This window comes from Kitasatospora sp. NPDC024654, from assembly GCF_055559155.1.
On record NZ_JBVHLF010000062.1, the window covers coordinates 1 to 45,235 of the forward strand.

The window sequence follows — 45,235 nt, forward strand, 5'->3', positions numbered from 1 at the left end:
ACACGCGGGTACGACCCGGTAGTGTTCACCTGAGAAGTGCTTCTTTCCACGCAGCTGACTGGACCCTAGACAAGTCCCATCGTTGCAGGTCAGGAGCACTTTTCTCTTTTCTGATCACCCATCGGACAGCAGTCGCCGTGAAAGCCCGAGGCTAATGGCCTTCACAGAGCCACCCCTCACCACCATCCGGCAGCCGACGGCGGCAATGGCGAACGCTGCTGTCGCCGCACTCGTAGAGGAAGTAAAGGGAACCCCGGAGCAGCACCACGAGTTTGCTTTCCAGCCTGATCTGGTCGTCCGGGGGTCAACCGGATCGCGCTGGCTCCCCGACTCGCACGCACCATCCGAACTTCATGGGTGACAGAAGTCACAGCAACATACGTGAGGCCTGACCTACCCGCTGCCAACCCAAACCCGGCCCAACTGAACTCGCATCAGAATTTCTGAGATTTCCGCAGGGATCCTGATTGCGCGGAGCCCCTCGCCCGACCCTCACTCAATAGAGGGTTGACGATTGCAGCTCGACATCGCAGTATCAACATGCCCCCAAGCTGCCAGAGCCAGCGGATCGGCTGCAAAGGGGTACATATCAGCCCATCGCTGGAGTCACTGCGTGCCTGAAGAATTGGGGGTGTCGCTCATGGGCACTTCAGTCATGCATGGAGGCGCCGATCATCAGCTCGAGATCTCCGCATACCTGGGGAATTTGCACCAAGCGCTCAGCAAGATCTCACTGGCCGATCTACTCTCGGTTGTGGCCCTGGTCGAGCGCGCCTATCGGGAACGCCGCGTCGTCTACGTTTGCGGCAATGGCGGTAGCGCGGCAACTGCCTCTCATCTCGCTACGGATCTGGGCAAGGGCACCAGAATCCCCGACCTTCCTCCACTGCACGTGGTGTCCCTGGTCGACAATGTACCGGCGCTCACCGCGTGGGCAAACGATGTCGGCTACGGCTCGGTCTTTAGCAGGCAGCTGGAGGGCTTGGCGCGCCCGGGAGATCTCCTGATCGCCATCAGTACAAGCGGGACTTCTCCAAATGTCCTCGAGGGCCTGCGGAGCGCTCGCAAGCTCGGCATGCGGACGGCCGGGCTCTTGGGGCCCACCGGCGGGCAGGCTGCCGATCTGTGCGACTACTGGGTCGCTGCACCGGCAGCACGAATTGAGGAGCAGGAGGACATCCACCTGTCGATGGCCCATATTCTCGCCCGCTGTCTGCGCAACACCCTTAGCTCTCAGCACGTCCCCATACTCGCCTCCGTTCCGGAGATTCCCCAGTGAGCAGTCGCGCCGCCGTCTTCCTGGACCGAGATGGGACATTGACGGAACCACGCCACTACCCAAATTCTCCAGAAGATCTGGTGCTTCTGCCCGGCATCGGCAAGCCTCTGAACATCCTGCAACGACTCGGGTATGCCCTGGTTGCAATTACCAATCAGTCCGGTATCGCCCGTGGCTTCTTCACTCTTCAGGACCTCTCAGAGATGCACCGCCATCTTCAGGAAGAGCTCGGCATTCTGGGTGTGGAACTCGACGGAATCTATGTTTGCCCTCATCACCCGGAGGGGAAGGTCCCGGCATTTTCGATCCGTTGTGATTGCCGCAAGCCCGAACCCGGGCTGCTGTTCCAGGCAGCCCGGGAACTCGATCTCGATCTCTCCAGGTCCTGGATGGTGGGCGACTTTGCCAGTGATGTCGGTGCGGGCGTTGCTGCAGGTTGCAGAACGGCTCGCGTCGGCCCGCAGCCGGTGGAGTCCGGCGAGTATGCCGAGGTACTCGAGCCGGATCTGCGTACGTTGACTACCGCGGAGGCGCTACAACTCATCGCCGAGCTACACAGGGGAACGGCGTGAGTCGGCCGCTGCCAGTACAGGGCAGGCTTGCCGACGGACGCATTCTCTTTCTCTACAACGATAATGGGCGGCGTTCCCCCCTCCCGGTCGATCACCGTCAGCTACCTTCGTTGCAGGTCCGCTCGGAGCTCCGTTGGGACCCAGTGACCGAGGAGTGGGTGATCATCGCTCCACACCGCTCTCGGCGGCTGCAGAGTGGGGAGCAGCAGTGCGCGCTGTGTCCGACCACACAGGCCACTGAGACCGAGATACCGGCCACAGACTACGACGTCGCCGTCTTCGAGAACCGCTTTCCAGCCTTGGGGGGCCCTCCAGCCTCGATCTCACAGATGCAAGAAGGCATCCAGGTCGGTGCACCAGCCGCCGGCAGGTGCGAGGTGATCTCGTTCTCGAGCGATCACGACACGTCGCTGTCGCAGCTGCCGCTGTCGCGCGTCCGGACGGTCATCGAAGCGTGGATCGACCGCACTCGCTCACTCAACGAGGTCACCGGAGTGGAGCAGGTCGTCTGCTTCGAGAACCGCGGGGCTGAGATCGGCGCGACGCTGTCCCACCCGCACGGGCAGATCTACGCCTACCCATTCATCCCTCCCCGCTTCCAACGGATGCAGGATGCAGCCACCCGAGCGCACCAGTCCGGCCGTGGATGTTTGTTCTGCCGTATCCTCGCCGATGAGGAGCGGGGCGGTGAGCGTCTAGTCCTACGCACGTCCCATTGGATCGCCTTCGTGCCCTACGCCGCCCGCTGGCCCTTCGAGGTGCATTTGTACGCTCACCGGCACGTGCCGGACCTCGACGCCCTGAGCGAGGATGAACGAGCGGACCTGGCATTCGCCTACCAGCGCGTCCTCCAACAGTTCGAGCACGTCACCGACCAGCCTCTGCCGTACATGGCCGTGTGGGTCCAGGCGCCGGCTCGGCTTGGGCGGGCTGCAGCCCACCTCCACGTCCAAATCTTCTCGGATCGTTCCTCCCCGGAAAACACGAAGCGGCTCGCCGCTGGCGAACTTGGAGCTGGCGCATTCGTCAGTGAAGCACTGCCGGAACAAGTCGCTGCGCGACTGCGCACGGCGCTGACAGATATCTGAGGAAGCAACGCCAGCCGACCAACGCACCACTGGTCCGTTAACTGCCTATTCGGAGCTCACCGTCTTGAAGTGTCTCTACATCACCCAGGAGTACGCTCCGTTCTTTTCGGAAGGCGGCCTTGGTCTCAGCAGTAACGCGCTGCCGACCGCCCTGGGACGACAACACGGCCTGCAGCATGACATCGTTCTTCCCTACTACCCGCGACTAGTCGAGCAGCTTGGCCTGCGTACAGTTCGTATAGCTGAACTGGGAGAGCGGGAGATCGCCGGCGTTCAGTCACCGGCTTCTATACACCGGCTATTGGACCACAGCGGCACGTGCGACATCTACCTGCTCCGTGCCGACGCATGGTACGACCGCGAGGGAATCTACCGCAATACGAACTATTCGGCCTTTGCTGACGAAACAGAGCGTGCAGCCTTCTTCGGCTGGTGTGTCGCGGACTGGATGGCCACCAAGGTACCTGACTACGATCTCGTCCACGGAAACGACTGGCAATCCGGTGCCGCCATGGCCCACATCCGTGACCGGATCCCCGCTCTGCCACAGTTGCTCACCATTCACAACGGCCTTTATCAGGGTAAGTTAAATGTGACTCCGACTGAGGCGGGCCTTCCCAAGCGTCAGGGCCACCAGCTCGAGCAGCATGTGCAAGGGCAACCCAGTCTGCTCCTGGCTGCGGTCCTCGCCGCTGACATCGTGGTCACATGCAGCCCAAGCTACGCGAAGGAACTGCTGCTGAACCTTCGCGACTCCCCGCTCGGACCACCACTGATCCAGCGGCGCCTCGGCGGGATTGTCTTCGGCGTCGACGCCCAGCTCTGGGACCCAGCGGCAATCGGTCGCCCAACCATTCCGTACGAGGCCGCATCCGCAGAGACGGGCAAGCGACTGAACAAGCAGGCACTGCAGAAGCGACTGGCGCTGCGCGAGGACGACTCCATTCCAGTGATCGGCGTCTGTTCGCGTTTCGTCCATGAGAAGGGCAGCGACCTGCTGATCGCTGCCCTGACCCCGATGCTGCACCGCGGGGAGGTGCAGTTGGTCCTGGTGGGTCCAGCCAGCGGTGAACTGCGGGGCCAGATCAGGGATCTGTGTAACGACGCGCCGGCCCACATCGGGTACCTGCCGCAGTTCGACCAGGACATCGCGTGGCTCGCCTACGCGGGAGCCGACCTCACGGTGATGCCATCACGGGTTGAGCCCTGTGGCCTCAACCAGCTGATCGCCTATCGCTATGGAACGCTGCCTCTGGTCAGCCCGGTGGGTGGGCTCAAGGACACAGTAAGCGACCTTCGTCTCGACCCAGATGACGGGAGTGGATTCCTGATCCCCGATCACAGCGCACGGTCGGTTCGGGCCACGGTCCTTGCCGCGTTGGAATGGATGTCGAACCGTCCCGCGCAGTTGGCTGCTGCCCGCTGCCGGGCCATGCGGCAGGACTGGTCGTGGGATCGGACAGCGAGCGAGTACGCGGCCATCTACGGCCGACTTGCCGAGGTGACAGCCTGATGCGTGTCCCCAGCCGCTCCGGTCTCTTGGCAAGGCCGCTGGATCGGCGAGCGTTCCGCCTGGTTGCCACGGATCTTGACGGGACATTGCTGCGCAGCGATACCGCCTTGTCGGCCCGCACCAGGACGTCTCTGCGCCGCCTCGCCGGGATCGGAGTCCACCATGTGGTGGTGACCGGCCGTCCGGCTTCCGGCTGCGGCTCATTCTTCCGGTCACTCGGTTACCGCGGCCTCGCCGTGTGCGGGCAGGGAGCGCAGCTCTACGACGCTGGTCGTGGTCTACTCCGCTCAAGCGCCCGCCTGGACCCGCTGATCGCACGTCCCTTCGTCGCTCGACTCGCTTCGCAGGTCGGCCCGGTGGATCTCGCGGTTGTCACCTCCGGACTGCACGGCGAATTTGTGATCACCGAGAACTTCATCCGAGGCGACGAGCGTGCGCTCGCGCCCTTCCGGCTGTCTTCCGTGGAGGACCTATGGAGCCAACCCGTGGACAAGGTACTGATTCGCCATCGCGAACTGCCAGATGTCGACCTGGCCGCCATCGCCAGCCGGCTCTGTCCACAGAAGCTCAACGTCGTCCATGCCGGCTTCGAGATCGTCGAGGTACTGCCGAGTGGCTTCGACAAGGCCACGGGCCTGGCTCGGGTAGCCGAGGCCCTGGGCATTCCGCGCAACGAGGTCATCGCGTTCGGTGACATGCCGAACGACATCCCCATGCTGGCCTGGGCGGGGTACGGGGTCGCCATGAGCAACGGGCATCCCGAGCTCAAGGCCGTGGCCGATGAGATCGCTCCGGCCAATGACGACGACGGAGTGGCTAGCGTGCTCGACCGTATACTCGAGGAAGGAGAGTTCCCTCCATGCGCGTCGACCTGTTGACCCGCGAGTACCCGCCATTCGTCTACGGCGGAGCAGGCGAGCACGTCGTCAACTTGGTCAGGCAGCTGCGCCGATCGGTCGACGTCCGGGTGCACTGCTTCGGCGAGTCCAGGAGTGAAGCCGACGTCGAGGCACACCAGGTTGTTGACCGGTTCGCCGACGGCGATCCGGCGCTCCAGGCGATGGCGGTCAATCTGACCATGTCCGCGGCGGTCCAAGGAACTTCCGTCGTGCACAGCCATACCTGGTACACCAACTTCGCCGGGCACCTCGCCAAGGTGCGCTACGGGATTCCCCATGTCGTGACCGCTCACAGCCTTGAGCCCCTCCGTCCTTGGAAGGCGACTCAGCTCGGCGATGGTTACCGACTCTCGTCCTTTCTGGAGGAAACGGCGCTGGCCACGGCCGACCATGTCATCACGGTATCCGAGGCCATGGCTTCCGACCTTCTGCGTGTCTACCCGAATATCGATAGCGGCCGCATCTCGGTGATCCACAACGGCATCGATGTGGAGGCGTTCGCCCCGGACAGCGGTACCGACTCACTCGAGGCCTTTGGGCTACCGTTGGACCAGCCGCTCGTCGTCTGTGTCGCACGGATCACCCGACAGAAGGGACTGGGTCATCTGCTACGCGCTGCCGAGCACTTCCTTCCAGGTGCACGGCTCGTCATCGTGGCCCAGTCCGCAGACACGGCAGAGCAGCGCCGGAAGTTCGGAATCGCCGTGGAAGCGCTGCGTCGTAGCGGAACCGAGGTGACCTGGATCCAGAACTCTTTTTCACGTGCCGCACTGAAGCAGTTGCTCAGCCATGCACAGGTCTTCGTGTGCCCCTCGATCTACGAGCCGATGGGAATCGTGAACCTGGAAGCCATGGCATGCGCCACCCCTGTCGTCGGCACCGCAACCGGAGGAGTGCCGGAAGTAGTCATCGACGGGGAGACCGGACTGCTCGTCCCGTTCGACCCGATAGCGGACGGCGAGCCGGCTGCTCCTGATGTGTTCGCCAAGGAGATTGCCGCCCGAGTCAACGAACTGCTCCGTGATCCGGCTATGGCCGCGCGTCTGGGCGCAGCGGGCCGGCGGCGGGCCGTCGCCGAATTTTCCTGGCCCCGCGTTGCCGAACAGGTTCGCGAGAAATACGCGTCGGTCACCTGAAGTGGCCCGGGTACGGGAAATCCGACCTTTTCCTAGAGGGAATATTCTGGCATCATGTCAGCATGATAGAACCTAGTGACTACGTCAGGAATCTCCCCATCGGGAAGCAGATCCCTTTCACTGCGGAAGGCATCGAAGGATGGGAAGGGCTTCCTTGGCACAATGACGCCCCGATCCGGTTGCTGGAACCCCCGGTAGTACCCGAGCCCGTTCGTCCGGGCGAGTTCGGGCCAGAAGACTGTGGCTTGTGTCAGCAACCGGACAGGAATGTGATCTGGGCCGATGAGGACTGGGCCGTCCGCCATACTGGCGGCCCCACGGGTGCCCCCATTCTCATCACAGTGTCACCGCGACACCATTCGGATTTCGCGACTCTCCCAGAAAACCTGTCGCGATCCTCCGGGCCGGTCCTCCAGCGGGTCGAGCGGGCCATCCAGTCACTTCCCGGAATTGGTCGGGTTCATATCTACAAGTGGGGTGACGGCGGCGCCCATCTGCGGTATTTCGTGCTGGCCAGGCCGACCGGAATGCTCCAGATGCGCGGAGTTTTCATGGCGCTCTGGGACGATATTCTCCCGCCTATTCCAGTGAGCGACTGGGAAACAGCACTCACGGCGGTAGCAAGTGAGCTGGCTACCGGTGGTGGCACGTCCTACCGGTAACCATGGCGTCGGGCACGGGGGCAGAATGCCGCCCCCGTGCCCGATGAAGCATCAGGCGGCCGACCTCGGTCGCCTGGCTTCGGTGACAGCCTGGGAGAGCGAATCGACCACCGGCACTCCGGCCTCCTTGAGTGCCGAAGCCACCTGTACACCACCCGAGTAGAGAACCACCGAAACCCCTGCCCGCTGAGCCGCCAGCGCATCGTCCAATGTGTCACCGATCATGACGACGTGTTCCGACCGGATCCCCCGACCGTCCAGCAGCTCCAGGTGGCGCAGGAGGTGGCCGTACTTGCCGTCAGGCGCAGCACCTTCTCGGCCGGCTACCACCTCGAAGTATGAGGTGATGCCATGCTCTTCAACAAGCTCTCGGAGATCGGCATGGGCGTGCAGCGACAGGAGGGACTGCGTGCCGCCTCCTTGCTGCCAGTCCCGCAGACATCGCAGTGCGTCGACCGTCAGATCGCAATCGGTGCGGTTGGCGCGGTAGTGGTCCTGATAGGCGGCGTTCATGGCCTCAACCGCGTCGTCGGCCGGTATCCGGCCGAACAGGTTCCGGATGAACTCCGCTGACGAGATGGCGAACCGGTCCCGGTACTGCGCAACCGAGACCGGTGACAAGCCAGCGCGCACGAAGGCGTGATTCGCGGATGCGACGATCAGCTCCACGTCGTCGAGTAGCGTGCCGTTCCAGTCCCAAATGATGTGTGTTGCCGAAGTGGGCACAGTCACGCCGGTTCTCCCTTCGATTGCAGGATGAAGCCGTACTGGTCGCTGGCAATGCAACCCCGGCTGCGTTTGGCCTTCTCACTGCCGATGCCATAGTGGATCTCGGCGATTCCCTGCTGCGCCGCTTCGTCGATGAGCCGGTAGTACAGCAGCTCGTAGTACAGCGGCAGCTTTCCCTGGAATCCGTAATCGAAGCCGGCCCTCAGGCCATGCCAGCTGTCGCCCTGTTGAGCGACCAAGCCGAACCCCCGCACGTCGCCGTCCCCGACTGCGAGAACCACGAAGGCACGCTCACCCAGCACATCGAGAAGGTCCGCCATCGCAGCCCGCGAGTCCTCGGGTTCGCGATGCGTTTGACCGTGCTTGTGGAACAGGTTGACTTCGAGTTCAGCGATCCGATCCAGCGAGACAGAGCCTAGGTTCTCCAGTCGCACGTCCACACCGCGTTCCCGGACCTTGCGCCGCTCCGCGAGCGCGTTTTTCCGGCGCTCGCGCGAGAAGCGGCTGATGTACTCGTCGAAGCCCCCCTCGGGCACCAGCAGGCGGCTGTAGCGGCCTGAAGTGTACGACTGGTACCCCCTTGCTCGAAGCACTCTGCTGGTCAGCTCCTCAGCTTGGTCCAGATAGAGGAAGGCTGTTGAACGAGCCCCTACGCTTCGCCCCCAATCCTCCGCTGCCTCCAACAGCACGTCCATGTCCTCGTCGGTGGCATCTGCGGACACGAGCGCGCGCGTGCCTCCAACATGCCGACCGCCGCATACCACCGCCGGCATCAACAGATCACTCGGATCGCCGGGCAGCGAATCCAGGTAAGCAGCCGCGCCCGGCATACCCTCCTCCGCACACCACTTGGCGGCGGTATCCGGGCGGCCCAGTACCCACGGGGCCGTGGTATCAGCCAGGGTGCAGACAAGCGTTGCGACCAGGTGGTCGCCACGCCACAGCAGGAAATAGCGGAACGGCACACCAGCCACCCGCTCGACCGACCCGAGCATCGCATGCGAGAGATAGAAATCCTCGTTGCGGGTCAGCGAGTCCCACTCCTGGCAGGGAAGCGAGGCCCAGCTCTCGTGCTCCTCGATGCGAACTTCCTGGTTGGTCACAATTCCTTCGTCTCCATCCGTTGGAAGCTACCTGTCAAGCGCAGGCCGGCAAGCAGTGCGGCCGTCACAGCCGCGCCACCGACACCCCACCAAAGCAATACGGGTCGCTCCTGGAGGGCCCCGGCGGCCAGCAGCGGGGCCAGCGCGACCGCAACACCGATCGGGATCTGGTTGAACGCCATGTACGAGCCGCGCAGTTCCTCGGGCGGGATCGAGGTGAGCAGCATCATCCCGGCCTGGAATGCCGCCATTTCACCCACCGTCCAGACCACCATGGCGGCTCCCGCGAGCGGCAGTTGGAACTCATTTGCTAGGTCGTGCAGCACCTGCAGCATTCCGCACGCGCTGGCACAGACCAGTGCGCCAAAGACCAGACCGGCCGCGGGCGCGAATCGGTCGAGATAGCGGGCGGTAGGAAGCTGCAGCACCATCAACAACACTGTGTTCAAGGTGAACATCAGGCCCGCGGTCCATCCTGGCAAGTGGAGCACCTCCACCAGGTAGAGCGGCAGCGCATTCTCCAGCGCCACCGCCGCCATCCAGAGCATGGCGTTCGCACCCGCTGCCCGGACGAAGGGCGGGTTCCGCCATGGCTTGACGTGGGTGGCCCGTCGCGTCGTGGCGTCCCCGGTCCGGGTCCGCAACGGCAGGATGAGGAGCGCCGATCCTAGGAAGCTCGCGGCGTTGGCGAGACCGACGAGGGTCATGTTGCGGTGGCCGGATGCCATCAGCAGGCTATTGAACATGGCCCCGGCTCCCAGGCCAACGTTGGACATCAGTCGGTTGAGGGATACCCAACGACTCAGTTCGCCTTCCCTCGTGAGCCCCTGGCAGAACACGGGGGTGGCTGCTTGCTCGGTGCGGTTTCCGAGCGCCGCAGCGAGCGAAAGTAGCAGGAAGGCGGGCAGTCCATGGCAGCGGACGTAGGCGATGAACACGAGAGCTCGGAGAATCGCCGATGCGATCAGCCATCTCTTCGGTCCGAACCGATCGACCAGGCGCCCGATGACGAACATCAGCGGGAGCGCCGCCAGTGCGGCGGCTGTTAGACCCATACCGACGGTGCCGAGCGTCAGATGCGAGGTCTGCTGGAAGAACAGCAGTGCTCCGGAGTAGAAGAACCCAGTGCCAATCGAGTCAAGCAGTCGAGCGGAGCCGAACCACCAGACCCCTGAGCTGCTCGGGAGGATGCCGGCGCCAGCGCCCGATCGGCGGCGGATCCTCACTTCTCACGTCCCGTCGTATCAGGTATAAGGAGGTCTGCGACGCCACAGTCCAGTACGGCGCAGAGGGCGTCGAGGTCCGCCAGCTTCATGCTGAGCGGCTGGCCGGACCACAATCCGGACATCTTGCCGGTCGAGATGACCAAGCCGTGGTTGGCGAGTCTGCGGTGCAGTTCAACAGCTGTCCAGATATCCCGGCTCGCCGCCGCCCTGCGAAGGTTCCACTTCATGAGGTCAAGATCTCCTGTGCGCTCTCTCCGCTACTGGTCCGACGCACTGTCCACGGCGGCCGCGGCGATCTTCCGCAGTGTCTGGTACTGGAAGACGTCATCGGGGGTAACGTCGATGCCCTGCTTCCGTGCCTCGCTCACCATGGTCACCACCAACAGCGAGTAGCCACCGAGGTCGAAGAAGTTGTCCCCAGGTGCGACCTCCACCTCCAGAAGGTCCTGCCAGATGGTGGTTAGCACCGCTTCCTTCCTTGCGGTGTCAGTCATGGTTTTCCCCTTGCATGGATTTCACGGAGTCATTCAGTCGATTCAAGTAGGCAGTCCGCAGGCCTAGAGCGTCGCCTTCCGACACCAGGGCCCTGCGGTAGAGGATCAGGCCGGAAGGCGTACCGCCTGACGCATCCAGCTCGAGCGAGACCAGACGTCGGGTGGCGAGGTCGCCCGGCATGGTCAGCTCCCGGGCCTGTGCCCCGTCCAGATCGAGCCTTGCGGGCGGCTGGGTATGGTAGCCGATCCGGACGTGGTAGTCCGCTGGCCGTCCGATGCCCTGCATGGTGCGCTGGTAGTGGACATCGAGGTGCTGAAGGGCGCCGTAGTGCGACCCGTGCAGTTCGTGGAGCAGGTCCGGGAACGATGTTCCCGACTCCACCGAGACGGGTGTAAGCAGCATGTTGGTGAGATCGCCGACGACCTTCATCCAGCCGGGTCGATGCCTCAGCGCGACTGGACTGGCCAGCAGGAAGGACTGCGCACCGAACACATCGCCGACGGCCAGTGCCCACGCCGCAGTGTGAACCAGATAGGGGCTGATGCCTCTGTCGCGTCCCGCCGTTGCCACCGATTCCTGAAGCTCCTGCGGAACGGTCAGTTGCAGCTGTCCGGCTGTGTAGTCTCCGGTCTGTGAGGCCGCCTCCACGACCGAGCCGGCGGGTGAGAAGTCCTGCATTCGCCGGGCCCAGTAGTCGAGATGCCGCTGCCATGACTCGCTCTCGACCTGTTTGCGCTGCCATTCGATGAACTCGACGTACTGGCGTACCGAGGAGCCGTCTGCGCCCTGCTGCCGGTAGAGGGGGCCGAAATCGCGAAGAGCGACCGTACGCGACCAGCCGTCGCAGGCCACGTGGTGGAACAGGAAGAGTGCGAGATACCGCTCGTGGCCGGTCTGGTACAGCCGAACCCGATACGGTGACGTCCGGACCAGGTCGAACCCGGTGCGGCACTCCTCCTCAGCCAAGCCCAGAGCGGACGCCAGGGCGTGGGAACCCGTAACCTGCGAGTAAGCGAAGTCCACCTCGGCGGGCGCTACGATGCGCTGCTGCCAGCCTTGGGCTCCTAATGTGAACCGCGTACGCAAAGCGCCATGACGTAGGCCCAGTGCGTAGCTGGCGCTGGCGAACCGCTCGATATCGACTGGGCCGGACACCTCGAAGCAGCACGGCAGCACGTACGGATCGCCGGCGCTGCCACCTGGCCCAGACAGAAACCCCAGGATGGACGCCTGCGTGTCGGCGACAGGAATGTGTGGCATTGCTTCCGCTTCGGTCCTCAAGACTCCACTTCCTGCTGTGACACTGTCGATCGCTCGTCCTCCCAGTGGACCGGGAGGTACGGCCCAAGCGCGCTCAGGTCCCCGAGCGATGTCAATCTCCGGCAGCTCGGAGGGAAGTCGCCCGCGGCAGTGCCTGGCGACGGAACGACGAGGACCCTGAGTCCTGCAGCCACCGCAGCTGCGGCGCCCGAAGGCGAATCCTCGAAGGCGACGCAACTGGCAGCGGATACGCCCAATGCCGTGCACGCCTGAAGGTAGGGCGCCGGATCAGGCTTGGGTGGGCACACACCGTGGGCGCCCATCACCACTGAGATCAGCCCGCGAATGCCGATGCCCTCCAGGATCGCCAGCACCGCGTCCCGGGGACTATTGGACACGACAGCCAATGGCGCCCGCCCGGCCAGGCGTTTGACCAACTCCACCGCTCCGGGCATCGGCGAGACCGGGCGCTCGCTCACCGCCCAGGCGTAGGCACGCAGCAGCTCGGCCTCCAATTCTTGCCGAGTAGGTTCCGGCCGGCCAGCCAGCTGGTGCAGACGCCACACCGTCTGTGTGATCGATACCCCGGTCAGTTCCTCGTTCAGGGCCTGGATGTCCGCCGCGACGCCGTACCGCTCAAGGACTCTGCTCATCGCAAGGGCCCAGGTGGGTTCCGTGTCTGCAAGCAACCCGTCGCAGTCGAATAGGACCGCCGCGACAGCCGACTCAGTACTCACGGTGCCGGACATCAGGCCTGCCCCTCGCCGTTCTGCTCCAGTTCCTTCCACAAGGTCGCCAGAGCAGCCTGGGGTACCCGAGGCCCTGGGTGCTCGCACTTGAGTGCCCCGACCCGGTTGCCGGCTGCCGCGGCCGACCGGATGCTGCCCCCGCGCAGCCGGACGCCGATGAAGCCGGCGTGGAAGGCGTCCCCTGCCCCGGTGCTGTCCCGCACCGTCACCGGATGCGCGGGCAAGGTAAAGAACCTGCCCTCCTCATCAAGCCCGGCACAGCCGGCACCGCCCTTGGTCGCCACCACGATCTCGGGGCCCATGCTTTGGACTACTCGGAGCGCCTCAACCTCGTCGTCGGTGCCGGCCAGACCGCGAATGACGTCGAGCGGCGCAACCAACTCATCCACATAACGCATCAGGCGTGCACTGTCCGTCGTAACAACCTCCAGATCCGCGAACACGCGCACTCCGAGGCTCGTCGCCAACTCGGCGGCGGCCACAGATAGTTCGAACTCGTGACCATCGGTGTAGAGAGCCCGCACGCCAGCCAGGGAGGTAGTGGTCAGCAACCCCGACGGGGGTGTCAACCGCGGGTCCTTACACATCACGATCGACCGGGTACCGGCCGTGTCCACGATGACGACCGCGACGTGGTTTGGGCACCCGGTCACGACCATCGACGAGCTCGCGTCGATGCCGACCGACGTGAGCGAGTGGCGCGCCCGCTCACCCCAAGCATCGTCACCAAACATGCCGATATAGCGGACCGTCAGACCAAGTCCCGCGAGGTCGACGGCGACGTTGCAGCTCTGCCCGCCAGCCATCTGGGTCAGGCTCTGTGCATAGACCTTCTGGTCTGGATGCAGCGCCTCGGAACCGGTGAAGACCAGGTCCATGGTGTTGAACCCGATGACGAGCACATCGGCGGGATCTATCACGCTTCCCGCCCCAACTCTCCGGGCACCAGACAAACCTTGACGTGGCCGCTGGGGGCGACGCGGCGCCCTCCAGCGAGATCAACGCCGAGCAGTGAGAACGCCTCCTCAAACTCTTCCAACGGCAACTCAGCGGTCACCATCCGCTCAATCCCCAGAACCTGTCGAGAAAGCAGTTCGACAGCATCGCCAAATGTCCCGAGCGAGTCAATGGACCCGAGTACCTGGATGCTGTTGTCAGCGATCCAGGCCGGATCGACCGACGCCCGTCCGCTACTCAGCCCAACGAGCAGCAGCTGGCCACCAGGGTTGAGCTTCGGCAGCGACTCCTCCAGCAGCGCGCCAGTGGTGTCCACAATGACGTCAAGGCCGGCCGATCCTTGCTCTTCACGCGCCAGGCTGGATACGGCAGCAGAGAGGCTATCGACGACTGCCCAGGGGCTGGCCCAGAGCTCGCGTACTCGCTCGGCCCTCGGCTCCGAGGATTCCACCAGAACGCCTGACAGGCCACGCTGGGCCAGGAGTCCCGCATAGAGCACGCCCATCGGCCCCGCCCCGAGCACGGCGGCGCGCAGCTGCGGGCGCAGCTGCAGCCTGCCCACGCCGGTCATTGCGCAGGACAGCGGTTCGCTCAGTACAACGGCGAGCGGGTCCGCCCCGTCGGGTATCGGATAGACAAACTCTCGCGAAGTCAGGTAGTACTCGGCGAACAGGCCGTCGGCGGATACGCCGGCCTCTGTCTCATGCTTCCGTGTGCAGTGGTTCTCACGTCCAGACCGGCACATCGTGCAAGCACCGCAGAAGTACGTCGGGTTGATCACGACCGGCGTGCCGATGGCCAGGTCGTCGACAGCGCTGCCGATCTCGACCACCTCACCGATGCTCTCGTGCCCCATGACAACGCCCGACTTGGCAACGTACCGGCCGGTGGCAATACCGAGGTCGGTGCCGCAGATACCGGTGTGGAGTACGCGGACCACGACGTCGCGAGGCCGGTTGACCCGCGGGTCCGGACGGTCCTCAATCCTGATGTCCCAAGGACCGTGATAGACGAGGGCTTTCATGTTCAATCCCTTCCGAGAGTCTTCTGGGCCCCGAAGAAGGCCAGGCGGAGCCGAGCGACGATCTCCGTGAGATCGTCTTCCGTCGCGATCAGCGCAGGGCGCACCTTGACTACGTTTCCGCGGCCGTAGCGGGATCCGCGCAGGATGAGGCCCTGCTCCTGTTCGGCCTGATCGAGGACGGCCTTGGTGAACTCGACATCGGGGGAGCCGTCCGGGCGCGAAATTTCAAGTCCCCACATATAGCCAAGCCCACGCACATCAGAGATGAGTGGGAACTCGCCGGCCAAAGCCCGAAGTTGTTGTCCCAGCTTCTGGCCTCCAGCCCGAACGTTCTCCAGGAATCCGGGCTGCTCGAGCACATCGAGAGTGGCATGCGCAGCAGAGACGGCAAGCAGGTTGGCCCCGTTGGTGAAGGAGTGCTGATACGACTCCAGGCAGTCGAACTCCTCGCGCATCAGCACCGCTCCCATCGGAAGCCCAATGCCGCCAAGTCCCTTGGCCAAGGTGATCACATCGGGCCGCAGGCCCAAGGCCTCACTTCCGAACATTGTCCCGGTACGGCCGAGCCCGGTCTGGATCTCGTCGGCGATCACAACGATCCCATGCCGGTCGCAGATCCGCCGCAGCTCTTGGAAGAACTCCGGCGGCGGCACGATATTCCCCCCGTTGCCGAGGACCGGCTCCACCAGCACTGCGGCCACCGAGCCGCTACTGGCGAACTCCAGGAAGTCCTCGATCCGAGTGGCGCACATGGTGCGACAGTCAGGATAGGTCTGCCCATAGAAGCACCGTCGGCAGTAGGGTCCTGGCACGATCAGGGTCTCGGCTGTCGCGTTGGCGGGGAAGCCCTCCCGCCGGAAGGCGTTGCCGGACATCGCTGTCGTAGCCATGGTCTGCCCGTGATGCGAGAGGAAGAAGCTCACCACCTGGCGTCGGCCGGTTGCCTTCTGCGCGAGCCTGACGGCACACTCGTTCGCGGTTGAACCTGTGACGTCCCGCACCCAAGCCCGGTTGATGCCATTCGGCGCGTGCGCGAGCAACCGTGCGGCCAGTGCCTGGCCTGCCGATCCAGTGAACGCCGAACTCGCATGGGAGATCCGGCCGGCCTGCTCCTGTACGGCCATGACCACATGTGGATGTGCGTAGCCGAGAGGGAGATTGAACGTCCCTGACGCAGCATCAAGGAGTGTTCGACCATCTTCGGTTCGGAGCCAAATCCCTTCCCCAGACAGGAAGTTCTGTTCATTTCTGCGAGCTTCTTCGGCCCGCTGCTCCACTAGGGCAGGCTCAATCACGTGTCAAGGTCTCCTCTGGAGTCGAGATTGGACAGCATTCAGTCAGCCGTGAGTTGGCGACCTGGCTCAGGCAGTTGTTCCTCACCCACGGCCTGCTGGTCAGGAGCTGTGCTGCTCGACTGACGAGTTCGCGCAAGAGTGCAGCCGCATATGGTCCCCCGACCCCCGGTTTCGATGCTTTAGACGATGCCCCACCCGTACGACCCGGGCATCTGCTCAGCCGATCGTTCGGCCGCGATGAGACCGTAGTCCTGATCATGACGAACCGTCAAGATCGTTAATCTTTCCTCAGCTTCAACACATGACCACCATGAGAGCATTCGGAACGAATCCGGATAAGACGGACATCAGAGCTGGCCGCTTGACAGATATCTCTTGCAGAGGATTGCATCGAACTGATGAACTGATCACCGCCAAGCGCATCCGGCTGAGCAGGCTCGAGCCACGCCCCGGTGGTGCTTCCCCCCCTTCGACTTCACGGTCGTCAACCACGTATGCGCTCGGAGAACTCCTTCAGTCATGCTTCAGTCTCCTTCTGCTCAGACCGAGGGGGGCAGTCGACCGGGCGTCGACTGTCTCCATGAGATCGTCGGCCGATACGCCGCCAGCCGGCCCGATGCGATCGCTGTGGTCGGCGATGACGAGAGCGTGACGTATGCCGCTGTTGACCACGCCGCGGATGTCTATGCGCTCCAGCTGGCGGCCGCAGGAGTCGACGCAGGCCGGCATGTTCCGATCGTCCTGCCTCGGTCGCCGCAGTTGGTCGTGGCTCTTCTCGCCGTGCTGAAGCTCGGCGCCAGCTACGCCCTCCTGGACCCGCTCTGGCCAAGGACCCGCCTCGAGGAGGCTGTCCGACTGCTTGATGCCAACATCGTGATCGCTGGGCCGGAGACGGCCGACCGAACGGACCAGCTCATGGAGGCAGCGGATCTCGCCATCCGCGCCTGGCACGTTCCCGACGAAGCGGTTGGCCGGACCGCATCCCGCTGGACCCAGCCGTGCTCCACAACGACCTTTGAGGCCAGCCCGTGCTCGGTCTTCTTTACCTCTGGCACCACGGGAAAGCCGAAGGGTGTGGTGACACCCCATCGCGCCACTACCCGGCTGTTCCACCCGTCCAGCTTTGCCAGATTCGGCCACGACACCGTCATGCCGCTTGCCGCGGCTGTGCCGTGGGACGCCTTCTCGCTCGAACTGTGGGCACCACTGTTGAACGGCGGAACCTCAGTCGTGATCAAGGAGCCGTACCTGTCACCCGATGTGCTGCGACGAGTCATCGCACAGCACGGTGTCAACACAGTCTGGGTCACCAGTTCACTCTTCAATCTGCTTGTCGATGAGGACATTGAGTCGTTCCGCGGGCTCGATCAGGTCCTGACGGGTGGTGAACGTCTCTCCGGCCCCCATGTGCAGGTCTTTCTCACCCACCACCCTGACATCTCGCTAATCAACGGATACGGGCCGGTAGAGAGTACGGTCTTCACCACCACCCATCGGGTCTCACTGGCCGACTGCGAACGACCGCACGGCATTCCCATCGGCCAGCCGGTTCCCCGTACCGGCTTTCAGCTGCTGCGTGATGGCCGGCCATGTGCTCCCGGCGAAGCGGGTGAGCTCTACATCACCGGCGACGGTTTGGCCCTCGGCTACCTGGGTCCGGCTGAGCTGACGAGCGAACGCTTCGTCTACCTCGAGGTGGACGGCGAGCGGGTCCGCGCGTATCGCTCGGGAGACGTCGCTTCGAGGGATGATCAGGGGCTCCTCCACTACCTGGGCCGAGCCGACCGGCAGGTGAAGATCCGCGGACACCGGGTCGAGCCTGCTGAGGTGGAGCGCCAGATCGAGTCTCTCCCCAACGTCCGGCGGTGCAGGGTCGTCACCCGGAGAGACACCTCGGGAGCCGCCATCGGTCTGATCGGCTTCTGTCTCACCGAATCCGGATTCTTAGACGACTACGCGGCCGAGCTCATGCGGGATGCTCGGCAGGCGCTACCCTCCTACCAACTGCCGGAACAGATCCTCCTCGTAGACTCGTTCCCGTTGACCGCCAACGGCAAGCTCGACGAACAAGCCCTGCTCGACCGGTACACCCCGGTGGTGGTGGCGGAACGTCTTCCTGAAGGTATTGCGATCCCTCCGGAGGACCCCATCATCGCCAAGGTGGCTGGGGTCTTCGCCGAGGTCCTGGGGCATCCGCACGTGCCAGTCGATGCGTCATTCCGGTCCCTGGGCGGATCGTCGCTAGATGCCGGACGGATCTGTGCCCGACTCAGCGCACTGCTTGCCACACCCTTGCCGGTCTCGCAGATTATGTACCACGACACGGCCGAGGCTCTCTCTGCTGTGCTCCGTGAGAACGCTGAGCGCAATGCAAGGCCCAAGCTACCCGTGTCCGACAAGCTCGGGGAAGCTCCGCTCTCGCCCTCTCAGTCGGCATTTCTGACGCAGCATCTACTGAGTCCCTACTCGTCTTCCGGCCACTGCCTCCTCGCCTGGCACATCGTCGGTCCGCTGAACCGTGAGGCGCTGCAGGCTGCGCTCGGCGACGTCGAGCAACGGCACGAGCCATTGCGGGCAAGGTACCTTTCTGGCCGGCGGCCAGTGGCTCAGGTGGGGGGATGCCCCGTGCCGGTTCAACTGGACGATCTCACACCGGCATCCGAATTGGGATCGGCCCTCGCCGAACTGCGGGAGCGGCTGACCCAACCGTTGGACCTCTCGACAGGCACTGTCTGGCGTGCGGCTCTAATCCCGATCACCGACAGCCCAACGGCTCTTCTTGGACTGGCTGTCCATCACATTGCCTTCGATGGATGGTCCGAGTCGGTCATCGCTGCGGACCTCGCAACCGCGTACAACGCGCGCCGGCAGGGGCACCCGCCGGCCTGGGGCGTCCTCCCCACCATGGCCGAGGTCCACCGCATCCACACTAGCTACCGAGCGCATATCGATCTGGAGCGGCAGATCGACTGGTGGCAGCGGCAACTGTCCGATGTGCCGGACCTCATGCTGCCCGGGTCTCCCGATAGTGATGCCACCGAGGTGCCCCGTCAGATCGAGTTCCAGGTGCCAGCAGGACAGCTCGACGCCGTCGACAAGCTCGCGAGGGAGTATCAGACGTCACGGTTCACAGTGTTGTTCGCCCTCTATGTGCTGGCGTTGCATCAGGTCAGTGGTCAACTTGACTTTGCGGTTGGTGTTCCGACCGCGCAACGGCCCGATCAACGGCTGGCTGGAGTGATCGGCTGCCACATTGACACGCTGCCGATCCGCGTGGGCGCTCTCGGTGTCGCTGACCTCGGTATCGTGAACGGTGAGCTGATCGGCCGCACGGCGCGCATAGCCCGGGATGCGTTCGCACACCAGGATGTCGGGTTCAACGAAGTGCTGCGCCGGCTGAACCCCCGACGAGGCAGTCGCGCCCCGGTCTTCCAAGGTCTGTTCGCCATGCAGGACAACCGACCGCCAGTACTTGCGCTAGACGGGTTGGATGCTCGCTTTATCCGTCTCCCCTACGCCGGAATTCCGGCCGAGTTGCTCACCGAAGTCTGGCCGGGCTCGGAGGGAGCACTGGTGCGGATCAGCTGGCGCGGCAGGGCGGTGTCGGATGCAACGGCCAGCGATCTCAGCCATACCTTCAAGGGGCTTTTGGACCAGATCTGACGGATTTGCCAGCAGTAATCCGAGACGAATCGCATGACGGGCCTTGCTATGACCACAGACCACGCGCCAACTCGACCGATCGAACGGCGTTCTCCGTCATTGGATGGAGATATCACTTCCCTGACCGAGCTATTCGAGCGTGCGGCAGCCATTTGCCCCGCGGGGACCGCCATCACCGATGCCGTTTCGTCCCTGAACTACAGTGAGCTGGGCGCCGCCGCGAACGACCTTGCGGCCCGTCTCGTGGCAGCCGGTGTGCGGCCGGGCGACCCTGTTGGCCTTGTGGTCGACCGTTCGCTCGACATGCCAGTCGGCGTCCTGGGCATTCTTAAGGCAGGAGCTGCCTACGTCCCACTGGACCCGAGTCACCCGGAGGACCGGCTCCAGTACGTAATCCAGGACGCGGGAGTGCGTGTCCTTGCTAGCGGGCTTATCGAACCGGATGTGACCATGTCCGGCCCTGTGGTCGTACCGGTACGGACGCCGCCCGGCGCGACGCCCCTTCCTGCCCCCGCTGTCGCATCTGACGGCCAGCGTCCGGCCTACGTGATCTATACGTCCGGTTCGACTGGTCGGCCGAAGGGCTGCGTGGTCAGCCACGCGAATGTCCTGTCTCTGCTGAGGGCAGCAGTTCCGCTCTTCGACGTAACTCCGAAGGACCGATGGGCACTGTTCCACTCCGGCAGCTTTGACGTGTCCGTCTGGGAGCTGTGGGGGGCCATCGCCACTGGAGGTACCGGCGTGGTCGTGCCTGCCCGGGCGGCCCAGTCCCCTGCCGAGCTGCTTCGCCTGTTGATCGACCAGCGCATCACCGTGCTCGGGCAGGTTCCGACCGTTTTTCGGTATCTGAGCGACGTGTACGAGAGCTCTGACCGACCCGAACTGAATCTCCGCTACCTGCTCTTCGCCGGTGAAAGTATCGAGCTGGCTACGGTCCGCCGATTTTTGCAGTGCCTGAACGGGCGTCGTCCGATCGTGGTCAACATGTACGGCCCGACCGAGACCACTATCTACGCCACGCACAAGGTGATCAGTGTGGAGGACCTGGCTGGCACGGTCTCCTCTCCCATCGGCCGAGTGCTGCCGCACTTGGTGGCCGAGATCCGGGACGAGCAGCTTCAGCCAGTCCTGGATGGCGAGTGCGGCGAACTGTGCATCGCAGGCGAGGGTGTCATCGACGGCTACCTTGGCCGCCCGGAACTGACCGCAGAGCGATTCGTGAATCTGGACACCCCCGCCGGGACCCGCCGCTTCTACCGCACAGGCGACCTCGCACGGATACTCCCGGACGGTGGGCTGGAGTACCTCGGGCGCAACGATCAGCAGATCAAGCTGCGTGGCTTTCGAATCGAGCTCGGCGAGATCGAGGCAGCACTCCGTGCCCATTACACCGTCCGGGATGCCGCCGTCACCGTTACGGAGACAGCCGCAGGCGCTGTCCTGCTGCTGGCCTGGGTCGTACCCGTGGAGCCGGCCCCAGAGAACTTCGCCCAGCTCCTGCGTCACCACGCCCGGCAGCACCTACCCCACTACATGGTTCCCGAGCGCTACCGCACCGTCCCGGCGCTGCCTCTCACTGCATCCGGGAAGCTGGACCGCAAGGCACTGAGCACTCTTGCGACACACCGATGACGGCGGCCGAGGAGATCGCTGTATGGGTGAGCAGCGCGCCGCTACGTATCTCGCTCGCGGGTGGAGGTACTGACCTCCCCAGCTACGCCCACCGCTTCGGCGGTGTGGTGCTCGGGGCGTCGACCAACCTGCGGGTGACCGTCGTGGGTCGGCCACGGCCGCGCGGTATCGGCATGCGCGCCTGCTTCGACACATACAGCGCGGGGTTCTCACAGGACCTCAACGCGAATCCGTTCGTCCGGGAGGTGCTGCGTCGCTACCCCAGCAAGGAATCCCTAGACCTCGTCTCCTTCACTGACACGCCGCCCGGAAGCGGACTGGGCGGTTCGGCAGCCTTCTCCGCGGCCTTGGTAGCGGGCCTGGCTCAACCGAATTTGTCCCAAGAGGAGTTGGCCGAGGCCGCTGCTGACTTGGAGATACACGGGTTGGGTCGTCCCGTCGGGAGCCAGGATCACTACCTCTCGGTGCTCGGCGGCTTCCAGCTGCTTCAGTTCCACACCGACGGCCGGGTGGAGGCAAGGCGGCTCTCGATCTCGGACCAGTTTCGTCAGCGGCTCAGCGAGGATCTCCTGCTGTTCTTCACGGGCATGACTAGGAATGCCGGCACAGTGCTCGCCGAGCAGGACACTGGGACCAGAGAACGCCGTTCGGACGTCGAGGACCGCCTGCATGAGATCAAGAAGCTCGTGCCCGTTGCTGTCCAGGCCCTGCTCGACGAGGACGGCTCTGCGATCGGCTCGGTGCTGGGGAAGCACTGGGAGTTGAAGCGCAAGCTGAGTCCCGGGGTTTCCACGGCACCGGTCGACCGCGCCTATCAGGACGCGCTAGCCGCAGGTGCGACGGGGGGGAAGCTGCTCGGCGCCGGGGGCGGTGGCTACCTGCTTCTGCACGCCGAAGCAGGCGGTCAGGAGGCAGTGCGAGCCGCGGTGAACGCGCACGGCTTCGAGGAGCACAACTTCACCTTCGCCCTGCGCGGGGCAGACATCCGCTATCTGCCCCAAAATCATCCGACCGCCTGAGCGCCGCGCATCAGCCCGACGGATCCCACATTCAACGCCATTGGGGGCTAGCAGCGTGACTTTGACCGACAGTCACTCTCCATCCAGGACCGAGCGAGTCGCTCCGGCCCTCAGCCGGACGGCCGCGCTGGCCCTGCTGGTGGGTAGTCACTTCATGCTCAACGTGGATACCGCCATCATCGAGGTGGCACTGCCATCGATCAAACATGCACTCGGTTCCTCGCTGGAAGAGCTCTCTTGGGTCGCCAACGGCTATTCCCTGACTTTCGGCGGGTTCCTGTTGCTGGGCGGCCGGATCGGAGATCTGGTCGGCAGGCGCCGCGTCTTTGTGGTCGGGCTCTTGCTCTTCGCCGCGGCCTCAGTCACGGGTGGTCTGGCCACATCGGCCACAACCTTGGTGATCGCGCGTGGCCTTCAGGGACTTGCTGCGGCGGTGATCTCTCCTACTGCACTATCGCTGCTCATGACGGTGTTTCCTGACCGGACGCCAGAACAGGCGGCGCAGCGCAACCGAGCGCTGGCGGTGCTGGGAGCGGTGGCGGCGGCCGGGGGAACGGTGGGCTACTTCGCCGGCGGCCTGCTGTGCGAGACGCTTGGATGGCCTGCCATCTTCCTAATCAACGTACCGATCACGCTTGTCGCCGCCCTCTGCGCGCCCCGGTTGCTACCAGCCGGCAGAGCGGAGGCCACCGGCGGTCGGTTCGGGCTCAGCAGTGCCATGCTTGTCAGCGCAGGAACAGCGCTGCTCGTCTACGTCCTGGTCGACGCGGGCAGAACCGGCTGGGGGACGGCACAAACCCTGATACTGAGCGGGCTAGCCATCGCCCTGCTGGCTGCCTTTCTGCTCGTGCAGCGATCCAGCTCGAACCCACTGCTGCCGCTGCGGATCTTCCGGCATCGCTCGCTGCGCGGTGCGAACGTGGTGGCCGCGCTGATCAACACCGCCATCGGGCCAGTGATCTTCTTTCTCAGCCTCTACACCCAACAGGTCCTGGGCGAGTCAGCGCTGGCGTCGGGCCTCGCGATACTCCCACTGATTGCGACTGTCACCGTCTCGTCGACCGCTGCCGGGTGGTGCCTTCGACGGTTCAGTCAACGCTTCGTGATGTCTGCCGGACTACTGCTGTTCGGCTGCGGTTTGGTGTGGCTGAGCCGGATGTCGGGCGGCGGCTACAGCAGCGAGTTGCTGGGTCCCGAATGCCTTGTCGGCCTCGGCGGCGGACTGGTGTTCGTGACCTTCACGGTGAGCGGCACCAGTGGCCTGACCGAGGGCGACTCAGGTGCCGCGTCCGGCGCACTCACGACCTCGCAGAAGATCGGCGCATCGGTCGGACTCGCTGTGCTCACCAGCGTCGCCGGCCGATACACGGCTACGGCGTACTCCCACCAGAGGTCCCCGCATGCCGCCCTCACCGCCGGTTACAGCGCAGCGATCCTGACGGCCGCCGTACCCGTTGCACTGGCCCTCCTGGCAACGCTGATCTGGATTCCGGGGAGGCACACAGCGGAAGTGGCGCGGCTGCCCAGCCCCGGCGAGCTTGAGGAAATTCGACCAGCTTCATAATTTTTGATGATCTTTCAGGTGTCTCGACCTGTCGATCGGCGAAGGGTTGACGATCACTTTCCAACGTCGCAGTATCAATAGGCCCGAGCCGCACACTGCATCGGGCGTCTGACCGCTGGAGATCGCCGCATGACCGAAAAAACCGGGACCGTCGTCGAATTTATCATGAAACACGGCGAAGAGAATCCGGAACACGACGCCATCGTACTCATGCGCGGCGAGCGCATATCCTACGGCGAATTGGCAAGCCGAATCAAGGAAACTGCATCTATTCTTCGTAGACAGAAGATCGGCGAATCACCCAGGATCGGACTGTGGTTCCGAGAAGGAGAGTGGATCGACTACGCCGTCAGTTACTTCGCAGCCCAGTTCGCAGGCTCGGTCTCCGTGGTCCTCCCGACCGACGCAGCTTCCAAGGTCATCCGGCGTATCTGCCGGGATCTCGGAATAGGCGCAGTCCTCTCGTCCGCGCAGGAACCGCTCGGACTCAGTCCGATGACCGAGATCCATGTGGCCAGAACCACTGCGGCGGACAGGCCGGCCGAGGACGCGCGTGCATCGTGGCTACCTGAACCCGATTCGCTGGCAGATGTCATCTTCACCTCTGGGTCCACTGGCAGCCCCAAGGCGGTGGCTGCCAGCCACCGGACGCTCCGCCGGATGGCCGACAGCTACCGCAAGCGCCCAGGTGGTGCCGCAGTGGTGGCTCACGGGTTGTCCCACGCCACTTCCATCGGAACGAGGCAGGTCCTCCTGTCGACTCTCGCTCGCGGATCGACCATCGCCGCCTGCGTCCCCTTCGATGCCAGGGCGTTCCTGACCCTGGTTGCGGCGGAATCCGCTGGCACGGCCATCGTCCCCGCGGCGGCTGGACGTTCCCTGGTCCGAGCCCTGGAGGAGGACCCCTTGTTGCGGCCGCCCCGCCTCAGGACACTGCGCGTCATCTCGGACCATCTCCCGACTGACGTCCACCTCGCCCTGTCTGCTCACTTGCCGGACACCCGCATCATCAATGCCTATGGTCTGACCGAGGCTGGCGACGCCCATCTGATCACCACTGAGAAGGACTGTGGCCACGGCCCTGGCGGATACCCCGCGCCTGGAACTGAGGTACGCATCGTCTCCGACTCCGGCGAACAACTGGCTCCCGGCGAAGAAGGCTTCATCTGCCTGCGCCACACGACCAGCTCCTTCAGCTACCTGAGTGACCCGGTGGCTACCTCGCGGACATGGCGCGACGGCTGGACGGTCACCAGCGACCTTGGCTCACTCGATGAGTCTGGCCGGGTCCATTTCCGGGGCCGGGCCCGCGGACTAGCCAGGATCGGCGGCAAGACGATCTCGGTGGAACAGGTGAGAACGGTGCTGGAAGCGCAGCCCGGGATCGAGGCGGCCACCGTCGTCATCTTGCCTCACCCAACTCTCGGCCAGTCCCTAGCGGCGGTTGTCGAAGGGACGCTGGGAAGGCCGTTCGAGGAGCTGAAGACCTCGCTCGCTGCCGCACTCCCCTCCTTCGCCATTCCATCCCCAATAGTTCCGGTCGAGCGTCTCCCCCTCTCCCGCGCGGGCAAGCCGCACCAGGACGCGATCGTCTCGCTGATCCGGAGCCGGCTGAGCGCCTCGTCCCGACCGTGCGAGACTCGGTTGGAAATCCTGGTCGCCTCGATCCTGCGGCAGGTACTGGAACTGGACGCGGACCCAGGTGCCGAAGCAGACTTCTTCCAGTTGGGAGGAGACTCGCTGACCGCTGTCGAAGTCGTCACGGAACTCGAAATCGAGCTGGGCGTGAGCCTACCGATGGACATACTCTTCGGGGCGTCGAGCATCGCCCAACTCGCGGCGGAGCTCGAGCATCTCCAGGAGCGGCGATGAGCCAGCCGACCGATCGCTGGCCGGGTGCCTTCGACCCAGTGCGAGAGCGGCTGTCGCGGCTCATGGCAACCCTGCCGATGGCTGGCGTGCAGGTGTGTGTCAGCAGAGCGGGTGAGCTCCTGCTGGATGCCTCACTGGGAGAGGCGCAGACCGGCATCCCAATGACCACTGACTCGGTCCTGTATTGGAGTTGCGCCGGAAAGCCGCTACTGGCGACGGCGTTGGCGACCCTCGTGGATGACGGTCGACTTGACTTCGACGACCAGATCGCGCACCACCTGCCCGGCTTCGCCGCCGGGGGCAAGGACACGGTGACTGTCCGGGACGTTCTGAGCCACGCTGGAGGGTTCCGGAAGTTCGACGGTCCCGGGCCAATCCGGGAGAATTACGCCGACTTCCTCCGCAGAGTCATCGATCTCCCGATAGAATCGGATTGGGTCCCAGGCAAAGACCAGGGATACCACCAGGAAACCGGCTGGTACGTGCTCGCAGCGTTGCTAGAGTCTGTGCTCGGGCAGCAGTACGGCGATGTCGTTGCGGAACGCGTCTGCCAGCCCCTTGCACTACGATCCACCTGGGCCACCATCCCCCCGGACGTCTACGACACCATCCGGGACCGCCTCGCGGTCCCCTCCTTCGCCGGGCGCTGGGGTGTGCGGCGGTTCCCGCATGTGACCAGCCGTGCCGGTGCGGCTGCGAAGATCCCGTCTTACGGCTACTACGGCACCATGGCCGATCTGGCCTCTTTCTACAACGCGTCCCTGGCCGGACTGGCAGGCCAAGGAGGGTTTCCGATCTCGACCCCGGTCCTGCGTACCATGGTCGATTCGCCACGCGGTCGGGTGCTGGACAGAACCTGGGACTACGTCTGCGCGATGGGGCTCGGCTTCCTCTGCGGCCTGTCCGACCATTTCGGTTACGGCAGCTTGTGGTCAGCATCGTCCTTCGGGACATCTGGCGTTATCGGTCAGGTCTACGGAGGCGCTGACCCGGAGACCGGGGTGGTCATCGCTGCGTCCTTCGGCGCCCTCGCCTTCGATACCGAGACCAGGTCAGGGCTCATGGACGAGCTCTACGCGGCAGCGTTGTCCTGATTCCACGTTCCATCCATCATTCGAGAGACTGTCTCTAGGGAGAGTCGTCGCATCATGTTCACCGATGCCAGCTGCCATCATGCTGCCCTGGCCACACTGCTGCTGGATGCGCTTCCAGGCACAGAACCAGCACTGTTGCTTGGGAGCCAGGCCGGGACCAGGGCACTTATCCGCGACGAGCAAGTTCTCTTCGCCCCCGTGCTGCCGGGGCTCCTAGACACCCTGCGAGCGCGGGATTGCGTGGTAGAGGCGACCCAGTCCAGGGCTGGCGGCGGATCGGCCGGCCTAAGCCGGTTGTTGGCTCAGGGGGCCGCTGCAGTCGTCGAGGTGGACAGTTTCTACCTCGACCACTTCTGGATGAGCCGCGGTCAGGTACACGTTCTCCACTCGGTCGTGCTGCGAGATTTCGACGCTCGCGATCGAACGGTCCGCCTTACCGATCCGGGGGACATCGTCTTCTTCGACGGACGCCTGCCCTTCGCGCAGTTGGAGCTGGCGCTCGACCGGGAGAATCTCGGCCAGAGCTGGATGGTGCTGGAAGCCAAGCACGCCTGGCAGTTGCCCGGTGCGGCGGAGCCTGCGGCTGAGTGGGCGAAGCATCGCCAGGCCCTGGCCGGCCGTGGGTCCCCATGGCTCAGCGGTCTGGAGCTGGCCAAGGCCTTGAGCGAGCGGCTCGACGATTTGTTCGCACCGGCCCAGCCTTGCGGATCGAACCATAACCAAGTGCCGTGGCTGCAGCACGGAATCTGGACCTACCACCATACGTTGCGCTGGTTCGCGCGGTACCTCACGGCTGTCGATACCGCAGCCACCTGCTCGGAACCCGCACAATCGCCGGCGAGCACGCTCGTGGACCGTGCTGCACAGGATCTGCTCGTCGTCCGTTCACTTCTTCGGCACGCGGGGTCAGAGAGCAGCGAGCGATTGCTCCGCTATCGCTCCGAGGTTGCCCGCAGACTCGAGCAGATCGCATCCGGTCTGGTGGTCGCTGCAACTCAGCTACCCACGCCCAAGGAGACGAGCCATGCATGATCCAGGTCTGACCCCCTATCTCCTGGATCTGACCGGACATCGAAACAACGTCGGATGCACCTTCCGCGGATTCGACGCCCACGACGGGTTCGACGGGTTCGGCAGGACCTATCCCGCCGAGGAACTTTCCGGCCTCAGTCAGCTGATCGGGCGTTGGCCCGACCAATGGGGACGCGGGGCTCCGGACAACGTCGAGTGCGACGGCCAGGTGCTCACCGTTTCCCAGTCGCTAACCGTGCACGCGGTCGAGCTGATCGGCGCAAGCTGCGGTGGCGCCATCCGCGACGAATTGGTGCTGACAGGCCGCGGCCAGCAGCCCGATCATGTTCTGCCGTTCGGGTTTCAGGATTTTCTGGCCGGCACGGCCTCAGATGGTCAGAACTGTGCATTCGCCGCTTCCGGTCTACGGCAAAACGGGCACGACATCCCCGGCCCAAGTCCGCGAATATGGCGGTGTGAGGTCCGCCTCAGCAAGCCCATCGTCTGTTTGTCAGTGAACCTCCCAGTCAACCCTGGTCTCCACCTCTTCGGCGTCCGACTATCCGCGGCGATCGCGACTGGTCTTCGAGATGGGCACAGCGCATGAGCAGATGTCTCTACATCACCCAAGAACTGGCGCCGCTCTTCGCGGAAGGCGGCCTGGGCCAGGCGGCTCGGGCCCTGCCTAACCTACTTGGGCGCGCCCACGGGATAACACATGATCTCATCCTGCCCTACTACCCGCGGCTCGTCGCCGCACAAGGCCTGCGTACGGCTCCCGACGCAGCACTGCGGCCCATCACCGTAGCTGGTGTGACAGCCCTGCCGGTGGTCGAGCGGCTCATCAACCATCAGGGCCCGGGCCAGGTCTTTCTCGTCCGCGCGGACGACTGGTATGACCGCGAAGGGATCTACCGGGACTCCCGATACGTGGAGTTCGATGACGCACCAGCACGCGCCGCGTTCTTCGGCGCGTGCGTCGCTGACTGGGTCCGGGCTACCGGACGCCGGTATGAGCTGGTACACGGGAACGACTGGCAGTCAGGCGCAGCACTCGCTCACCTCCGGTGGGTGCAGCCAACCGAAAGTCGGCCCGCCCTGCTGATGAATGTCCACAACGCGGCCTACCGCGGGGAGATCCCGGCCGGCTCGCTTGGTGAACTCGCCCTTCCCGATCAGGCGCGAGAGCTGCTCCTGCAGAGCTCCGACGGCCGACCGGACCTGCTGTTGCTGGGCTTGCTGTCCGCAGACGCCGCGACGACGGGTAGCCCAGGGTATGCCGAAGAGCTGTGCCGGGAGTCGCAGGGCACGCCGTTCGGCGAAGCGCTGTCGCGGGTCGAGCTCACCGGGATTGTCGCCGGAGTGGATGCCGACGTATGGAACCCGGGAGCACTGGGCCGCGCCTCTCGCCCGTTCAGCGCTGACACGGTCGATCTCGGCAAGAGCGCCAACAAGCGGCTGCTTCAGCGCCGCACCGGGCTGCGTGAGAACAGTCGGCTTCCCATGTTTGGAGTCTGCGCGCGGCTGGTCGCGGAGAAGGGGATCGATCTCGTCCTCCAAGCACTCCGTCCTCTCGTGCTCGCCGGAACAGCACAGTTGGTTGTAGTCGGTCCTGGGGAGGAGCGCTATGCCCGGTCGCTCCTGGAACTCGTTCATCAGGCGCCCGGGCTTGTTCACCACACGCCACGCTTCGAACAGGACCTCGCCTGGCTGGTCTACGCTGGCGGCGACTTCACGCTGATGCCGTCCCGGATCGAGCCCTGTGGGCTCAACCAGCTCATCGCCATGGCCTACGGGACTGTTCCGCTCGTCAGCGCAGTCGGAGGGCTGCGGGACACCGTCGTCGACCTGTTCCAACACCGCGATTCGGGTACCGGATTCGTCTTCCCCGAGCTCTCAGCCGACGGCGTCGGCCGGACGGTGCGTCACGCAATCGACTGGTTGCGTGAACAACCGTTCGACGTGACCAACGTCCGGGTCCGCACGATGTCCCAGGATTGGTCATGGGCACGCACCGCCGATGAAACCGCCCTCCTGTACAGGGGTATGGTCACTCACCACTGAAAGGGATCCGAAAGGGTAATGCAAGCGTGATCGGCAACAATGTCAGCGCCACCCGGATCCAGGTCTCCCACTGCGGGCCGGAGCAATACGCCCGCACGACGGCAACCCGGGAAACCGGCGAAACCGCGGCGAGATCCTGATCCCGCGGGGCCGGAGTGCCGCACCACCGCTCCCACCCGAGGTGAGGCGACCGAACCGGGCTGGCATGTCAGAGGTCGGCGCAAGGCTGGCGCCACGCTCCGACCGTTCATCGCGGGCTCATTTCAGGAGGGTTTTCAATGTCGAACAAACTTGACATGGCACTCAGCATGGACAACGCCATCAACAGCGCGTCCGAGGATGGTGGGCGCCGCCTGCGACTGCAGGTTGAGCAGGTCCTGCCGGCGGACGGGTTCCGCTCCGGCTGCGGCGGCAGCTGCGACTGCGCTGGCTCCGGCTCCGAGGGCGGCTGCGCCTGCTACGAGTGCGAGTAACCGATCACACGGCACCGAGGGTCATCGGCAAGACAACCCACCAATGACCCTCGGTCGTGATGCCGTACTGGAAGCCGGACCAATATCCGGCCTCCAGTACAGTGGCGTCCCGCTGAGTGGCACAGGAGCGCTCTCGCAGCGGTCCCAGGCATGAGACGGCCATCGCGCTCCTCCCCTCGCAGACGGTCTCGTCGAAGCGAGAGGTGCGCGATGGTCGTCCCGGCGCGGTGCTGGGCGAGCACACCGACACGCGCACAACCTGGTGCAACGGCCATTGGGAGAAGACGCACCGCCCCAGCGGGCCGATCTCGGCGTCGAGCTCGGCTATTGCACGGTCGATCTCCAGGTAGCGGCGGACCAGGCGCCGCAGGGCTGTCTTGGCCGCGACCAGTGGCACTGGCAGGTCAGCGCCAGGCTACAGGCAAGCGAGCGTACGGATCAGTGCTGCCCGCTCCAGGTGCGCGATCTGCTCACGCAGAGCTGCTGGTACCGATACAAGCAGTCCCCCGATCTGATTCATCGCCTGGCTACGAGCCCTGACCGGGTGCTGCGGCGCGCGTACCGCAGCACCCATGGGCCTCGACTACGCCGTCGCGTCCCTTTGGACGGCGATGGCTCGGCCGGATGTGACCACCAGGGCGGCCGCGTAGGCGTCAATCGGGTCGGACTTGCCGCGCATGCGGCGGGCTTTGTGGTCCGGTCGGTCCACGCCGACGACCGAGGATCCGGCGACAGTCAGTACTCGGGCGGGTCCGGCACCGTAGGCACCGCTGCCCTCTACTCCGACCGCAGCCACAGTTCCGTGCGTCCGGCAGGTCCCGATAGCCGTCGATGGCGGCCGGGAACCCCCGATCGGCCAGGTGCCTGCCAAGCTGGTCGATCACCGCCGCGTAGTGGATCAGGCCGTGAGTGTCGACTCCGCCGGTGATCTCCGCCCCCCGTACGTCATGGGGATGTGCTTCCTTGCCGCTTCTCCGAGCCTGGGCGGCACGCACCGATCGGACGGATGACCAAGTCAGTGACCGGTGCCTCTGGCCAGCCTCCCGACTTGTTGGGCCGAGCCCAGACGCGCAGGTCTGCAGCTGTAGCGTCCAGGGTGTCGGTCAGCACGGGCCCCTTGCGCTCCTTGCCGCCCACGGGCTGGCTCTCAGACAGCGCCCCGCCGCCGACCGTCCGGCCGTGCGGTGTTGGTCGCCGGAGGCACGGACGTCTCACCGCTTCAAGTCAGGTTGCCCACCGCCATCCACCGCCCGCGTCAACCAGCGCAATACCGACTGCACGTGATCCCGATCGACATCGACCCACACAGTCCTCCCACACCGCCGTCGGCGTCGACGCCTCAGGCCACCAGGTGGCCCAGCGGCGGTTCGTGGTCAACACCGGCGCATTCCGCCAGCTCATGGCGTGGCTTCGGACGTCCGCCAACAACCTCCTCCGGCACCAAACGAAAGGGATCCGAAAGGGTAGTGCAAGCATGATCGGCAACAATGTCAGCGCCACCCGGATCCAGGTCTCCCACTGCGGGCCGGAGCAACACGCCCGCACGACGGCAACCCGGGAAACCGGCGAAACCGCAGCGAGATCCTGATCCCGCGGGGCCGGAGTGCCGCACCACCGCTCCCACCCGAGGTGAGGCGACCGAACCGGGCTGGCATGTCAGAGGTCGGCGCAAGGCTGGCGCCACGCTCCGACCGTTCATCGCGGGCTCATTTCAGGAGGGTTTTCAATGTCGAACAAACTTGACATGGCACTCAGCATGGACAACGCCATCAACAGCGCGTCCGAGGATGGTGGGCGCCGCCTGCGACTGCAGGTTGAGCAGGTCCTGCCGGCGGACGGGTTCCGCTCCGGCTGCGGCGGCAGCTGCGACTGCGCTGGCTCCGGCTCCGAGGGCGGCTGCGCCTGCTACGAGTGCGAGTAACCGATCACACGGCACCGGGCGTCATCGGCAAGACAACCCACCAATGACCCTCGGTCGTGATGTCGTATCGGAAGCCGCGCCGGTATTCCGCCTCCGACCCGAATCGCTGCCGCTCAGGTGCCTTGGAGTTGCACAGAGTATGAAAAGAAACGACGGCCCGCCTCTCACAGTACTTTCGGTGGGAGCCTTCGGCTCGGCAGTCGCGGACCGCCTGGCTACCTGCTTCCCCGAGCTGGATGTGCTGCCAAACGGCGCGACACCCGCCGAAGTCGGCCCGCGCCCGGTGGTGCTAGCGGCTTGGCGGCACACCTCCGCACTGGCTCGCGAGCTGGAAGAACTACCCGATATCCCTTGGTGGGTGCCCGTCAGCTACACCCACCCCGTCATCCGGATCGGTCCTGTGTTCGGCCCGCACCTGCCCGGCTGCCACGACTGCCTGGAGCGCCGGATGCTCAGCGCGGATCCGACACCGGATTACACCAAGGCGATCTGGGAGCTGTATGACCGGGACGACGCAGCGGGGCCCGAGGGCTTCCTCGGCCACCATGCTCTGATCGCCACCGGGTTGCTGCGCGCCTTGCTAGACGAGCCATCTGGCGAGATCCGCAGGATCTACACCTACCACGTGCTCACCGGAGAGGTTGCGAACCACAGCTTCGTACCGCTGCCTACCTGCTCCCGTTGGTCGGAGCACACCGAAAGCGAAGGTCTCATACGATGACGGCGACCGACCGCTTCGATGCCCTTGCCGACGGGCTCGTCCGGGTACGTGTTGGGGCCGGGTACGTGATCGAGGGCGGTCCGACGCGGGTGGCCCTGACCGGGCCAGGCGCCGTGGACATCCTTCCGCACCTGTGCGACCTCCTCGACGGCACGAATTCGCCCGCTGACCTGGCCACCGCTCTCGACATCCCCATCGAGGATGTGGCAGAGGGCACCGCCCTGCTGCGCGACCACGGCCTGGTGCACCCCCTGGACGGGTTGCCGCCCAGCGGCACAGATCCGCAGGTCCTGGCCTTCCTCTCACGAAACGCTGGACATACCGCCCGGATGCGCTCCGCTGTGCACGCCGCCAGCAACCTGGCGAATGCACGGGTGGTGGTGCTGGGCCAAGGGCCACTCACCGGTTCCGTGTACCGCGAACTGACTCGGGTCATACCTGTCGAGCGCGTCTTGGAGTGCGAGGTACTGACTGACGACGTGCTCACGGAGCTCACCAGGAGCGATGGCCTGGAACCGCCACGCGCCATGGTGGTTCAGCTCTTCGAAAGTGCTGACCAGAGGTCGGCCGAAGTCCTGCTGCGCTGTCACGACCAGCGGGTACTGTGGCTCGGCGCAGGACTGGCACGCGACGGTGGCTTTGTCGGGCCAATGGTGCACGCCACCTACACGTGCCCGCACTGCGTCTGGCCGGAGCTGCCCACGGCGGGCGCCGACACGGACGGTGACCGGCCTGGCCTGGTCACGTTGTTGGCCGGCCTGGTCGTCGGCGAGGTCGTCAACGGCCTGTGCGGCGTCGCCGCGAACGGCACGGTGAACCAGCTGCTCTGGTTGCACTGGGATCAGGCTGGGCAGCCGATTGCCCGAGCTGAGAGCAAGCGGGTGTACCACCGGGTTGGCTGCGGCTACTGCGGTGGCGTGCCACAGCACGAGGACGTGCAGCTCGCCTGGGCCTACGAGCAGGATCTCGACCAGCCTCCGCCCCAGTTCGCCGGTCCTGGCGCCAACGGGCGCAAGCCGAACACTCGTGAGCTGCAGAAAGAGAAGCGTGCGCTGCCCACGAGTCCCGCGATCTCCGCCAGGACAATAGCGCCCGATGACAAGGGACTCGCGGAGATCTGCGAGTTTCTGCGCAGGACGCTCGGTACGCGCGGTTGGTCCGCGTCCGGGGTCCCGTTCCGCCGTGTCCCCTCGGGCGGAAACCTGGCGTCCCAGCAGGCTTTTGTGATTGGCCGCCAGGCGATTTCAGGTCTAAGCAGCCACACAGCCTGGTACGACGCGACCGACGATCGGCTGGTCGCCACCGGCCGCGTCGACGAGGCGGAGGTGAAGTATCGTCTCGCAGACCTGCTGCCCGACCAGGACTGGCAGTGGGTGGTGGTCTGGACGGCCCGTGTCGGAAAGTTGGCGGCGAAGTACAGAGACCTCTCCATCCGCTTGGCGCACCTGGACGCGGGCGCGGCCCTCGCACAAGCCAGCGTTGTCGCAGCTTCCCAGGGCCTCGCACCGCATGTGCTGGCCAGGTGGGACGCGCGGCCATTCACCGCGCTGCTCGACCTGAATCCGGACACCGAGCTCGTCACCTGCGTGATGGTCTTCTGAAGGGAACTGCCAGATGGAGAACCAACCGAAGGTAACGGTTCTAGGTCCAGCGGCCGAGGAGCTGATGACCCGGGCAACCCTGCGCGAGCTGTACAGCGGTGCCACGCAGACCATTCAGCCAAGTGTGGTGGCACCGTTGGCAGATTTGTCTGCCACTGAGGCCGATGAGTTGATCGCCGCTCGCCGGGCGACCCGCGCGTTCGAACCCCGACCGGTACCAGTGGAAAGGCTGCTGGCTCTCTGCCAGGCAGGTTTCGACGCTTCACACGAGCTGACGCCGCACGCGAGCGGGGTGGCGGGCCAGTGGCTTGTTCTTGTCCGGGACGTGCAGGGGCTGGAGGCGGGCATCTACACCTACACAGTCAGTGGCTTCACACGGCTGGCTGACCTTCCGACGGCCACCGCCCAGTACCTGTCCATGCAACCCGATTTCGTCTTGGCACCGGCGATCCTGTGCCCTGCCTGGGATCTGGCAGCCGCGCTCTCGAACGCCGGCACCGATGGGTATCTGAACCTACTGCTCACCACCGGATTCAGTTTGCAGACAGCCTGGTTGGCGGCAGTCCGCGCAGGCCTGGCCGGCTGTCTCTTCCGCAACGTCCACCCTGCCTTGTTCCGGGCCTGCGTTGGGATGGGCAAGCTCGACTCGTGGCCAGTACTCGCTCTGGCGGTCGGATACCCCGCCCAGCCAGTCGGTCGACACGGAGAGATTCTGACGTGACAGCACTTAGCAAGGTTCACGAGCTGGTCGGCCCGTATGCTGCGATCTCCGGCCGGCCCGGGCGGGTGCGCGCTGCCTATTTGCCGCCGTGGACACACGTCTTCAGTGTCACGGAGCGCGAGATGGAGGTCGTCCGGCCCTACCGGAGAACCATCAAGGAGCGGGTGGGCACCGGACGTTCGCACGATGCGGAGACTGCCTGGCGAATCAGTGCCATCGAGGCGCTGGAGCGTACGGCCAACTTCACGGTGCAGCGAGACCTTCCGGTTAGCGACGCGCGCTCGCTGCCCGACGCACTCAGTCTGGATGCCATACCGCGCTGCTCCGAGCGGGAACTGGCAGATCCGCGATGTCCGTTGACCCGTCCGGAGCTCGACGCGCCGATCCGCTGGGCGCGGGGGATCGACCTGTATACCGGCGAGCCCGTCCACATCCCGGCCGTTATGGTCCACCTCGGACTGCCCCCGATGCCCGCCGAGAGGTTTTGGGCCCAGATCAGCACCGGGACAGCGGCAGGGGGAAGCTGGGAGTCGGCCTTGATCGGTGGCCTCTGCGAGGTGATCGAACGAGACATGATCTCCGTCATCTGGCTACAGCGATTGCCGCTGCCCCGTCTCGACCTGGACCGGCTCTCGGCGGAAGCAGCACGTCTGGTGGAGTGGTGCGAACGGAAGTTCATCACGGTCCATCTGTTCGACGCGACTTCAGAAATCGGCGTGCCGACGGTCTATTGTGTTCAAGAGGCCCCGCACGACCCGGTGGCGGGGAGGGTGGTTGGCGCCAGCACGAACCCAGATCTTCAGCAAGCCGCCGCCCACGCCATCAGCGAGGGGCTGTCAATACGGTCGGCGCTGCACGATGTCGCTCATATGGAGCCCGAGAATGTGCGCCCGCTGGTCAAGGGAGCGCTCGCAATCGGCGCGCCGGAGAGCGCGCACACGATGGACTTCCTGTTGACGGACCACTCGCGAGAGAGGACGGCTAGGCGCCCACAGCCAGGCCCGCTGCCCACGACCGAGGCTGACCGTTTGCGTGGGCTGGTCGAACGGTGTGAACGCGCAGGGCACAGGGTCTACGCCGTCGACCTCACCACCCCGGACCTGCGCCGGATCGGCCTGCACGTGGCGAGTGTCGTTATCCCCAGCCTGCAGCCGTTGACCTTCTCCCCCCACGCCCAGTACCGCGGCCATCCGCGTCTCTACCAGTTGCCGGCGCTCCTCGGCCATCGGGTCTACGGGGAGACCGAACTCAATCCGCACCCACAGCCGTTCGCATGAACACCGCCCTAGGGAGCATGGTGACCGAGGCGCTCCAGGATGCAAACACCGAACTCGACACACTGGCTATCCTCCGCCAGGTCGGTGAAATCGGACCGGCGATCGAGCAGGAGGCCGCGACGGGCAACAGGGCCGGTTGCCTGACACCAGCGGCCGTGACGGCGCTGCGGTCCGCCGGTGTGTTCCGGATGACCTTCCCGCAGAGCCTGGGCGGTCCACAGTTGCGTCTCGACGACCAGGTCAGGGTCGTCGAGACGCTGGCCTGGCACGATGCCTCGACCGCCTGGACCGTGGCGGTGCTCGCGGACGGCGGTTTCTTCGCCGGCCAACTGGACACCGGTTTGGCACGGGCCCTCTACCCGAGCCTCGACCTGCCTACGGCGGCAGCGACCTTCCCACCTGGGCGGGCCGAGGACCTTGGGGATGGCACTGTCCGGGTCAGTGGCAAGTGGGACTTCGGCACCGGCATCCGCAATGCGGAACGGATCGTGGTGGGCTTCCACTGGTACGACCGCAGCGGCGACCCCGTGCTAGACCGGGCGGGCACACCGCTGGTGGCATGGGGCTGGGCCCCTGTCGAGGCCCTTGTCGTCCACGATACGTGGCATGCGACAGGACTGAACGGTACCGGCAGCGCCAGCTTCTCGATCAAGGAAAGCACGGTTCCAGTCGACCACTTCATCACTGGTCGACGCGCAAACGGCGAACTGCCGCCCACATCCCGCTACCGTGCCTTCCTCGCGGCCAAGAACGTGGGCGTGCCGCTGGGGATCGCCCGTCGGGCACTGGATGAGTTCTACGCGTTCGCCGACCAGGCACGCGCCACGGGGCCCTCGGCGGTACGCGAGGAGGCTGACGTGGCGGGCGCGGTCGCCGAGGCGGAGGCGTACCTTGAGGCGGCCCGTGGACTCGTGTATCGAACATACGGCAAGGTAGCGGACGTCGTCTGGAGCGGTAAAGAACTCACAGCACGCCAGGAGGGCTTGCTGTGGTCGTCGATCACGGCTGCTGGCCGGCTCAGTCGGACGGCTCTAGAGACCGTGATGGAGCAGGTGGGATCGCGTTCAGTGCTTGCTGACCACCCATTCGACCAGCTCTACCGAGACATGTCGACCGTGATTCGGCACGTTTCCTATCGTCAGCGCTTCTACCGGGTGGGCGGCGGGCGACTACTCGCCGCCGGCCACGCCCATGGATCACCTATTCCTCGGCACCTTCCCTGACTTCTACGGCCGACAACCAACGTATTGAGGAGAGTTGGCTGTGCCCGCTACGAGTAATCCTGGCAGTGCCGAACTCGGCGGCCCCGCGCAGACCGCCTGGTGGACAGCCGCAGCCCGAGCACGCGAGAGCCTGCGCATAGACCGGCTGTTCGACGACCCTTTGGCGGCCTTCCTCGCCGGTGACCAAGGCAATCGGCTGCTCGGTATGCTCGGCGTGAACGACCCCCGGACCGACGACAACCCCTATCTCCCGGTCCGAACCCGTTGGTACGACGACTTCCTGGAGGCCGCGCAAGCGCACCAGGTCGTGGCGCTCGGCGTGGGGCTGGACGCACGAGCCTTCCGTCTGAACTGGCACGAGGGCACGGTACTGTTCGAGCTGGACGACGCCACCCTGCTTGCGTACAAGGAAGATCGCTTGGCAGCGGCTGGCGCTGTATCGCGCTGCGAGAGGCGGACTGTAGCAGCGGACCTTGCTGGCGACTGGCCCAATGCACTGCTCGCGGCTGGCTTCGATCCGACCAAGCCTTCGGCCTGGATCTGCGAGGGGTTGCTCTTCTATCTTCCGGAGGCCCTCGCGCAGGCCGTGCTGCGACAGGCCGCAGCGCTGTCCGCGCCTGGAAGCCAACTCGCCGCCGACTTTATCGGGGCACATCTGGTGTCGGCCCGGCTCCCGGCCGGACGCATGCTCGACCAGACAGGGGCACCGTGGCTCTTCGGGACCGACGATCCCTCGCGATTCCTGACCGGATGCGGCTGGCTAGTCGACGATGTGGTCGGACCCGACCACGTCGGTCGTCACTACGGCCGGTGGCCCGAGGGCTCCGAAGCGGCCAGTGATCGGCGTGCGCGCCGAAGCCATCTAGCAACTGCGCGGCTTCCCTCTAGCTGAAGCTCGGGGCAGCCGACACCGAATATCCCGCGACGCTATTGGAGACCGTTTGTCCGCCCACGTACCGCCCCTGCCGGTCCCCGGTGGGGGCCTCCGGCTGATCCATGCCCGGACCATAACCGATGCTGACGAGGCCCCCATTGAGAATGGGGAGATTGTCGTCCGCGGAGATACGCTCAGCTACGTCGGACCGTTCCGCGCCGACGCGCCCGAGAGCGATGCAAGCCTTCCCTGTTATGACCTCAGCGGTTGCACTGTGCTGCCCGGATTCATTGACTGCCATGTACACTTCACGGCTGGCCGGATCCGGCCGATCGCCGCACTTGGCATGTTCGCCTCCGCCTTCAATATGGTGACCGCAGATCACATGCGGCGCACCCTGGACGCCGGAGTGACGACCGCGCGGGACCTTAGTGGCACCGACCCGGGTTTTCGGAATGCTATGGCGGCCGGACTCCTGGTGGGGCCGAGGCTGAATCTCGCAATCGGCGCCATCAGTCCCACTGGTGGGCACGCAGACCCCGTGTTGTCGAACGGCGCATCGGCACCAGTTGGCCCGCGAGGCTTCAGCACGATCGCGGACTCCGACGACGAGGTCCGGTTGGTCGTCCGGCGGCTCCTGCGCAGCGGCGCGGATGTGATCAAGCTGTGTGCCACGGGCGGGCTGACCAGCCCGACCTCGGATCCGGACGACCTCGGCGTGCCTGAGCACCAGATCCGGATCATCCTGGAGGAGGTGGCGATGCGGGGCGGGCGTCCGGTGGCGGCGCACGCCCAAGGCGCCGCGGGCATCCGCGCCGCGGTCCGAGCGGGCGTGACCAGCATCGAACACGGTTACGCGGTTGACACCGAGACACTCGCGATGATGCTTAGTCAGGGAACCTACCTAGTCCCAACACTGAGCGCAGCCCTGACCGTGCCGGACCCTGAAACCACCTCCCCCGAGCGTCGTGAGCGGAAGCTGCGTTGGTCCGAGACCGCGCGGGAAAGCCTGTCCGCCGCCATCACCTCCGGAGTCAAGGTCGCCATGGGCACTGACGCAGGAGCCTGTCCGCACGGTGTCAATCTGCTAGAACTCGGGCGCCTGGTCGAACTGGGCATGACCCCTCAGCAGGCCATCCGCGCGGGTACACGGACGGCCGCCGAACTGCTCGGCTACGAGGGGAAACTCGGCACCTTGGGGGTCGGCAAACTGGCAGATCTCGTGGTGACGGAGGTGGACGTCCTGCGCGACGTCGCAGCGCTCGCCGATCCCCAATCGATCAAGATCGTGGTCCAGGGTGGCCGGGTAGTCAAGGACATCCTAGACCCTCCTGGTCCATGAGTTCGGGCGCTCCCAGTTCACGCGCGAACACGCGCGGCAAGTACCTGAAGCGGAACCACAGGCGGCCGTGAGGGTCACGACCGTCCACGTCCAACAGCGAACTCTCGGCCAGCCGCTCCAGCGTTTCAGCGGCCTCCTCGAGGCCAGTGCCCAGGAGCGCGGCGGCTGTGTCGGAGTTGAATCTCAGCGTGTCGAGCGCGCCCAGGAGACGGAATAGGTCGCGCTCCCGGAGCGCCAGACCGTGGTAGTCGATGGCCAAGCTGGCTCTAATGTTCAGCACTCCGTGGGTCAGCTCGTCGAGACATCGTCGAGGGTCAGCCAACCGTTCCGCAAACTCCGTGAAACTCCAGTGCGATCTCGAAGAGAGCCGGGCGCCAGCGATTCGTACTGCGAGGGGCAGGGCGTCGCACAGCCGGACAACCTCCGCTGCAGGGCCTGGGCTTGCGGCCACGCGCTCCGCGCCGACAACCCGCGTGAGAAGCTCCAGGGCATCTCTCCGATCGAGCGCATCGAGGTCGACACGGCACATACTAGGTAGGCCGGCGAGACGGGTCCGCCCGGTGACGAGCAATGCACAGTCAGCGCTTCCTGGCAGCAATGGTTGGAGCTGCGCTTCGTCCGCGGCGTCGTCCAGGATGACAAGCACCCGCCGCTTCGCGAGCATGCTTCGGAAGACAGCGCTGCGCTGCTCGACCCCGCCGGCTATGGCCGAGCTGTCCGCGCCAAGGTCGACCAGGAGGCGTGTAAGCACGTCGGCCGGATCGGCCGGGCGGTTGCCCGCGCCGTGCAGATTCACGAAGAGCTGGCCGTCCGGGTACTGCTCGCGCAAGCGGTGCGCGGCGTGGACAGCCAAGGTCGTCTTGCCGACTCCGCCGCGCCCGGTGACCGCCGCGATGGCGATCGCTGCGCCACGGCCAGGTGCCAAAGCACTTGTTAGGCGATCGAGTTCGTCTGACCGGCCGATGAAGTCACTGATGTCCGGAGGGAGCTGGAAGGGAAGGCGGCGCGGGCGGCTGGTTGAGGGGCGCAGCGACCCGCTGGCCAGCGGATGCACTTTCCCTTCAGTCAGCACGCTCTGATGCAGCAGACGGAGCTCCCGGCTCGGTTCGGTGCCGAGCTCCTCGCCCAGTGTGCACCGGAACTGCGCGTACGCGGCGAGCGCCTCTGCCGATCGGCCGGATCTGTGCAGGGCATCGATCAAGAGTCCGTGCAGCCGTTCGCGCAACGGATGCTGGTCGGTCAGCGCTCCAAGCCGGTTGACCACGTCGGTGTACAAGCCGAGACCAATGAGCACCTCTGCCTGGAGCTCCGTAGCGTCCAGGCGCAGTTCGGTAAGCCGCCTCACTTCGGTCGCAATGCACTCGCCTGAGGATATGTCCAAGTAGGCCTCCCCCCGCCACAGCGCGATCGCCTTCTCGAGCTTTTCAGCGGCAGTCTGGAGAGCGCCGCTGGCCTGATCGCGTCTGGCCTGGCACAGAAGCGTCTCGAAGTGCGCCGCGTCGACCCAGGGCGCGTTGAGACGGTAGCCCTCGGGATGGGTGGCGATGACTTCATCTGACACGGGGCCGTGGCACGTGAGGTCGCGAAGCGCCGCGCGCAGCCGAGAGACCCGGACGTGCACGGCGTTAGCCTCATTGGTCGGCCGCCGCTCGGGCCAGATCGCCTCGACGATGTGTTGTGCGGAAACCACATCACCCGAGTGCGCCAACAACTCACCCAGAAAGGCCCGGTCTCTGATACCACGGAAACCGACTGCTTGGCCGCCGGATGAAGCGCGGACTGGTCCCAAAACGTAGAATTCCACAGCACTTTCCTGACATACGGTTCTCATGCGAGCAGGCGAACTGCTGCTCTGCGTCGTCGGGCGGATTCGCCTGTCCTGGCGTGAGCTCAGACCAGCTGCCCGGCCTGGAGCTGGCAGTACAGCCCCCCTCGGGCCAGCAGTTCCTCATGGGTCCCGGTCTCGATAACGCGCCCTTCATCCAACACCAGGATCCGGTCGGCCTGGCGGACTGTGGAAAGCCGGTGGGCCACGATCAAGAGCGTGCGGCTGGATGCCAACTGGGCAAGCGCCTGCTGCACATGGGCCTCGGAGCGGGAGTCAAGAGCCGAGGTAGCCTCGTCCAGGATCAGCACCCGAGGATTGCGCAGCAGAGCGCGGGCGATAGACAGCCGCTGTCTCTGGCCGCCGGACAACCGGGTGCCGCGGTCACCGATCACGGCGTCGAGTCCACCTGGGAGACGCTCGACGAAGCCGAGTGCGTCGGCATCTCGCAGGGCCGCGCGGACCGCCTCATCAGAGACGCCCGACAGGCCGTAGGCCACATTCTCTCGGATGCTTCCTTCGAAGAGGATCGATTCCTGCGGCACCAGGGCGAGGGCCCGCCGGAAACCGCGCAGGTCGAGCGTATCCATGTCCCGGCCGTCGATCAGGACTCGCCCGTCTGTTGGCCTGATGAAGCCGGCAACCAGGGACAGTACGGTCGACTTCCCTGCGCCGGAGGGGCCGACCAGGGCGATGACTTCGCCGGGAGCGGCGTGAAAGGAGATGCCCTCCACCGCGGGCCGCTCAGTGTCGCGATAGCGGTAGCCAACCTGGTCGAATTCCAGCTGCCCTCGCACCTCGGTCAGTTCGAGCTTCCCGCCATAGTCCTCCAGGTCGGTTGCCTGGAGGACTCCGTTCACCGACCTGACTGCTTCCAACCCCCGGGTAACGACCGGGGCCAGGTTGAGCAAACTGCCGACCGCGCTGGTGAGGTAGGAGAAGTACGTGCTGAGTAGCACAATCGTCCCTGGAGTCATATCAAGGAGACGAGTGTAGGCCGCTAGAGTCGCGCCGAGCAGGCACAACACGCTGACAGTATTGAAGAGCATCCACGAAAGAGCAGAAAAGCGACCGTTCACTAGGTCGAGGCGTCCGCTGGCCGCAGTGGTGCGGCTCAGTGCTTCCCCCACCCGAGCAATCGCGGTCCGTTCGAGGGCGTGAGCCCTTGTGATCGGCACCATGGCGGTCATCTCGGCGACCCGAGTGGAAAGCTTCTCGACCTCGTCGCGTGCTTGCTGGTTCTGCTCGCTCATCCTTCCCCTGAGCCTTACCACCAGTAGAGCCGACGCAGGGGCAAGCACCATGAACACTGGCAGAAGTACGGGCGCCCGAAAGCCGATAACAACCAGGGCGCCCGTCAGCGTGCCGATGCCGCCAAGACCCATGTCACAGCACTGCCGCAGGGCCTGCTCAACGCTGTCGACATCGCCGATTATCTTGGTTTGCAGGACGCCTGCGCTCATCTCGGTGTGATAGCCGATAGAAAGCTGTTGGAGCCGCGTACAAAGGGCCGCGCGGAGGCGGGATCCCACCTGCCGAATTGTTCCGTACATCCAGTGCACGTACAGCAGATGGAATGGCAGATTGAGTGCGAGGACCGTTAGCAGTACGGCGGCGCTGGCCAATAGGTCGGTCATCGGCCGGTGCTGGATGACGATGTCGATCAGGTTTGCGGTGACTAGCGGAAACAGCCAGGTGGGGCTATTTTTCACTGCGAATACCAGCGTGGCGAGCGCTAGCCTGCCCCGCGCCTCGCGCAGCAGAAGGGCGAGCGTGCCCACCGGGCCACGGCCCGGTGGGGCGTCTAGTAGCTTTGAATCCAGTTCCATAGGTACCTTCGGATGCGATGCGGGGAACGGCGCATTCAGGTGTGCACCACGGCGCCACTAGCGGTCATTGCGATGTCTCACATGCGGAAGAAGCGGCCACACATTCCCGGGCCTGATTCACCAGTCCACTCCGGGGACGTCACATCCGTGTTTGAACAAAGCGGGTGACAGTACCAGGACATCATGTCGATCACCCCACGGCTGTGGCACAGTGAGACCGACGAGCGTGAAGTGCTCGGTGCCGTCACAATCGGCGCTCAAGAGCTCATCACTCAGGTTCCCACGCAACGCGCACACTTCCAGTACGGTCACGTCCATCATGACTGGCTCGGCTAGTGCTAAGTTGCTGTCCGTCACACATCACGTTGCTGCAGAGCCCCGTCCCAGTTGTTCGATGGGTGCCCTTGCCTCTCCCCGCGGGTCGACAAGTGCTCTGTTGGACAGGCCCAGCCGATACCCTCGGCCGCATCGAAGCCTTGGGCCGCGCACGCGACGTTGTTCTGGTGCAGGCCACCGAACTTCAGCGAGACACAGGCCGACTCGGGAGGTCTTGTCGAAGCCCTCCGCCCTGCGGCCCAACGTTGTTACGCAGCCGGCAGAGACAATCACGGCGTTTCGGCCTGGATTCGCATCGCCCTGCCCCAGGGGGAGTTCGGCGACGGTTCCGGTGTTCTCGGTCATGGGAGGATCTCCAGCGTTCGGGCAGGTGGCCATCGCGGGTAGCAGGCCCGTGCCTGAGCATGAGGACCAGGGTGGTGACAGTGCGATGTCGGTGCCCAGCTCGATGCTTCTCGCATCCTGCGATGCCCTCGTGTGGCCGTCAAGTCCTGCCAGAGGCCTTTTCAATAGACAGCGAAAGTGCATCACTAATTCTGAGAAGCCATCAGTTTTCCTGAACACTTCCAGTGATCGTAGAGCCTGAAGTTCCACCCTGCGGTTGGACACTATCCGTTTGCGCTGCGAGGGCGTGATCCCGATGGTGTCACTGTCAGATCCCGAGCGGCGTGAGGCAGCCCCACCCGGGGTACTTGCGCAGGCACCTTCGGATATAGAAGGACGCAACGAATGCGAACACCCAAGCGTGTTCGGCGGCGTGGTCCGGCCACGCTCGAGTGCCGCTCTCCTGCTTCAGGAAGACGAAGGAGATCTCGGCGGCGGCGGCCTTACCATAACAGGAGACGGCTCGCCCTATCGACGCCTTATCTTCAACTTACGCCCCCAGTTGCGGAGTTCATTTGATGTGTCTAGCTGCCACGATCCGAATGAAAGATGCAGCCGCGTTCCAGCCCACTGCGGCCGGCGAAGCCGCGTTTGTAGGCCGCGGCCGCCTGTTCCTTCTCGGAGTGGCAGTTGACCGGGGTCGCGTCGATGTCCAGGACCAGCCTCGTTGTTTCACGGCAGCGGCCGGTTGATCTCATGCCTGTGACGTCGCGTTGGTCCGTTCCCGGGGCGGTGTCGGGTAGGACTGCGCGTCGGCTGTCGTGCCGGTGACGCCGGGTTCCACGGGCCCGGTGGACTGCGG

General features: G+C 65.0%; 37 protein-coding genes and 1 pseudogene. 26 read left to right on the top strand and 12 right to left on the bottom strand.

The features are described from left to right. Positions 1–139: 139 nt before the first annotated feature. The 7 genes and pseudogenes from ACZ38L_RS28370 to glgA all read left to right on the top strand — a co-directional run. Positions 140–361, top strand: a pseudogene (locus tag ACZ38L_RS28370) (substrate-binding domain-containing protein); the annotation flags it as partial. A 252-nt stretch (positions 362–613) separates the two neighbouring features. Continuing rightward, positions 614–1,279: a D-sedoheptulose-7-phosphate isomerase gene (locus ACZ38L_RS28375; protein WP_465698485.1), complete on the top strand. Its 666-nt coding sequence runs from the start codon at positions 614–616 to the stop codon at positions 1,277–1,279. Next, positions 1,276–1,851, top strand: a complete 576-nt coding sequence (locus ACZ38L_RS28380) for a D-glycero-alpha-D-manno-heptose-1,7-bisphosphate 7-phosphatase (protein WP_465698487.1) — start codon at positions 1,276–1,278, stop codon at positions 1,849–1,851. Before ACZ38L_RS28375 ends, ACZ38L_RS28380 begins: the two co-directional genes overlap by 4 nt. Then, positions 1,848–2,939: a galactose-1-phosphate uridylyltransferase gene (gene galT / locus ACZ38L_RS28385; RefSeq protein ID WP_465698489.1), complete on the top strand. Its 1,092-nt coding sequence runs from the start codon at positions 1,848–1,850 to the stop codon at positions 2,937–2,939. The genes ACZ38L_RS28380 and galT overlap by 4 nt, the downstream gene beginning before the upstream one ends. A gap of 64 nt (positions 2,940–3,003) precedes the next feature. After that, positions 3,004–4,452 carry a glycogen synthase gene (locus ACZ38L_RS28390; protein WP_465698491.1) on the top strand — a complete coding sequence of 483 codons (1,449 nt, stop codon included), beginning with the start codon at positions 3,004–3,006 and terminating at the stop codon, positions 4,450–4,452. Next, positions 4,452–5,330 (top strand): HAD family hydrolase, encoded by an 879-nt coding sequence (locus tag ACZ38L_RS28395; protein WP_465698493.1) that lies wholly within the window; start codon positions 4,452–4,454, stop codon positions 5,328–5,330. Before ACZ38L_RS28390 ends, ACZ38L_RS28395 begins: the two co-directional genes overlap by 1 nt. Further along, positions 5,312–6,487, top strand: coding sequence for a glycogen synthase (gene glgA / locus ACZ38L_RS28400; RefSeq protein ID WP_465698495.1), 1,176 nt, complete (start codon positions 5,312–5,314; stop codon positions 6,485–6,487). The genes ACZ38L_RS28395 and glgA overlap by 19 nt, the downstream gene beginning before the upstream one ends. Before the next feature lie 713 nt (positions 6,488–7,200). Here the strand turns inward: glgA and ACZ38L_RS28405 are convergent. From ACZ38L_RS28405 to ACZ38L_RS28450, 10 genes are read right to left on the bottom strand one after another with little or no spacing between them, the layout of a single operon-like run. Next, positions 7,201–7,881, bottom strand: coding sequence for an HAD family hydrolase (locus ACZ38L_RS28405; RefSeq protein WP_465698497.1), 681 nt, complete (start codon positions 7,879–7,881; stop codon positions 7,201–7,203). Then, entirely contained in the window at positions 7,878–8,981 is a 1,104-nt protein-coding gene (locus ACZ38L_RS28410; protein WP_465698499.1) for a GNAT family N-acetyltransferase, read from the bottom strand. Before ACZ38L_RS28410 ends, ACZ38L_RS28405 begins: the two co-directional genes overlap by 4 nt. Beyond that, complete coding sequence (locus ACZ38L_RS28415; RefSeq protein ID WP_465698501.1) at positions 8,978–10,207, bottom strand: MFS transporter; 1,230 nt, start codon at positions 10,205–10,207, stop codon at positions 8,978–8,980. The genes ACZ38L_RS28410 and ACZ38L_RS28415 overlap by 4 nt, the downstream gene beginning before the upstream one ends. Beyond that, positions 10,204–10,434: a helix-turn-helix domain-containing protein gene (locus ACZ38L_RS28420; RefSeq protein WP_465698503.1), complete on the bottom strand. Its 231-nt coding sequence runs from the start codon at positions 10,432–10,434 to the stop codon at positions 10,204–10,206. The genes ACZ38L_RS28415 and ACZ38L_RS28420 overlap by 4 nt, the downstream gene beginning before the upstream one ends. Before the next feature lie 30 nt (positions 10,435–10,464). Beyond that, positions 10,465–10,674 (bottom strand): phosphopantetheine-binding protein, encoded by a 210-nt coding sequence (locus ACZ38L_RS28425; RefSeq protein WP_465698505.1) that lies wholly within the window; start codon positions 10,672–10,674, stop codon positions 10,465–10,467. A 19-nt stretch (positions 10,675–10,693) separates the two neighbouring features. Next, positions 10,694–11,983: a condensation domain-containing protein gene (locus ACZ38L_RS28430; protein WP_465698507.1), complete on the bottom strand. Its 1,290-nt coding sequence runs from the start codon at positions 11,981–11,983 to the stop codon at positions 10,694–10,696. After that, positions 11,980–12,711, bottom strand: a complete 732-nt coding sequence (locus ACZ38L_RS28435) for an HAD family hydrolase (protein ID WP_465698509.1) — start codon at positions 12,709–12,711, stop codon at positions 11,980–11,982. Before ACZ38L_RS28435 ends, ACZ38L_RS28430 begins: the two co-directional genes overlap by 4 nt. Then, positions 12,711–13,631 carry a carbohydrate kinase family protein gene (locus ACZ38L_RS28440; RefSeq protein WP_465698512.1) on the bottom strand — a complete coding sequence of 307 codons (921 nt, stop codon included), beginning with the start codon at positions 13,629–13,631 and terminating at the stop codon, positions 12,711–12,713. The genes ACZ38L_RS28435 and ACZ38L_RS28440 overlap by 1 nt, the downstream gene beginning before the upstream one ends. Beyond that, entirely contained in the window at positions 13,628–14,692 is a 1,065-nt protein-coding gene (locus ACZ38L_RS28445) for a zinc-dependent alcohol dehydrogenase (RefSeq protein WP_465698514.1), read from the bottom strand. The genes ACZ38L_RS28440 and ACZ38L_RS28445 overlap by 4 nt, the downstream gene beginning before the upstream one ends. 2 nt (positions 14,693–14,694) lie before the next feature. Continuing rightward, positions 14,695–15,987 carry an aspartate aminotransferase family protein gene (locus tag ACZ38L_RS28450; protein ID WP_465698516.1) on the bottom strand — a complete coding sequence of 431 codons (1,293 nt, stop codon included), beginning with the start codon at positions 15,985–15,987 and terminating at the stop codon, positions 14,695–14,697. Positions 15,988–16,506: 519 nt separating this feature from the next. Here ACZ38L_RS28450 and ACZ38L_RS28455 point away from each other — a divergent pair. From ACZ38L_RS28455 to ACZ38L_RS28540, 18 genes are all read left to right on the top strand, one after another. After that, on the top strand, positions 16,507–19,650 hold the full coding sequence (locus ACZ38L_RS28455; protein ID WP_465698518.1) for an amino acid adenylation domain-containing protein: 3,144 nt from the start codon (positions 16,507–16,509) through the stop codon (positions 19,648–19,650). Positions 19,651–19,698: 48 nt separating this feature from the next. Continuing rightward, complete coding sequence (locus ACZ38L_RS28460; RefSeq protein ID WP_465698520.1) at positions 19,699–21,282, top strand: amino acid adenylation domain-containing protein; 1,584 nt, start codon at positions 19,699–19,701, stop codon at positions 21,280–21,282. Positions 21,283–21,308: 26 nt separating this feature from the next. Then, the gene (locus ACZ38L_RS28465) at positions 21,309–22,301 is read left to right on the top strand and encodes a GHMP family kinase ATP-binding protein (RefSeq protein ID WP_465698522.1); all 993 of its coding nucleotides are present in this window, start codon (positions 21,309–21,311) and stop codon (positions 22,299–22,301) included. Positions 22,302–22,455: 154 nt separating this feature from the next. Beyond that, a complete protein-coding gene (locus ACZ38L_RS28470) occupies positions 22,456–23,865 on the top strand; it encodes an MFS transporter (RefSeq protein ID WP_465698524.1) in 1,410 nt (469 codons plus the stop codon). A gap of 129 nt (positions 23,866–23,994) precedes the next feature. Continuing rightward, on the top strand, positions 23,995–25,737 hold the full coding sequence (locus ACZ38L_RS28475) for an AMP-binding protein (RefSeq protein ID WP_465698526.1): 1,743 nt from the start codon (positions 23,995–23,997) through the stop codon (positions 25,735–25,737). Continuing rightward, on the top strand, positions 25,734–26,831 hold the full coding sequence (locus tag ACZ38L_RS28480; RefSeq protein ID WP_465698528.1) for a serine hydrolase domain-containing protein: 1,098 nt from the start codon (positions 25,734–25,736) through the stop codon (positions 26,829–26,831). The genes ACZ38L_RS28475 and ACZ38L_RS28480 overlap by 4 nt, the downstream gene beginning before the upstream one ends. Before the next feature lie 54 nt (positions 26,832–26,885). Next, a complete protein-coding gene (locus ACZ38L_RS28485) occupies positions 26,886–27,863 on the top strand; it encodes a hypothetical protein (protein WP_465698530.1) in 978 nt (325 codons plus the stop codon). After that, positions 27,856–28,449 carry a hypothetical protein gene (locus ACZ38L_RS28490; RefSeq protein ID WP_465698532.1) on the top strand — a complete coding sequence of 198 codons (594 nt, stop codon included), beginning with the start codon at positions 27,856–27,858 and terminating at the stop codon, positions 28,447–28,449. Before ACZ38L_RS28485 ends, ACZ38L_RS28490 begins: the two co-directional genes overlap by 8 nt. Further along, positions 28,446–29,906 (top strand): glycogen synthase, encoded by a 1,461-nt coding sequence (locus ACZ38L_RS28495; protein ID WP_465698534.1) that lies wholly within the window; start codon positions 28,446–28,448, stop codon positions 29,904–29,906. Before ACZ38L_RS28490 ends, ACZ38L_RS28495 begins: the two co-directional genes overlap by 4 nt. 278 nt (positions 29,907–30,184) lie before the next feature. Further along, positions 30,185–30,379 carry a hypothetical protein gene (locus ACZ38L_RS28500; protein ID WP_465698536.1) on the top strand — a complete coding sequence of 65 codons (195 nt, stop codon included), beginning with the start codon at positions 30,185–30,187 and terminating at the stop codon, positions 30,377–30,379. A 1,726-nt stretch (positions 30,380–32,105) separates the two neighbouring features. Continuing rightward, complete coding sequence (locus ACZ38L_RS28505; protein ID WP_465698536.1) at positions 32,106–32,300, top strand: hypothetical protein; 195 nt, start codon at positions 32,106–32,108, stop codon at positions 32,298–32,300. Between the two features lie 178 nt (positions 32,301–32,478). Then, on the top strand, positions 32,479–33,021 hold the full coding sequence (locus ACZ38L_RS28510) for a TOMM precursor leader peptide-binding protein (protein WP_465698538.1): 543 nt from the start codon (positions 32,479–32,481) through the stop codon (positions 33,019–33,021). Then, positions 33,018–34,622 carry a nitroreductase family protein gene (locus tag ACZ38L_RS28515; protein WP_465698540.1) on the top strand — a complete coding sequence of 535 codons (1,605 nt, stop codon included), beginning with the start codon at positions 33,018–33,020 and terminating at the stop codon, positions 34,620–34,622. The genes ACZ38L_RS28510 and ACZ38L_RS28515 overlap by 4 nt, the downstream gene beginning before the upstream one ends. A gap of 13 nt (positions 34,623–34,635) precedes the next feature. Then, positions 34,636–35,343, top strand: coding sequence for a nitroreductase family protein (locus tag ACZ38L_RS28520; protein WP_465698542.1), 708 nt, complete (start codon positions 34,636–34,638; stop codon positions 35,341–35,343). Further along, a complete protein-coding gene (locus ACZ38L_RS28525; protein ID WP_465698544.1) occupies positions 35,340–36,620 on the top strand; it encodes a YcaO-like family protein in 1,281 nt (426 codons plus the stop codon). The genes ACZ38L_RS28520 and ACZ38L_RS28525 overlap by 4 nt, the downstream gene beginning before the upstream one ends. Next, positions 36,617–37,843: an acyl-CoA dehydrogenase family protein gene (locus ACZ38L_RS28530; protein ID WP_465698546.1), complete on the top strand. Its 1,227-nt coding sequence runs from the start codon at positions 36,617–36,619 to the stop codon at positions 37,841–37,843. The genes ACZ38L_RS28525 and ACZ38L_RS28530 overlap by 4 nt, the downstream gene beginning before the upstream one ends. Positions 37,844–37,883: 40 nt before the next feature. Next, positions 37,884–38,735: a class I SAM-dependent methyltransferase gene (locus ACZ38L_RS28535; RefSeq protein ID WP_465698548.1), complete on the top strand. Its 852-nt coding sequence runs from the start codon at positions 37,884–37,886 to the stop codon at positions 38,733–38,735. A gap of 49 nt (positions 38,736–38,784) precedes the next feature. Next, positions 38,785–40,059: a metal-dependent hydrolase family protein gene (locus tag ACZ38L_RS28540; RefSeq protein ID WP_465698550.1), complete on the top strand. Its 1,275-nt coding sequence runs from the start codon at positions 38,785–38,787 to the stop codon at positions 40,057–40,059. Here ACZ38L_RS28540 and ACZ38L_RS28545 read toward each other — a convergent pair. Both ACZ38L_RS28545 and ACZ38L_RS28550 read right to left on the bottom strand, forming a co-directional pair. After that, positions 40,028–41,863: an AfsR/SARP family transcriptional regulator gene (locus ACZ38L_RS28545; protein ID WP_465698552.1), complete on the bottom strand. Its 1,836-nt coding sequence runs from the start codon at positions 41,861–41,863 to the stop codon at positions 40,028–40,030. The two genes, ACZ38L_RS28540 and ACZ38L_RS28545, sit on opposite strands and share 32 nt — an antisense overlap. 86 nt (positions 41,864–41,949) lie before the next feature. Next, positions 41,950–43,713: an ABC transporter ATP-binding protein gene (locus ACZ38L_RS28550; protein ID WP_465698554.1), complete on the bottom strand. Its 1,764-nt coding sequence runs from the start codon at positions 43,711–43,713 to the stop codon at positions 41,950–41,952. A 183-nt stretch (positions 43,714–43,896) separates the two neighbouring features. Between ACZ38L_RS28550 and ACZ38L_RS28555 the strand changes: the two genes are divergently transcribed. Further along, entirely contained in the window at positions 43,897–44,049 is a 153-nt protein-coding gene (locus ACZ38L_RS28555; RefSeq protein ID WP_465698556.1) for a hypothetical protein, read from the top strand. The last annotated feature ends 1,186 nt before the right edge of the window (positions 44,050–45,235 follow it).

Bases quoted from the DNA above. Each gene is read 5' to 3' on its own strand.
- ACZ38L_RS28395 (WP_465698493.1), top strand. From the start codon at position 4,452: ATGCGTGTCCCCAGCCGCTCCGGTCTCTTGGCAAGGCCGCTGGATCGG.
- glgA (WP_465698495.1), top strand. From the start codon at position 5,312: ATGCGCGTCGACCTGTTGACCCGCGAGTACCCGCCATTCGTCTACGGC.
- ACZ38L_RS28420 (WP_465698503.1), bottom strand. From the start codon at position 10,434: ATGAAGTGGAACCTTCGCAGGGCGGCGGCGAGCCGGGATATCTGGACA.
- ACZ38L_RS28435 (WP_465698509.1), bottom strand. From the start codon at position 12,711: ATGTCCGGCACCGTGAGTACTGAGTCGGCTGTCGCGGCGGTCCTATTC.
- ACZ38L_RS28445 (WP_465698514.1), bottom strand. From the start codon at position 14,692: ATGAAAGCCCTCGTCTATCACGGTCCTTGGGACATCAGGATTGAGGAC.
- ACZ38L_RS28455 (WP_465698518.1), top strand. From the start codon at position 16,507: ATGCTTCAGTCTCCTTCTGCTCAGACCGAGGGGGGCAGTCGACCGGGC.
- ACZ38L_RS28460 (WP_465698520.1), top strand. From the start codon at position 19,699: ATGACCACAGACCACGCGCCAACTCGACCGATCGAACGGCGTTCTCCG.
- ACZ38L_RS28470 (WP_465698524.1), top strand. From the start codon at position 22,456: ATGCTCAACGTGGATACCGCCATCATCGAGGTGGCACTGCCATCGATC.
- ACZ38L_RS28475 (WP_465698526.1), top strand. From the start codon at position 23,995: ATGACCGAAAAAACCGGGACCGTCGTCGAATTTATCATGAAACACGGC.
- ACZ38L_RS28480 (WP_465698528.1), top strand. From the start codon at position 25,734: ATGAGCCAGCCGACCGATCGCTGGCCGGGTGCCTTCGACCCAGTGCGA.
- ACZ38L_RS28485 (WP_465698530.1), top strand. From the start codon at position 26,886: ATGTTCACCGATGCCAGCTGCCATCATGCTGCCCTGGCCACACTGCTG.
- ACZ38L_RS28490 (WP_465698532.1), top strand. From the start codon at position 27,856: ATGCATGATCCAGGTCTGACCCCCTATCTCCTGGATCTGACCGGACAT.
- ACZ38L_RS28495 (WP_465698534.1), top strand. From the start codon at position 28,446: ATGAGCAGATGTCTCTACATCACCCAAGAACTGGCGCCGCTCTTCGCG.
- ACZ38L_RS28500 (WP_465698536.1), top strand. From the start codon at position 30,185: ATGTCGAACAAACTTGACATGGCACTCAGCATGGACAACGCCATCAAC.
- ACZ38L_RS28505 (WP_465698536.1), top strand. From the start codon at position 32,106: ATGTCGAACAAACTTGACATGGCACTCAGCATGGACAACGCCATCAAC.
- ACZ38L_RS28515 (WP_465698540.1), top strand. From the start codon at position 33,018: ATGACGGCGACCGACCGCTTCGATGCCCTTGCCGACGGGCTCGTCCGG.
- ACZ38L_RS28520 (WP_465698542.1), top strand. From the start codon at position 34,636: ATGGAGAACCAACCGAAGGTAACGGTTCTAGGTCCAGCGGCCGAGGAG.
- ACZ38L_RS28530 (WP_465698546.1), top strand. From the start codon at position 36,617: ATGAACACCGCCCTAGGGAGCATGGTGACCGAGGCGCTCCAGGATGCA.
- ACZ38L_RS28550 (WP_465698554.1), bottom strand. From the start codon at position 43,713: ATGGAACTGGATTCAAAGCTACTAGACGCCCCACCGGGCCGTGGCCCG.
- ACZ38L_RS28555 (WP_465698556.1), top strand. From the start codon at position 43,897: ATGTCGATCACCCCACGGCTGTGGCACAGTGAGACCGACGAGCGTGAA.